The sequence below is a fragment of the Aromatoleum anaerobium genome (assembly GCF_012910705.2).
Lineage (GTDB): Bacteria > Pseudomonadota > Gammaproteobacteria > Burkholderiales > Rhodocyclaceae > Aromatoleum > Aromatoleum anaerobium.
This window is the reverse complement of the sequence record NZ_WTVG02000038.1, coordinates 112750-167569: the sequence shown is the minus strand read 5'-3', so window position 1 is coordinate 167569 and position 54820 is coordinate 112750. Positions and strand designations below refer to the sequence as shown.

The window sequence follows — 54820 nt, the reverse complement described above, 5'->3', positions numbered from 1 at the left end:
GGGGTGCTCGTCGAACTGCGCAACGGCCGTGGCGAGATCGACGACATCGATCACCTCGGCAACCGTCGTGTGCGGTCGGTCGGCGAGCTTGCCGAAAACCAGTTCCGTGCCGGTCTGGTGCGCGTCGAGCGCGCGGTGAAGGAGCGGCTGTCCCAAGCCGAGTCCGACAACCTGATGCCGCACGACCTGATCAACGCCAAGCCGATCTCGGCCGCGATCAAGGAGTTCTTCGGCTCGAGCCAGTTGTCGCAGTTCATGGACCAGACCAACCCGCTGTCCGAGATCACGCACAAGCGCCGCGTCTCGGCCCTCGGCCCGGGCGGCCTGACGCGCGAGCGCGCCGGCTTCGAAGTCCGCGACGTGCACCCGACGCACTACGGCCGGGTGTGCCCGATCGAGACGCCGGAGGGTCCGAACATCGGTCTGATCAACTCGCTCGCCGTTTATGCGCAGACCAACCGCCACGGTTTTCTCGAGACGCCGTACCGCAAGGTCGTCGATAGCAAGGTCACCGACCAGATCGACTTCCTGTCGGCGATCGAGGAAGGCCAGTACGTGATCGCGCAGGCGAACGCCGAGATCGGCGCCGACGGCATGCTGGAAGGCGACCTCGTGTCGTGCCGCCACAAGGGTGAATTCGCGCTGTCGACCGCCGACCAGGTGCAGTACATGGACGTTGCGCCGGGCCAGATCGTGTCGGTCGCGGCGTCCCTGATCCCGTTCCTCGAGCACGACGACGCGAACCGCGCGCTGATGGGCGCGAACATGCAGCGGCAGGCCGTACCGTGCCTGCGCCCGGAAAAGCCGCTCGTCGGCACCGGCATCGAGCGCACCGTCGCGGTCGACTCCGGCACCGCGGTGCAGGCGATGCGCGGCGGCATCGTCGACTATGTCGATGCGAACCGGATCGTGGTGCGGGTCAACGACGACGAAACCCTCGCGGGCGAAGTCGGCGTCGACATCTACAACATGATCAAATACACGCGTTCGAACCAGAACACGAACATCAACCAGCGCCCGGTGGTCAAGGTCGGCGATCACATCGGCCGCGGCGACGTCATCGCCGACGGCGCGTCGACCGACCTCGGCGAGCTCGCGCTGGGCCAGAACATGCTGGTCGCGTTCATGCCGTGGAACGGCTACAACTTCGAGGACTCGATCCTGATCTCGGAGCGCGTCGTCGCCGAAGACCGCTTCACGTCGATCCACATCGAGGAACTCACGGTCGTCGCGCGCGACACCAAGCTCGGCCCCGAGGAAATCACGCGCGACATCGCGTCGCTCGGCGAGGCGCAGCTGTCGCGCCTCGACGAGTCGGGCATCGTCTATATCGGCGCCGAAGTCGACGCCGGCGACGTGCTCGTCGGCAAGGTCACGCCGAAGGGCGAAACCCAGCTGACGCCGGAAGAAAAGCTGCTGCGCGCGATCTTCGGCGAGAAGGCGTCCGACGTGAAGGATACGTCGCTGCGCGTGTCGTCCGGCATGAACGGCACGGTCATCGACGTGCAGGTGTTCACGCGTGAAGGGATCGAACGCGACAAGCGCGCGCAGAGCATCATCGACGACATGCTGCGCAGCTTCAAGACCGATCTCGCCGACCAGATGCGCATCGTCGAGCGCGACGCGTTCGCGCGGATCCGCCGCCTGATCGTCGGCCAGAAAGCCAACGGCGGGCCGAAGAAGCTCGCCAAGGGGACGGCGATCACCGGCGAGTATCTCGATTCGCTCGAGTTCTACCACTGGTTCGATATCCGCATGGCCGACGAGGAGCTCGCAGGCCAGCTCGAAGCGATCCGCGAGGGTCTGGAAAAGACGCGCAAGGACTTCGATCAGGCTTTCGAGATCAAGAAGAAGAAGCTCACGCAGGGCGACGAACTGCCGCCGGGCGTGCAGAAGATGGTCAAGGTCTATCTGGCGGTGAAGCGCCGCCTGCAGCCCGGCGACAAGATGGCCGGCCGCCACGGGAACAAGGGCGTGGTGTCGCGGATCGTACCGGTCGAGGACATGCCGCACATGGCGGACGGCACGCCGGTCGACATCGTGCTCAACCCGCTCGGCGTGCCGTCGCGGATGAACATCGGCCAGATCCTCGAAACCCACCTGGGCTGGGCGGCCAAGGCGCTCGGCAACAAGATCGGCGCGATGCTGCGCGCGAACGCCGCCGCCGCGGAGGTGCGCGAGCTGCTCGAGCACATCTACAACGACAACGGCCGCCCGGAGGACATGGGGTCGCTGAAGGACGACGAGATCATCGAGCTGGCGTCGAACCTCACAAAGGGCGTGCCGTTCGCGACGCCGGTGTTCGACGGTGCGAAGGAAGAAGAGATCGAGGCGATGTTCGAACTCGCCGGGCTCGCTCCCGGCGGCCAGGTGACGCTGTACGACGGGCGCACCGGCGAAGCATTCGACCGCCAGGTGACCGTCGGCTACAAGCACGTGCTGAAGCTGCATCACCTCGTCGATGACAAGATGCACGCCCGCTCGACCGGCCCGTACTCGCTCGTCACACAGCAGCCGCTCGGCGGCAAGGCGCAGTTCGGCGGCCAGCGGTTCGGGGAAATGGAAGTGTGGGCGCTCGAAGCGTACGGCGCGGCCTACACGTTGCAGGAAATGCTGACCGTGAAGTCCGACGACGTCACCGGCCGGACGAAGGTGTACGAAAGCATCGTCAAGGGCGAACACAAGATCGACGCGGGCATGCCCGAGTCCTTCAACGTGCTGGTGAAGGAAATCCGCTCGCTCGCGATCGACATCGATCTGGACAGCATCTGAACCGGGGCTATGCCCAATACGCATGCCTCGATGGAGTGATTTATGAAAAGCCTGCTCGCTGACCTGTTCAAGCAAACCCTGCCGAACGAAGACCAGTTCGACGCGATCACGATCGGCCTTGCGTCGCCGGACAAGATCCGCTCGTGGTCGTACGGCGAAGTCAAGAAACCCGAGACGATCAACTACCGCACGTTCAAGCCCGAGCGCGACGGCCTGTTCTGCGCGAAGATCTTCGGCCCGGTCAAGGACTACGAGTGCCTGTGCGGCAAATACAAGCGCCTCAAGCACCGTGGCGTGATCTGCGAGAAGTGCGGCGTCGAGGTGACGCTGTCGAAGGTGCGCCGCGAGCGCATGGCGCACATCGAGCTCGCCAGCCCGACCGCGCACATCTGGTTCCTGAAGAGCCTGCCGAGCCGTCTCGGCATGGTGCTCGACATGACGCTGCGCGACATCGAGCGCGTGCTGTACTTCGAAGCCTTCGTCGTCGTCGAGCCGGGCATGACGCCGCTCAACCGCGGCCAGCTGCTGACCGAGGACGACTACCTCGCGAAAGTCGAAGAGTACGGTGACGACTTCGATGCGCTGATGGGCGCCGAGGGCATCCGCGGCCTGCTGCGCACGCTCGACGTCAAGCTCGAGATCGAGAAGCTGCGCGGCGACCTCGAGACGACCGGCTCCGAAGCGAAGATCAAGAAGTTCTCGAAGCGCCTGAAAGTGCTCGAAGCGTTCATGCAGTCGGGCATCAAGCCCGAGTGGATGATTCTCGAAGTGCTGCCGGTGTTGCCGCCGGACCTGCGTCCGCTGGTGCCGCTCGACGGCGGCCGCTTCGCGACCTCCGACCTGAACGACCTCTACCGTCGCGTGATCAACCGGAACAACCGCCTGAAGCGGCTGCTCGAGCTGAAGGCGCCGGAGATCATCGTGCGCAACGAGAAGCGCATGCTGCAGGAGTCGGTGGATTCGCTGCTCGACAACGGCCGTCGCGGCAAGGCGATGACCGGCGCGAACAAGCGTCCGCTGAAGTCGCTCGCCGACATGATCAAGGGCAAGGGCGGCCGCTTCCGCCAGAACCTGCTGGGCAAGCGCGTCGACTACTCGGGCCGTTCGGTCATCGTCGTCGGCCCGCAGCTGAAGCTGCACCAGTGCGGCCTGCCGAAGCTGATGGCGCTCGAGCTCTTCAAGCCGTTCATCTTCAACAAGCTCGAACTGATGGGCCTGGCGACGACGATCAAGCAGGCGAAGAAGATGGTCGAGAGCCAGGAACCCGTCGTCTGGGACATCCTGGAAGAAGTCATCCGCGAACATCCGGTGATGCTGAACCGCGCGCCCACGCTGCACCGCCTCGGCATCCAGGCGTTCGAGCCGGTGCTGATCGAAGGCAAGGCGATCCAGCTGCATCCGCTCGTCTGCGTCGCGTTCAACGCCGACTTCGACGGCGACCAGATGGCCGTCCACGTGCCGCTGTCGCTCGAAGCGCAGATGGAAGCCCGCACGCTGATGCTGGCGTCGAACAACGTGCTGTCGCCGGCGAACGGCGAGCCGATCATCGTGCCGTCGCAGGACATCGTGCTGGGCCTGTACTACGCGACGCGCGAAGGCGTGAATGTCGCTGGCGAAGGCATGGCGTTCTCCGACGTCGGCGAGCTCAAGCGCGCGTACGAGTCGAAGCAGCTGTCGCTGCACGCCCGCGTGTCGGTGCGCCTGAAGGAAGTCGAAGTGTCCGCTGAGGGCGAGCGGCGCGAGAAGATCACGCGCTACAACACCACCGCCGGTCGCGCGATGCTGTCCGAGATCCTGCCGCCGGGACTGCCGTTCAGCGTGCTCGACAAGCCGATGAAGAAGAAGGAAATCTCGAAGCTGATCAACGCCTCGTTCCGCCGCTGCGGGCTGAAGGAAACGGTCGTGTTCGCCGACCGGCTGATGCAGTTCGGCTTCCGTCTGGCGACGCGCGCGGGCATCTCGATCGCGGTCAAGGACATGCTCGTGCCGAAGCAGAAGGACGTGCTGATCCATGCGGCCGAGCAGGAAGTGAAGGAAATCGCGCGGCAATACACCTCCGGTCTCGTGACCGACGGCGAACGCTACAACAAGGTCGTCGATATCTGGGGTCGTGCCGGTGACCAGGTCGCGAAGGCGATGATGGACCAGCTGGGCCAGGAAGACGTCGTCAACCGCAAGGGCGAGAACGTCAAGCAGGAATCCTTCAACTCGATCTACATGATGGCGGACTCGGGCGCGCGCGGTTCCGCAGCGCAGATCCGTCAGCTCGCCGGCATGCGCGGCCTGATGGCGAAGCCGGACGGCTCCATCATCGAGACGCCGATCACGACGAACTTCCGCGAAGGCCTGAACGTTCTGCAGTACTTCATCTCGACGCACGGCGCCCGTAAGGGTCTGGCCGACACCGCGCTGAAGACCGCGAACTCGGGTTACCTGACGCGCCGTCTGGTCGATGTGACGCAGGACTTGGTCGTCACCGAGGACGACTGCGGCACGCGCGACGGCTTCGTGATGAAGGCGCTGATCGAAGGCGGTGAAGTCATCGAGCCGCTGCGCGACCGGATCCTCGGCCGCGTTTGTGCCGAGGATGTCGTGAACCCGGAGTCGCAGGAAACGGTTATCGAAGCCGGCTCGCTGCTCGACGAGGATGCGGTGGACCTGATCGAGAGCCTGGGTATCGACGAAGTCAAGGTGCGCACTGCATTGACGTGCGAAACCCGCTACGGCCTGTGCGGCAAGTGCTACGGCCGTGATCTCGGCCGCGGCTCGCAGGTGAACGTCGGCGAAGCGGTCGGTGTGATCGCCGCCCAGTCGATCGGTGAGCCGGGCACGCAGCTGACGATGCGGACGTTCCACGTCGGCGGCGCGGCGTCGCGGGCTGCCGCCGCGAGCGGCGTCGAATCGAAGTCGGCCGGTACGGTGCGCTTCGCCGGCAACATGCGTTACGTCTCGAATGCGAAGGGCGAGAAAGTCATCATCGCGCGCTCGGCCGAGATTGTCGTTGCCGATGACATGGGTCGCGAGCGCGAGCGCCACAAGCTGCCGTATGGTGCGACGCTGCTGGTCGACGACGGCGCGCCGATCAAGGCCGGGGTGCTGCTGGCGACGTGGGACCCGCACACCCGTCCGATCGTCACCGAATACTCCGGCACGGTGAAGTTCGAGAATGTCGAAGAGGGCGCGACTGTCGCGAAGCAGATCGACGAAGTGACCGGTTTGTCGACGCTGGTCGTCATTGACGGCAAGCGCCGCACGAGCGGCGCGTCGTCGAAGGGCGTGCGTCCGCAGGTCAAGCTGCTCGACGAGCGGGGCGAGGAAGTCAAGATCGCCGGCACCGACCATTCGGTGGCGATCACTTTCCAGGTCGGCTCGCTGATCACCGTCAAGGACGGCCAGGAAGTGAGCGTCGGCGACGTGCTCGCGCGGATTCCGCAAGAATCGGCGAAGACCCGCGACATCACCGGTGGTCTGCCGCGCGTGGCGGAGCTCTTCGAAGCGCGTCCCCCGAAGGACGCCGGCGTGCTGGCGGAATACACCGGCACGGTGTCGTTCGGCAAGGACACCAAGGGCAAGCAGCGCCTCGTCATTACCGAGGCCGACGGGACGGCGCACGAATTCCTGATCCCGAAAGACAAGCACGTCATGGTCCATGACGGCCAAGTCGTCAACAAGGGTGAGCTGATCGTCGATGGGCCGGCCGACCCGCACGACATCCTGCGTCTGCAGGGAATCGAGGCGCTGGCGCGCTACATCATCGACGAGGTGCAGGACGTGTATCGCCTGCAGGGCGTGAAGATCAACGACAAGCACATCGAAGTGATCGTTCGCCAGATGCTGCGCCGGGTGGTCATCAACGACGCGGGCAATTCACGCTTCATCCGCGAGGAGCAGGTCGAGCGTTCCGAAGTGCTCGACGAGAACGACCGCATCGAGGCCGAGGGCAAGCTGCCGGCACAGTACCAGAATGTCCTGCTGGGTATCACCAAGGCCTCGCTGTCCACCGACTCGTTCATCTCGGCGGCATCCTTCCAGGAAACGACGCGTGTGCTGACCGAAGCGGCAATCATGGGCAAGCGCGACGATCTGCGCGGACTGAAGGAAAACGTCATCGTCGGCCGCCTGATTCCCGCAGGTACCGGCATGGCATATCACCGCAACCGCAAGGCGCAGAACGCAGGGGAGGATCTGGGCCCCGAGCACGCATGGGCGGAAATGCAGGAAGTGCCGCCGGAGGTGCCGGCCGACGTCTCGCAGGGCGTGCAGGCCGGTTGACGTAGAGCCGTATTTCAGGATAACATCCGGCCTCTTTTTGTGGGCTGACCAATCGTAGTCAGTCGCAGCCGGAATCAACCGCCCGAGGCGGCCCGTGGGGGCGCCTCGGTATAATGGAAAATTCTCAAGCTATGCCAACAATTAATCAGCTCGTCCGCAAGCCGCGGCAACTGGCCGTCATCAAAAGCAAGGTGCCGGCACTCGATGCATGTCCGCAAAAGCGCGGCGTATGCACGCGGGTCTATACGACCACGCCGAAGAAGCCGAACTCCGCGCTGCGGAAAGTCGCCAAGGTGCGCCTGACCAACGGCTTCGAGGTCATCTCCTATATCGGTGGTGAAGGCCACAACCTGCAGGAGCACTCGGTGGTCCTGATTCGTGGTGGCCGGGTCAAGGACTTGCCGGGTGTGCGTTACCACATCGTGCGCGGTTCGCTTGACCTGCAGGGCGTCAAGGATCGTAAGCAGTCCCGCTCGAAGTACGGCGCGAAGCGCCCGAAGAAAGCCTAATTGTCGGCATTCAGAAATAGCTAGAGGTTGTCATGCCCCGTCGTCGCGAAGTACCGAAGCGTGAAATCCTGCCCGATCCGAAGTTCGGCTCGCAGGACGTATCCAAGTTCATCAATGTGATCATGCAGGCCGGCAAGAAATCCGTCGCCGAGCGTATCGTCTATGGCGCGTTTGCGCAGATTTCCGGCAAGGCTGGCAAGGATCCGCTCGAGGTGTTCTCGTCGGCGGTTGCCAACGTCAAGCCGGTTGTCGAAGTCAAGAGCCGCCGCGTCGGCGGTGCGAACTACCAGGTGCCGGTCGAGGTGCGTCCGTCGCGCCGCATGGCCCTGTCGATGCGCTGGCTGCGTGAAGCCGCCCGCAAGCGCGCCGAGAAGTCGATGGCCCAGCGCCTCGCCGGCGAACTGCTCGAGGCCGCGGAAGGGCGCGGTTCGGCAATGAAGAAGCGCGAGGAAGTGCACCGCATGGCCGAGGCGAACAAGGCGTTCTCTCACTACCGTTTCTAAGTTTCCGGAACGGTGGTTAATCGGGCCCTGGCAAGGGCTCGATTGTTTTGTGACAAGACAAATGGATTTTCGCGCAGCGCGCGAATTCTCTAAGGCAGGATAGATCGTGGCTCGCAAGACTCCCATTGAGCGTTACCGCAACATCGGTATTTCGGCTCACATTGACGCCGGCAAGACAACGACGACCGAGCGCATCCTTTTTTATACCGGCGTGAACCACAAGATTGGTGAAGTTCACGACGGCGCCGCGACGATGGACTGGATGGAGCAGGAGCAGGAGCGGGGGATCACGATCACCTCGGCTGCGACCACCTGCTTCTGGAAAGGCATGGAATTGTCTTATCCGGAGCATCGATTCAACATCATCGATACACCGGGACACGTCGATTTCACGATCGAAGTCGAACGTTCGATGCGTGTCCTCGATGGCGCATGCATGGTGTACTGCGCGGTCGGTGGCGTGCAGCCGCAGTCCGAAACGGTGTGGCGCCAGGCGACGAAGTACAAGGTGCCGCGTCTCGCGTTCGTCAACAAGATGGACCGCCAGGGGGCAAACTTCTTCAAGGTCGTCGACCAGATGAAGCTGCGTCTCAAGGCGAACCCCGTGCCGATCGTGATTCCGATCGGGGCGGAGGAGAATTTCGTTGGTGTCGTCGACCTGGTCCGCATGAAGGCCATCTATTGGGATGAGGCTTCCCAGGGCATGAAGTTCGACTACCGCGAGATTCCGGCCGAGCTTCAGGCGTCGGCCGAAGAGTGGCGCGAGAAGATGCTCGAGGCCGCTGCCGAAGCCAGCGAAGAGCTGATGAACGAATATCTCGAGAATGGCGATCTGCCGCACGAGAAGATCGTAGCCGGCCTGCGTCAGCGCACGATCGCCTGCGAAATCCAGCCGATGTTGTGCGGTACGGCGTTCAAGAACAAGGGCGTTCAGCGGATGCTCGACGCTGTCATCGAATTGCTTCCGTCGCCGGTCGATATCCCCCCGGTCTCCGGCGTCGATGACTACGAAAAACACGTCGAGCGGCGTGCGGACGATTCCGAGAAGTTCGCCGCGCTCGCGTTCAAGCTGATGACCGACCCGTTCGTCGGCCAGTTGACGTTCGTGCGTGTGTATTCCGGCGTGTTGAAATCCGGCGAGACGGTGCTGAACTCGGTCAAGGGCAAGAAGGAGCGCATCGGCCGGATCCTGCAGATGCACGCAAACGAGCGGCAGGAAATCAAGGAAGTGCTGGCCGGCGACATCGCGGCATGTGTCGGCCTGAAGGAAGTGACCACTGGTGAAACGCTGTGTGATCCGTCGGCGCCGATCATCCTCGAACGCATGATCTTCCCGGAGCCGGTGATCCACGTCGCCGTCGAGCCGAAGACCAAGGCGGACCAGGAAAAGATGGGTATCGCGCTCGGGCGCCTGGCGGCGGAAGATCCGTCGTTCCGCGTCCGGACCGACGAGGAGTCGGGCCAGACGATCATCTCCGGGATGGGCGAGTTGCACCTCGAAATTCTCGTCGATCGGATGAAGCGCGAATTCAACGTCGAAGCGACGGTCGGCGCGCCGCAGGTGGCGTACCGCGAAGCGATTCGCAAGTCGGTCGAGCAGGAAGGCAAGTTCGTCAAGCAGTCCGGCGGTCGCGGTCAGTTCGGCCACGTGTGGATCAAGCTCGAGCCGAACGAAACCGGCAAGGGCTACGAGTTCGTCGACGCGATCAAGGGCGGTGTCGTGCCGCGCGAATACATTCCGGCGGTCGACAAGGGCCTGCAGGAAACGCTGCCGAACGGCGTGCTGGCCGGCTTCCCGGTCGTCGACGTCAAGGTCACGCTGTTCGACGGTTCGTACCACGATGTGGATTCGAACGAAAACGCGTTCAAGATGGCCGCTTCGATGGCGTTCAAGGATGCGATGCGCAAGGCGAGCCCGGTGCTGCTCGAGCCGATGATGGCAGTGGTCGTCGAAACCCCTGAGGACTACATGGGCAACGTCATGGGAGATCTTTCCGGTCGTCGCGGCATCGTCCAGGGTATGGACGACCTGCCCGGAGGCATGAAAGAGGTCAAGGCCGAAGTGCCGCTCGCGGAGATGTTCGGCTACGCGACGCAGCTGCGGTCGCTGACCCAGGGCCGCGCGACGTACTCGATGGAATTCAAGCACTATTCCGAGGCGCCGAAGAGCGTTGCGGAAGCGGTGATCAACAATCGCAAGTAATCAACGAACCGAAGCGAGGAATTGAGCAATGGCGAAAGGCAAGTTTGAGCGGACGAAACCGCACGTAAACGTCGGGACGATCGGTCACGTCGACCACGGCAAGACCACCCTGACGGCGGCGATCACGACGATCCTGTCGAAGAAGTTCGGCGGCGAGGCGAAAGCCTACGACCAGATCGACGCGGCGCCCGAAGAGAAGGCGCGCGGCATCACGATCAACACCGCTCACGTCGAGTACGAGACCGCCAACCGTCACTACGCGCACGTCGACTGCCCCGGTCACGCCGACTACGTCAAGAACATGATCACCGGCGCGGCGCAGATGGACGGCGCGATCCTGGTGTGCTCGGCCGCCGACGGCCCGATGCCGCAGACGCGCGAGCACATCCTGCTCGCCCGCCAGGTCGGCGTGCCGTACATCATCGTGTTCCTCAACAAGTGCGACATGGTCGACGACGAGGAGCTGCTCGAACTCGTCGAGATGGAAGTGCGCGAGCTGCTGTCGAAGTACGACTTCCCGGGCGACGACGTGCCGATCGTCAAGGGCAGCGCGCTCAAGGCGCTCGAAGGCGACCAGAGCGACATCGGCGAGCCGGCGATCATGCGTCTCGCGGACGCGCTCGACAGCTACATCCCAACCCCGGAGCGCGCGATCGACCGGCCGTTCCTGCTGCCGATCGAAGACGTGTTCTCGATCTCGGGCCGCGGCACGGTCGTCACCGGGCGCGTCGAGCGCGGCATCGTCAAGGTTGGCGAGGAAGTCGAGATCGTCGGCATCAAGCCGACCGTCAAGACCACCTGCACCGGCGTCGAGATGTTCCGCAAGCTGCTCGACCAGGGCCAGGCGGGCGACAACGTCGGCGTGCTGCTGCGCGGCACCAAGCGCGAAGACGTCGAGCGCGGCCAGGTGCTGTGCAAGCCCGGTTCGATCAAGCCGCACACCCACTTCACCGGCGAAGTGTACGTGCTGTCGAAGGAAGAAGGCGGCCGCCACACGCCGTTCTTCAACAACTATCGTCCGCAGTTCTACTTCCGCACGACTGACGTGACCGGTTCGATCGAGCTGCCCGAAGGCACTGAGATGGTGATGCCGGGCGACAACGTCTCGATCACCGTCAAGCTGATGGCGCCGATCGCGATGGAAGAAGGCCTGCGTTTCGCGATCCGCGAAGGCGGTCGCACCGTCGGCGCCGGGGTCGTCGCCAAGATCATCGAGTAATTGCTCGCATTTCCCCGGGGCTCGTTGCCCCGGGTTTTCGCTCTTTCAGGATTTTATCCATGCAAAACCAGAAGATTCGCATCCGTTTGAAGGCGTTCGACTACCGGCTGATCGATCAGTCCGCCCTCGAGATCGTCGATACCGCCAAGCGCACGGGTGCGGTGGTCCGCGGCCCCGTGCCGCTGCCGACCCGTATCGAGCGTTTCGACCTGCTGCGTTCGCCGCACGTCAACAAGGCGTCGCGCGACCAGTTCGAGATCCGCACTCATCAGCGCCTGATGGACATCATCGATCCGACCGACAAGACGGTCGATGCGCTGATGAAGCTGGATCTCCCTGCCGGGGTTGATGTCGAGATCAAGTTGCAGTAAGCCGCTCTAGTTGCGGAGTTTTGCGAAAGGCCGGTATAATCCGGCCTTTGCGCCTTTGGGCGCAATTTACGTGATAGGGCCCGGTCAATCGTAACCGGGGACAGGAGAAGAAGATGAGTCTAGGCCTTGTGGGACGCAAGGTTGGCATGACTCGCATCTTCGCCGAGGACGGCAGGAGTGTCCCGGTGACGGTGCTTGACGTGTCCAACAATCGTGTGACCCAAATCAAGACGCCTGAAAACGACGGTTATGCCGCCGTGCAGGTGACTTTCGGCAAACGCCGCGCGAGTCGGGTTGGAAAGCCCCTTGCCGGGCACCTTGCCAAGGCCGGCGTCGAAGCCGGTCATATGCTCAAGGAATTCCGTGTCGAAACCGAGCAGGTCGCTGGCTTCAAGGCTGGTGACGTCGTCGGCGTCGACCTCTTTGCGGTCGGGCAGAAGGTGGATGTCACCGGTACGTCGATCGGCAAGGGTTTTTCCGGGGTGATCAAGCGGCACAACTTCTCGTCGAACCGCGCGTCGCACGGCAACTCCGTGTCGCACAATGCGCCGGGCTCGATCGGCATGGCTCAGGATCCGGGTCGGGTTTTTCCCGGCAAGCGGATGGCCGGACAGTACGGCAACACAACGTGCACCACTCAGGGTCTCGAAGTGGTCCGCGTCGATGTTGAGCGTCAGTTGCTCCTGGTAAAGGGGGCTGTACCCGGCTCGAAGGGCGGCGACGTGATCGTCCGCCCGGCGGTCAAGGCCCGTGGCTGAGCGAGGGCGTAATGGAACTTAAATTATTGAATGATCAGGGCGCGCAGGCGGCAACGCTGCAGGCCTCTGATGCGCTGTTCGGGCGCGACTACAACGAAGCCCTGATCCATCAGGTCGTCGTGGCGTACATGGCCAATGCCCGCTCGGGTAACCGCGCGCAGAAAGGCCGTTCGGAAGTTTCCAAGTCGACGCGCAAGCCGTGGCGCCAGAAAGGCACTGGCCGCGCTCGTGCCGGTATGGCGTCGAGCCCGCTGTGGCGCGGAGGCGGCCGGATTTTCCCGAATTCGCCCGAAGACAACTTCTCGCAGAAGCTGAACCGCAAGATGTACCGCGCCGGTGTGGCGTCGATTCTTTCGCAGCTCGCGCGTGAAGACCGCCTGGCAGTCGTCGAGAACTTCAGCGTCGAGGCGCCGAAGACGCGCCTGCTGTCGCAGAAGCTGAAAGGCATGGGGCTCGATTCGGTGCTGGTCATTACCGATGAGTTCGATGAAAACCTGTTCCTGTCGTCACGGAACCTGCACAAGGTGCTGGTTCTCGAGGTCAGTGAGACGGATCCGGTGTCGCTTGTGCACTACGACCGGGTCATCGTGACCAAGGGTGCGCTGGCCAAGATGGAGGAGGCCTGGCAATGAGCGGATTTAGCCAAGAGCGTCTGATGCAGGTGCTGCTCGCGCCCCAGATCTCCGAAAAGGCGACGTATGTCGCCGACAAGAACGAGCAGGTTGTGTTCAAGGTTGCGTCGACCGCGACCAAGCCCGAAGTCAAGGCGGCTGTCGAATTGCTCTTCAAGGTTGAAGTGAAGTCGGTGCAGATTGCGAACGTGAAAGGCAAGGTCAAGCGTTTCGGCAAGATGACCGGCCGCCGCAAGGACTGGAAGAAGGCGTTCGTTTGCCTCAAGCCGGGCCAGGAAATCAATTTCGCGGCCGGGGAGTGAGGAATCATGGCACTGGTAAAACTTAAGCCTACGTCTGCCGGCCGTCGCGCGATGGTCAAGGTCGTCAATGCGGATCTCTACAAGGGACGTCCGCATGCCGCACTGGTCGAGAAGCAGTCGAAGAACGCCGGTCGCAACAACAGCGGCCGCATCACCGTCCGCCATCAGGGCGGCGGGCACAAGCAACATTATCGTTTGGTGGATTTCCGTCGCAACAAGGACGGCATCGCAGCACGCGTCGAGCGCGTCGAGTACGACCCGAACCGTTCCGCGAACATTGCGCTGATCTGCTATGCCGACGGCGAACGCGCCTACATCATCGCGCCGAAGGGGCTCGAAGTGGGTCAGACGGTTCTCAGCGGGCCGGAAGCGCCGATCAAGGCGGGCAATGTGCTGCCGATCCGGAATATTCCGGTTGGTTCGACGATCCACTGCGTCGAGCTGATGCCGGGCAAGGGGGCGCAGATCGCGCGTGCCGCAGGCACCTCGGCGCAGCTGCTCGCCCGTGAAGGCGCGTATGCCCAGATCCGGCTGCGCTCCGGCGAAGTTCGCCGGGTGCACGTCGAGTGCCGTGCCGCCATCGGCGTGGTCGGCAACGAAGAGCATGGCTTGCGCAAGATCGGCAAGGCGGGTGCGAACCGCTGGCGCGGTATTCGTCCGACCGTGCGCGGCGTGGCGATGAACCCGGTCGATCACCCGCACGGCGGCGGTGAAGGCCGCACCGGCGAAGGTGGTGTGCCGCGCAGTCCGTGGGGCCAGCCTGCCAAGGGCTACCGCACGCGCAGCAACAAGCGCACCGACACGATGATCGTGCAGCGTCGTCACAAGCGTTAAGGGGTAACAAATGGCACGTTCTATTAAAAAAGGCCCGTTTGTCGACGCGCACCTGCTCAAGAAGGTCGACGCCGTGCGGGCGAGCAACGACAAGCGTCCGATCAAGACCTGGTCCCGTCGCTCGACGGTGTTGCCGGACTTCGTCGGCCTGACGATTGCGGTCCATAACGGTCGCCAGCATGTTCCGGTCTTCGTGTCGGAAAACATGGTCGGCCACAAGCTCGGCGAGTTTGCCCTGACCCGTACGTTCAAGGGTCACGCGGCGAGCAAGAAGGCGAAGAGGTAAGGAGTCATCATGGAAACCAGAGCAATTCTCCGCGGCGTTCGCCTGTCTGCCCAGAAGGGGCGGCTGGTGGCGGACCAAGTGCGGGGCAGGCCGGTTGATCAGGCACTCAACATCCTTGCCTTCTCGCCGAAAAAGGGCGCGCAGATCATCCGCAAAGTGGTGGAGTCGGCGATTGCCAACGCAGAACACAACGATGGCGCAGATATCGACGCCCTCAAGGTCAAGACGATCTACGTCGAGGAAGGCACGTCGCTGAAGCGCTTCGCGGCGCGGGCAAAGGGACGCGGGGCCCGCATTCTCAAGCCGACCTGCCACATCTACGTGACCGTCGGGGAATAAGGGGTACATATGGGTCAGAAAATTCATCCGACCGGGTTCCGCCTTGCGGTCACCCGTGATTGGAGTTCCCGTTGGTTCGCATCGAGCGGCGATTACTCGAGAATGTTGCACGAGGACCTGAAGGTCCGCGATTTTCTCAAGAAGCGTCTTGCTCACGCATCGGTGGGGCGCATCGTCATCGAGCGCCCGGCGAAGAACGCACGGATCACCCTTTTCAGCGCACGTCCTGGTGTCGTGATCGGCAAGAAGGGCGAGGACATCGAGCTGCTCAAGCGCGAGCTTCAGAAGATCATGGGCGTGCCGGTGCACGTCAATATCGAAGAAGTGCGCAAGCCGGAAATCGATGCCAAGCTGATCGCAGATTCGATCGCCCAGCAGCTCGAAAAGCGGATCATGTTCCGTCGCGCAATGAAGCGCGCGATGCAGAACGCAATGCGGCTCGGTGCGCAGGGTATCAAGATCATGAGCGCCGGACGACTGAACGGTGCGGAAATCGCGCGCACCGAATGGTACCGCGAAGGCCGCGTTCCGCTGCACACGCTGCGTGCCGATATCGACTATGGCGTATCCGAAGCGAAGACCACTTACGGCATCATCGGTATCAAGGTGTGGGTGTACAAGGGTGAGATGCTCGGGCGCAACGAGCGGCCTGCGGTCGTCGAGAACGAGAACGAGGCTCGTCGCGGTCGCCGCGCGCCTCGCAATGATGCCGGTGACAACCGCGGCGCCAAGCGCCCCGCACGTCGCACCGGTGCCGAACAAGCGGGTGCTGGCGACAAGGCCGGCATCCGGACCAGGAAAGCGGGAGTAGACGATGCTGCAGCCGTCGAGAAGGAAGTATCGTAAGGAGCAGAAGGGCCGAAACACCGGGGTCGCGACACGCGGTGCCAAGGTCAGCTTCGGCGAGTTCGGGCTCAAGGCGATCGGCCGCGGCCGTCTGACCGCCCGTCAGATCGAGTCCGCACGGCGGGCGATGACCCGGCACATCAAGCGGGGCGGCCGCATCTGGATCCGGATTTTCCCGGACAAGCCGATCTCGAAGAAGCCGGCTGAGGTGCGGATGGGTAACGGCAAAGGGAACCCGGAATACTGGGTCGCCGAGATACAGCCCGGCAAGGTGTTGTATGAGATGGACGGTGTCGACGAGACGCTCGCCCGCGAAGCGTTCCGGCTTGCCGCCGCGAAGCTTCCGCTCGAGACGGTCTTTGTTCATCGTCAGATGGGGTGAGCATGAAAGCGAGTGAACTCCGCGCGAAAAGCGCCGGTGAATTGAATCAAGAATTGCTCGAACTGCTGAAAGCGCAATTTTCGTTGCGCATGCAACTTGCGACTCAGCAACTCGGCAATACGAGCCAACTCGGGAAAGTGCGCCGCGACATCGCGCGCGTCCGTACTCTCCTGCGGGAAAAGGCGGTGCAGAAATGACCGAGCAGATCGAAAAAGTCAGGCGCGCGCTTGTTGGACGTGTGGTCAGCGACAAGATGCAGAACACGGTGACCGTTCTCGTCGAGCGCCGTGTGAAGCACGAGCTCTACGGCAAGGTGATCACGCGGTCCGCGAAATATCACGCGCATGTCGAAGAAGGCGGCGCTGCGGCGGGCGATCTGGTGGAAATCGAGGAATGTCGTCCGATTTCAAAGACCAAATCGTGGCGCGTGGCCAAGGTGCTCGAGAAGGCTCGGGTCATCTGACTGTAAGGTAGTTCTTCGGACAGCTTGGCAATACAACGCCAAGCTGTTATAGTTTTTATCTTTGCTTTTCGCTCTTCGGGGCTTTCTACCCGTACGGGTTCCAAGACTGACCGCTGTAGCGGGGCAAGTTGGAGATAAATTCATGATTCAAATGCAGTCCAGGCTGGACGTTGCCGATAATACCGGCGCGCGTTCAGTGATGTGCATCAAGGTTCTTGGTGGTTCCAAGCGCCGCTACGCGAGTATCGGCGACATCATCAAGGTCACCATCAAGGATGCGGCGCCCCGTGGGCGCGTGAAAAAGGGCGATATCTACAGCGCCGTCGTCGTGCGTACCGCAAAGGGTGTGCGTCGTCCCGACGGTTCGCTCGTCAAGTTCGATGGCAATGCCGCAGTGCTGCTCAACAACAAGCTCGAGCCGATCGGCACGCGCATCTTCGGACCGGTGACGCGCGAGCTGCGCACCGAGCGGTTCATGAAGATTGTTTCGCTGGCGCCTGAAGTGCTCTAAGGGGGGCGTGAGATGAACAAGATCCGCAAGGGTGATGAAGTGGTGGTTCTGGCCGGCAAGGATCGCGGTCGTCGCGGCGTCGTGCTGGGTCGCGTCGATGACGAGCGGCTGGTTGTCGAAGGCGTGAATCGGGTCAAGAAGCACGTGCGTCCGAACCCGCTCAAGGGTGAAGTGGGCGGCATCGTCGAGAAAGAGATGCCTCTGCATATTTCCAACGTCGCATTGTTCAATCCCGCGGCCCAGAAGGGCGATCGCGTGGGAATCCGGGTGCTTGAGGATGGTCGCAAGGTGCGCTTCTTCAAGTCGAATGGCGAACTGGTGGACGCGTAAGGAGTGGCAATGGCGCGCTTGCAGGAATTTTACAAAGAAACGGTGGCTCCGGACTTGCTCAAGCAGTTCGGATACAAATCCGTGATGGAAGTGCCTCGTATCACCAAGATCACCTTGAACATGGGTGTCGGTGAGGCTGTCGGCGACAAGAAGATTCTCGAACATGCGGTTGGCGACATGGTCAAGATTGCCGGGCAGAAGCCGGTGGTGACGAAAGCTCGCAAATCGATTGCAGGGTTCAAGATTCGTGACGGCTACCCGATCGGCTGCATGGTGACGTTGCGTGGCGCAAAGATGTTCGAGTTCCTCGATCGCCTGGTGACGGTAGCGATGCCGCGGATCCGCGACTTTCGCGGCATTGGTGGCAAGGGTTTCGACGGTCGTGGCAACTACAACCTCGGCGTCAAGGAACAGATCATTTTTCCCGAAATCGAGTACGACAAGATCGATGCCCTTCGGGGAATGAACATCAGCATCACGACGACCGCCAAGAGCGATCAGGAAGCTCGGGCCCTGCTCGTCGCGTTCAAGTTCCCGTTCAAGAATTGAGGATGTTATGGCGAAACTGTCCCTGATCAATCGAGAAGAGAAGCGCCGCAAGACGGTCGAGAAATTTGCCGCCAAGCGGACCGCGCTGATCGCTCAGATCAACGATTTCAAGCTGCCGGAAGAGGAGCGCATGGCTGCTCGTCTGAAGCTGCAGCAGTTGCCGCGTAATGCAAGTCCGGTTCGGGAGCGTAATCGCTGTGCCTTGACCGGGCGTCCGCGCGGTGTGTTCCGCAAGTTCGGATTGTGCCGTAACAAGCTGCGCGACCTGGCGTTCCGCGGCGAGGTGCCCGGCATGACCAAGGCGAGCTGGTAAGGAGATTATCGTATGAGTATGTCCGATCCTATCGCCGACATGCTGACCCGTATCCGTAACGGTCAGCAGGCTCAGAAAGTGAGCGTGTCGATGCCTTGCTCGAAGCTGAAGGTCGCGATCGCGAAAGTCCTGCAGGACGAAGGCTATATCGACGGCTATTCCATTCGCGAAGCGGGTGGCAAGCCGGAACTGGATGTTGCGCTCAAGTATTACGCCGGTCGCCCGGTCATCGAGCGGATCGAGCGCGTCAGCCGCCCCGGTCTGCGCGTGTACAAGGGCAGCGGCGATCTTCCCCGTGTCATGAACGGACTGGGTGTCGCGATCGTGTCGACGCCGCGTGGCGTCATGACGGACCGTGCGGCGCGAGCCGGTCGGGTCGGCGGCGAAGTCATTTGTTACGTCGCATAAGGGGGGATCATGTCTCGTGTAGCTAAGAATCCGGTGGCAATCCCCCAGGGCGTCGAGGTCACGATCGGGACCGATGAAGTTTCCGTCAAGGGACCGCTGGGTGCCGTGAAGCAGTACATCGGCAATGCGGTGACGCTCGAGCGCGACGGTGATGCGCTGCTGTGCAAGGCGCGCGACGGTGTCGCAAACAGCCGGGCCATGTCCGGCACGGTGCGCGCCCTCGTCAACAACATGGTCACCGGGGTGACGAAAGGCTTCGAGCGCAAGCTCACGCTCGTCGGCGTCGGCTATCGGGCCCAGGCACAGGGCGACAAGCTCAACCTGACGCTCGGTTTCTCCCACCCGGTGGTGCATCAGATGCCGGCCGGCGTGAAGGTGGAAACTCCGACTCAGACCGAGATCGTCATCAAGGGTATCGACAAGCAGCAGGTCGGTCAGGTCGCAGCCGAGGTGCGTGCATACCGCGAACCCGAGCCGTACAAGGGCAAGGGCGTCCGTTATTCGGACGAAGTGGTTGTGCTTAAGGAAACCAAGAAGAAGTAAGGGCGGTTCGTCATGAACAAGAAAGAAGTTCGTCTGCGTCGTGCTCGTAAAACCCGAGCCAAAATCGCGGAGCTGAAGTCGGTGCGCCTAACCGTGTTCCGGACCAACTCCCATATCTACGCCCAGGTCATCGACGGTAGCGGTTCGCGGGTGTTGGCGGCGGCATCGACCGTCGAGGCCGACGTGCGCTCGCAGCTGCCGAACGGCGGCAACAAGCAGGCCGCGCAAGTCGTCGGCAAGCTCATCGCCGAGCGGGCGAAGGCCGCCGGGATCGAAGCGGTGGCGTTCGACCGCGCCGGCTTCCAGTATCACGGTCGCGTCAAGGCGCTGGCCGAGGCCGCCCGCGAAGGCGGACTCAAGTTCTAAGCGAGGTTTCGAATGGCTAAGCAACAAAGCAAGCGACCGCAAGCGGCGGATGAGCGCGACGACGGCCTGCGGGAGAAAATGGTCGCGATCAATCGCGTGACCAAGGTCGTCAAGGGCGGCCGGATCCTCGGTTTTGCGGCGCTTACGGTCGTCGGTGATGGCGACGGCGGCGTCGGAATGGGCAAGGGCAAGTCGCGCGAAGTGCCGGTGGCCGTGCAGAAGGCGATGGACGAAGCGCGTCGCAAGCTCAAGAAGATTTCGCTCAAGAACGGCACGTTGCAGCACTCGGTCGTCGGCAAGCACGGCGCGGCCTCCGTGCTGATGCAGCCCGCTCCGAGCGGCACCGGCATCATCGCTGGCGGTCCGATGCGGGCGGTGTTCGAAGTGATGGGCGTCACCGACGTGACTTGCAAGTGCCTCGGCTCCGCCAATCCTTACAACGTCGTGCGTGCAACGCTCAACGGTCTGCTGGCGATCAACACGCCGGCCGAGATCGCTGCCAAGCGTGGCAAGTCGGTCGAAGAGATTCTGGGGTAAGCGATGTCCGAGAAAACGATCAAGGTCACGCTCGTGAAGAGCGTGATCGGCACCAAGCAGTCGCACCGTGCAACCGTCCGCGGTCTCGGCCTGCGGCGCATGAACCACTGTGTCGAACTGCAGGACACGCCTGAAGTTCGCGGCATGGTGAACAAGGTGTCGTACCTGGTGAAGTGTGAGGGTTGATATGCGACTCAATACGATAAAGCCCGGCGCGGGCTCGAAATCGGCGGCGAAGCGCGTCGGCCGCGGCATTGGCAGCGGCCTGGGCAAGACCTGCGGGCGCGGTCACAAGGGCCAGAAGTCTCGTGCCGGTGGTTTCCACAAAGTCGGTTTCGAGGGCGGGCAGATGCCGCTGCAGCGCCGGCTTCCGAAGCGCGGCTTCGTGTCGCTGACGGCCGCGCGCAAGGTCGAGGTACGCCTGTCGGAACTCGACAAACTGCCCGTCGACGACATCGACCTGCTGGTGCTGATGCAGGCCGGCGTCGTTCCTGCCGATGCGTTGTCCGCAAAAGTCGTGCTGTCGGGGACGATCGGACGCAAGATCACGCTGCGCGGCATCGGCGCGACCAAAGGCGCGCTGGCGGCGATCGAGGCTGCCGGCGGCTCGGTAGCGACCGCGTAACCAAGGGAAAGCGAAGTGGCCAATCCTGCTGCCACGCTGGGGACGTCCGGGCGTTTCGGGGATCTGAAACGCCGTGTCCTGTTCCTGCTCGGTGCACTCATCGTGTACCGGATCGGCGCGCACATTCCCGTTCCCGGCATCGACCCGGCGCGACTGTCCGAGCTTTTCCAATCGCAGGCGGGCGGCATCCTCGGCGTATTCAACCTGTTTTCCGGTGGTGCGCTGTCACGGTTCACGATTTTCGCGCTCGGCATCATGCCGTATATCTCGGCGTCGATCATCATGCAGCTGATGACGGTCGCGGTGCCGCAGATGGAAGCGCTGAAGAAAGAGGGTGAGGCAGGGCGGCGCAAGATCACACAATACACGCGCTACGGGACGGTTGCGCTGTCCCTCGCGCAATCGCTGGGCATTGCGATCGCGCTCGAGAGCCAGCCCGGGCTCGTGCTCGATCCGGGGCTCACGTTCCGTTTCGTGACCGTCGCGACGCTGGTTACGGGCACGATGTTCCTGATGTGGCTGGGCGAACAGATCACCGAACGCGGCATCGGCAATGGCATTTCGCTGATCATTTTCGGTGGTATCGCGGCAGGTTTGCCGAGCGCCATCGGCGGGCTGTTCGAGCTGGTGCGCACCGGAGCGATGCATCCTTTCACGGCATTGCTGATCTGTGTACTCGTGGTGCTGGTGACCGGCTTTGTCGTGTTCGTCGAACGCGGTCAGCGCAAGATCTTGGTGAATTACGCAAAACGCCAGGTCGGGAACAAGATCTATGGCGGGCAGAGTTCGCATTTGCCATTGAAGCTCAACATGGCAGGGGTCATACCGCCGATTTTTGCTTCGAGCATCATCTTGTTTCCTGCGACGCTGGGGCAATGGTTCGGCGCCACCGAAGGCATGGGCTGGCTTCGCGATATCTCCTCGACGCTGGCGCCAGGACAGCCGATCTACGTGATGCTTTATGCGGCAGCCATCATGTTTTTCTGTTTCTTCTACACGGCGCTGGTGTTCAATGCCCGGGAGACGGCGGACAACCTGAAGAAGAGCGGTGCTTTCGTTCCGGGGATTCGGCCCGGCGATCAGACCTCGCGCTATATCGACAAGATTCTTACGCGGCTGACCCTCGTGGGAGCGGTGTACATCACTCTGGTGTGCCTGCTGCCCGAGTTTCTGATCCTTCGATGGAATGTTCCGTTCTACTTCGGCGGGACGTCGCTGCTGATCATCGTCGTCGTGACGATGGATTTCATGACGCAGGTACAGGCTTACGTGATGTCCCATCAATATGAGAGTTTGCTGAAGAAGGCGAACTTCAAGGGGGCGGGCCTTCCCACCAGGTAAGTCATGGCGAGGGGGCGTAATCGAGATGCAGGGCGAGGTGACCGAGAACCTGCCCAACGCAATGTTCCGTGTCCGGCTCGAAAACGGACACGTGGTTCTCGGATACATCTCAGGAAGAATGCGGATGTAGTGCATCCGCATTCTTCCTGGCGGCAAGGTCACTGTGCAACTGACGCCCTACGACCTGACGAAGGCCCGGATTGTTTTCCGGACCAGGTAATCAAGAAACTGGAGTAACAAAATGAGAGTTCAGGCTTCGGTAAAGCGGCTTTGCCGCAACTGCAAAATCGTGCGTCGTAAAGGCGTGGTTCGCGTGATCTGCACCGACCCGCGTCACAAGCAGCGTCAGGGTTGATTCTCTGACGTTCACGTATTATTATTTAATGTTTCGCTTTTTGGGGTAATCGAATGGCCCGTATTGCTGGGGTAAACATTCCCAACCACAAGCATGCCGAGATCGCGCTGACCGCCATCTATGGAATTGGCCGTTCGCGTGCTCAGAAGATTTGCGATGCTGCCAACGTCGTGCGTTCCGTCAAGATGAAGGATCTCACCGAGTCCGACATGGAACGGTTGCGTGATGAAGTGGCGAAATTCATTGTCGAGGGTGATCTTCGTCGTGAGACGACGATGAACATCAAGCGACTGATGGATCTTGGTTGCTACCGTGGTGTTCGTCATCGTCGCGGCCTGCCGCTTCGTGGCCAGCGCACCCGCACCAATGCGCGTACCCGGAAAGGGCCGCGCAAGGCAATCGCCGGCAAGAAGTGATAGGAATAGATAATGGCTAAAACTGCTGCGAAAGTTCGCAAGAAGGTCAAGAAGAACGTTGCCGAGGGTATCGCCCACGTGCACGCGAGCTTCAACAACACGATCATCACTATCACCGACCGTCAGGGCAATGCGCTGTCCTGGGCGACCTCTGGTGGTGCCGGCTTCAAGGGCTCGCGGAAGAGCACCCCGTTTGCCGCCCAGGTCGCGGCCGAAGCTGCCGGCAAAGCTGCACAGGAATGTGGCGTCAAGAATCTGGAAGTTCGCATCAAGGGCCCGGGGCCCGGGCGCGAATCTGCTGTCCGCGCGCTCAATGCGCTGGGCATGAAGATCTCCAGCATTACCGACATCACGCCGATCCCGCATAACGGCTGCCGTCCGCCGAAAAAGCGCCGCATCTGACAAGGAGTTGAAACGTGGCTCGTAATCTGGATCCCAAGTGCCGTCAGTGCCGTCGCGAGGGCGAAAAGCTGTTTCTGAAGGCCGAGAAGTGCTTCACCGATAAATGTGCCATCGAGCGCCGTGCGTATGCGCCCGGCCAGCACGGCCAGCGTTCCGGCCAACGGATGTCCGGCTACGGCGTGCAGTTGCGCGAAAAGCAGAAAATCCGTCGCCTGTACGGCGTGCTCGAAGCGCAGTTCCGCAAAGTCTACGCCGAGGCCGAGCGCCGTCGTGGCCAGACCGGCGAGAACCTGCTGCAACTGCTCGAAGGGCGCCTGGACTCGGTCGTCTATCGTATGGGCTTTGGCGGTTCGCGTGCCGAATCGCGTCAGCTCGTGCGGCACAACGGCATCCTCGTGAACGGCAAGCGGGTGAACATCCCGTCGTATGTCGTTCGTCCGGGCGATGTCGTCGAACTCACCGAAGGATCGCGCGCTCAGCTGCGCGTCAAGGCCGCGCTCGAAGCAGCTGCTTCCCGTGGTTTCCCGGAATGGCTGGATGTCGATGCAAAGGCCGGCAAGGGCACCTTCAAGGCATATCCGCAGCGCGCTGAACTGCCGCCGACGATCAATGAAGGCCTGGTCGTCGAACTGTATTCCCGCTAACGGGTTCGCCTGAAGAATCAAAGATCCGAGGAACTGCTGATGCAAAGCAATTCGCTGCTGAAACCCCGCATCATCGACGTCCAGAGTGTGTCGCCGGTCCAGGCCCGCGTCACGATGGAGCCGTTCGAACGCGGTTTCGGCCATACCCTGGGGAATGCGCTGCGGCGCATTCTCCTGTCCTCGTTGCCGGGCTATGCGCCGACCGAAGTGTCCATCGAAGGCGTGCTGCATGAGTATTCGACTCTTGACGGCGTGCGCGAGGATATCGTCGATCTGCTGTTGAACCTCAAGGGCGTGGTGCTCAAGCTCCATAGCCGCAGCGAGGCGACCCTGCGCCTGGCGAAGTCTGGCGATGGTGTGGTCACCGCGCGCGACATCGAGGTTGGGCACGACGTGGAAATCATCAACCCGGATCATGTGATTGCGCACCTCGCGCCGGGCGGAAAGCTCGACATGCAGATCAAGGTCGAGGAAGGCCGCGGTTACGTGCCGGGCAACGTTCGTCCGGCTGCCGGCGACACCAAGACCATCGGCCGCGTCGTGCTCGACGCGTCCTTCAGTCCGGTGCGACGCGTGAGCTACCTGGTCGAGAGCGCCCGGGTGGAACAGCGGACCGACCTCGATCGGCTGGTGATCGACATCGAAACGAACGGCGCAGTGGATCCCGAGGAGGCCATCCGCTACGCGGCGCGCGTCCTCATGGATCAGCTGTCGGTGTTTGCCGATCTCGAAGGCACGGCGCCGGTCGTTGAACAGTCGGCGGCGCAGACGATCGACCCGGTGCTGCTGCGCCCGGTGGATGATCTGGAGTTGACGGTTCGGTCGGCCAACTGCCTGAAGGCGGAGAACATTTACTACATCGGCGACCTGATCCAGCGCACTGAGACGGAGTTGCTGAAGACGCCGAATCTGGGCCGCAAGTCGCTGAATGAAATCAAGGAAGTGTTGGCCTCCCGCGGGCTGACTCTCGGGATGAAACTGGAAAACTGGCCGCCGGCCGGGCTCGAAAAGCTCGGTTGAGGCGCGTCAGTGGAGTGAGGAAGAAAAATGCGTCACCGCAACGGTCTTCGCAAACTTAACCGTACCAGCAGCCACCGCCAGGCGATGTTTCGCAACATGGCCAACTCGCTGCTGCGTCACGAAGTCATCAAGACGACTCTGCCCAAGGCCAAGGAATTGCGCCGCGTGGTCGAGCCGCTGATCACCCTCGGCAAAAAGCCGAGCCTGTCGAATCGGCGTCTGGCATTCAACCGGATGCGCGACCGCGAGATGGTGGTCAAGCTGTTCGACGTGCTGGGTCCGCGTTTTGCCGAGCGTAATGGCGGCTATCTGCGCATCCTGAAGTTCGGTTTCCGCGACGGCGACAATGCGCCGATGGCGTTGATCGAACTGCTCGACCGGCCGGCTGAAGGCGAGGAAGGGGCGAATGTGAGCGAGGCGGCTGCGGCCTGAGTCGGGTCGCCGTAACGTTTTGCAGGTGAATGGGCCGGGAAACCGGCCCATTTTTTTGCCTCGGCCCCGTTCCTTGGCTCAGCAGCGAACAGCGCCGTTCGGATCCCCGTGCACCGGGCTGCGGAGGTGTCGCGATCGATCCGGGTCGGTCAGGAACCGCTCGGCAACGGCTCGTCTCGGGATGGCGGAAGACAAGACAGGAGAAGGCGATGGGCTTGGTGCTGGTGACCGGCGGGGCTGGATATATCGGCTCCCATACTTGCGTGGAATTGCTGCAGAGCGGCCATGACGTCGTGGTCGTCGACAATCTGTGCAACAGCAAGTCCGAGGCGCTCGCGAGGGTCGAGCAGATCGCCGGGCGCAAGCTTGCGGGCTTCCACGAGATCGATGTCCGCGAACCGGGTAGTCTGAGGGCCATTTTCGGCGCTTATCGGGTTGATGCGGTGATCCATTTTGCCGCTCTGAAAGCGGTCGGGGAATCGGTGCGCGAGCCGCTGGAGTACTACGACAACAACATCGGCGGGACGATCGCGTTGACGCGGGCGATGGCGGAAGCCGGCGTGCGCCGTCTCGTGTTCAGTTCCTCGGCGACAGTGTACGGCGATCCGCAAAGCGTGCCGATCGCGGAAAACGCCCCTGCTGCGCCGACCAACCCGTACGGCCGGACAAAGTGGATGACCGAGCAGGTCCTGTCGGACGTTGCCGCGGCCGATCCGCGCTGGCAGGTGGTGCTGCTCCGCTACTTCAACCCGGTCGGCGCCCATCGGAGCGGTCGAATCGGGGAAGATCCTCATGGAATACCGAATAACCTGATGCCCTATATCAGCCAGGTGGCGGTGGGACGCCTGCCGCTGCTGCAGGTATTCGGCGGCGATTATGCGACGCCGGACGGGACCGGCGTTCGCGACTACATCCACGTCGTGGACCTCGCGCGCGGCCACGTGCAGGCGGTCGAACGCATCGAAGGGCTGCCGGGCGTGACGTGCCTGAATCTCGGGACGGGGCGGGGATACAGTGTGCTCGAAGTCATTCGCAGCTTCGAGGCTGCGTCCGGTCGCCCGGTCCCGTACCGCATCGTCGACCGCCGTCCTGGCGACATCGCCGCCTGCTGGGCGGATGCCGGCCGGGCGGAAAAGATGCTGGGTTGGAGTCCGGAGCACGACCTCGAGGCGATGTGCCGGGATGCCTGGCACTGGCAGACGAGCAATCCGGATGGCTATCCGGGCTGACGGCAACGGGGTGGGGGCGATGCACAAGGTGCGACTTGGCGGCAGAACTGGTCGCCTGTGGCGATCTGCGACGCAATCACCCCGATCGTGTCACGAACTGGATTGGGCTGCCATCCTCGCCGAGGCCGGTCGCGCCTCGTCCCGCGCCATCGCGTTCTTCAGGTAGTGGCCGGTGTGGCTTGCCGGGTGGGCGGCGATAGCTTCCGGGGGCCCGCTGCAAAGGATTTCACCGCCACGCCCGCCTCCTTCCGGGCCGAGGTCGATCAGCCAGTCGGCGGTCTTGATGACGTCGAGGTTGTGCTCGATGACGACGATGGTGTTGCCATGGTCGCGCAGGCGGTGCAGCACGCCGAGCAGCAGCTCGATGTCGCGAAAGTGCAGGCCGGTCGTGGGCTCGTCGAGGATGTAGAGGGTGCGGCCGGTGTCGCGTTTCGACAGCTCGAGCGCCAGCTTGACCCGCTGCGCTTCCCCGCCGGAAAGCGTCGTCGCGCTCTGGCCGAGGCGAATGTAGCCGAGGCCGACGTCCACGAGCGTTTCGAGTTTGCGCGCGACGGCCGGAACGGCGCGGAAGAACTCCAGCGCGTTTTCGACCGTCATGTCGAGCACCTCGAAGACCGTCTTGCCCTTGTAGCGGATCTCCAGCGTTTCACGGTTGTAGCGCTTACCGTGGCAGACGTCGCACGGCACGTACATGTCGGGTAGGAAGTGCATCTCGACCTTGATCAGCCCGTCACCCTGGCAGGCTTCGCAGCGCCCGCCCTTGACGTTGAACGAGAAGCGCCCCGGGCCGTAGCCGCGCGCGCGCGCCTCGGGCACGCCGGCAAAAAGTTCGCGCACGGGGGTCAGCAGGCCCGTGTATGTCGCCGGATTCGAGCGCGGCGTTCGGCCGATCGGCGACTGGTCGACGTTGATGACCTTGTCGAAGAACTCCAGCCCGTCAACTGACGTATAGGGGGCGGGCTCGGCGTTCGATCCGTAAAGATGCTTCGCCGCGATCGCATACAGCGTGTCGTTGATCAGCGTCGATTTGCCCGAGCCTGAAACGCCCGTCACGCACGTGAGCAGGCCGACCGGCAGCTCTAGGACGACATCCTTGAGGTTGTTCCCGCTGCAGCCGCGAAGTCTGAGCATGCGTTCCAGATCGGGGGCGGTGCGCCGTCGCGGGCTCGGGATGGCAAGGCGTCCCGCGAGATACGCGCCGGTCAGCGACGTCTCGCTGGCGATGATTTCCGCCGGCGTGCCGCGGGCGACGATCTCGCCGCCGTGCACGCCGGCGCCCGGGCCCATGTCGACGACGTAGTCCGCCGACCGGATCGCGTCCTCGTCATGCTCGACGACGATCACCGTGTTGCCGAGGTCGCGAAGCTGGCGCAGCGTGCCGAGCAGCCGGTCGTTGTCGCGCTGGTGCAGGCCGATCGACGGCTCGTCGAGCACGTACATGACGCCGGTCAGGCCCGAACCGATCTGGCTCGCGAGGCGGATGCGCTGGGCCTCGCCGCCCGACAGCGTGTCGGCCGAGCGGTCGAGCGACAGGTAGTCGAGCCCGACGTTGATCAGAAAGCTCAGGCGGTCCGAGATTTCCTTGACGATCTTGCCGGCGACGAGTCCGCGGTGGCCGCTCAGCGCGAGCCCGTCGAAAAAGCGCTTGCAGTCGCCGAGCGGCATCCGGCCCACGGCGTGGATCGGCTGCCCGCCGATCAGCACATTGCGGGCTTCAGTGCGCAGCCGCGTGCCGCCGCAGCTTGGGCACGGGTGCGTCGCGCGGTACTTGGCGAGTTCCTCGCGCACTGCCGTCGAGTCGGTTTCGCGATAGCGCCGCTCGAGGTTCGGGATGATGCCTTCGAACGGATGTTCCTTCGCGACCATGCGCCCGCTGTCGGAGAGATAGCGAAACGTGATCTTGCGCCGCCCGGAACCGTGCAGCACGACGTCGCGCACCTCTTCCGGCAACTCGCTGAACGGCGTATCGACGTCGAAATCGTAATGCGTCGCGAGGCTCGCAAGCATCTGGAAGTAGAACTGGTTGCGCCGGTCCCAGCCGCGGATCGCCCCGGCCGACAGCGACAGATCGGGATGCGCGACGACGCGGGCAGGATCGAAGAAATCGACCTGGCCCAGACCGTCGCACTTCGGGCACGCGCCGGCAGGATTATTGAACGAAAACAGGCGGGGTTCGAGTTCGGCGAGCGCATAGCTGCAGACCGGACACGCGAAGCGGGCGGAAAACAGGTGCTCGGTGCCGTTATCGATCTCGACCGCGATCGCGCGACCGTCGGCATGGGTCAGCGCCGTCTCGAAGGATTCGGCGATGCGCCCGCGCTGGTCGCCGCGCACCTTGAGCCGGTCGATGACCACCTCGACCGTGTGCCGCCGGCCTTTCTCGAGCGCGGGCAGGGCGTCGAGTTCGCTGACGGCGCCATCGACTCGCACGCGCACGAAGCCCTGCGCGCGCAGTTCGGCGAACAGGTCGTGCTGCTCGCCCTTGCGGTACGCGACGACCGGCGCGAGGATCATCAGCCGCGTGTCCTGCGGCAGCGCCAGCACGTGATCGACCATCTGCGAGACCGTCTGCGCCTCGAGCGCCTGGTCCGGGTGGTCCGGGCAGTGCGGCGTGCCGGCCCGCGCATACAGCAGGCGCAGGTAGTCGTGGATCTCGGTGACGGTGCCGACCGTCGAACGCGGATTGTGGCTGGTCGCCTTCTGCTCGATCGAGATCGCTGGCGAAAGCCCCTCGATCAGGTCGACGTCGGGCTTCTCCATCAACTGCAGGAACTGCCTCGCGTACGCCGACAGCGACTCGACGTAGCGGCGCTGGCCTTCGGCGTACAGCGTGTCGAACGCGAGCGAGGACTTGCCCGACCCCGACAGGCCGGTGATCACGGTCAGCCGGTTGCGCGGCAGGTCGAGGCTGATGTTCTTCAGATTATGGGTGCGGGCGCCGCGGATGCGGATTTCGTCCATGGGGCGGGGGAATTGCCGGAGGGGGAACGCGCCACTATACGAGAGAACACCGGTCGATCCAAACCGGATGACGGCGAATGCTAGAATCGCCGCTTTGATCCGCCGCCTCCCCCTAATGTCCCGATTCGAGCACGATTCCATGACCCCCGCGGAGAAGCGGGCCGGCATGAGCCTCGCGGCGATCTTCGCGCTGCGCATGCTCGGCCTGTTCCTGATCCTGCCGGTGTTCGCGGTTCATGCCCACGAGATTCCCGGCGGGGATGACCTGACGCTGGTCGGGCTGGCGATCGGCGCGTACGGGCTGACGCAGGCATTCCTGCAGATCGCCTACGGCGCCGCATCCGACCGCTTCGGGCGCAAGCCGGTAATCGTATTCGGCCTGCTGCTGTTCGTCATCGGCAGTGCCGTCGCCGCGCTGGCCGACAGCATCTACATCGTGATCGTCGGCCGGGTCCTGCAGGGCGCCGGCGCGATTTCCGCCGCAGTGACCGCGCTCGCCGCGGACCTCACGCGCGACCAGCACCGCACCAAGGTGATGGCGATGATCGGGTCGAGCATCGGCCTGGTGTTCGCGATTTCGATGGTCGCGGCGCCGCTGCTCTACACGATGGTCGGCATGAGCGGGATTTTCTGGTTGACCGCGGTACTGGCCTTCCTTGCGATCGGCGTCGTCATCTACGTCGTGCCGACGGTACCGGTCATTCCGCGCGCCGCCGGCGGCAGGCTCGTCGATGTCCTGCGCGACGGGCAGCTGATGCGGCTGAACGTCGGCGTGTTCGCGCTGCACCTGATCCAGACCGCGATGTGGGTGCTCGTGCCCGCCGCGATCGTCGCCGGCGGCGCATTGCCGCTGCCCGAGCACTGGAAGGTGTATCTTCCCGCAGTGCTGCTGTCGTTCGCGTTGATGGTGCCGGCGGTGATCGTCGCCGAGCGCCGCGGCATGATGAAGGTGATCTTCAATGCGGCGATCGCGCTGCTCGTCGTCGTGCAGGTCGGCCTGTATGCGTTCGGCGAGAGCCTGCTGGCGCTCGGCTTGTGGCTGACGCTGTTTTTCGTCGCCTTCAACGTGCTCGAGGCGGTCCTGCCGTCGTGGATATCGAGGATCGCGCCGCCCCATGCCCGGGGCTCCGCGCTCGGCGTCTACAACACGCTGCAATCCGTCGGCCTGTTTCTCGGCGGAATGGTCGGCGGCTGGATCGCGCAGAACTACGGACCGTCGGCCGTCAACCTGGCCTGCGGGTTGCTCGCGCTGGTCTGGCTGATGGTGGCGGCGACAATGAACTCACCTCCCCGCCGCGTCGTGGCGGCCCCGGCGGCACGTTAACCCCTACATGAGGAGAATCGCATGGCATCCCTGAACAAAGTGATCCTGATCGGCAATCTCGGCAAGGATCCCGAAACACGCTATGCCCCCAGCGGCGATGCGATCTGCAACATCACGGTGGCGACGAGCGAGACCTGGAAGGACAAGGCGACCGGCGAAAAGAAGGAGCAGACCGAATGGCACCGCGTCGTGTTCTTCGGCCGGCTCGCCGAGATCGCGGCGCAGTACCTGCGCAAGGGCAGCCAGATCTATGTCGAAGGCCGGCTGCAGACCCGCAAGTGGCAGGACAAGGAAGGGCAGGACCGCTACACGACCGAGATCCGTGGCGACGAGATGAAGATGCTCGGTTCGCGCCAGGGCGCGGGCGAGGCATCCGGCCGCCAGTACGACGCGGGCGGCTACGACGCGCCCGCCCCGTCGCGCCCGAGCCCGCAGCAGGCCGCGCCGGCGAAGGCTCCGGCGAAGAGCAGCGGCGGCGGTGCCGGTTTCGGCGATTTCGACGACGACATTCCGTTCTGACGGGCTGCTTTGACGCGATGCCGACCGCCCGCAAGGGCGGTTTTTCTTTCGGTCAGCCGCCCAGTGCCTGTCGCATGCGCGCGAGGGCTTTGCCGAGCAGTGCGCGTGTGCAGCCGAAATTCAGGCGCACGAACCCGGGCATCCCGAACGGTGCGCCGTCGGACAGCCCGACGCCGGCGGCTTCGAAGAACTTCGCCGGTTCTTCGAGCCCGGCGCCGCGGCAGTCGATCCACGCGAGGTAGGTCGCCTGCGGGCGGGCGGCCGTGAGCCCGGGCATCGTGTCGATCGCGGCTATCACGAGGTCGCGGTTGCCGCGCAGGTAGTCGAGCAGCGCCGTGCGCCACGGGTCACCGTCCCGGTAGGCCGCTTCGGCGGCGACCATCCCGAGGACGTTGGGGTGCGGCACGATGCCGCGCATCGCGTGACAAAAGCGCCGCCTCAGGCTGCTGTCGGAAATGACGGCGAAGGCACAGTACAGCGCCGGAATGTTCCACGTCTTCGACGGCGCCATCAGCGTGATCGTGCGTTGTGCGACCGACGCATCGAGCGCGGCGATCGGGAGGTGCGGGGCGTCGTCGTCGAGCACCAGGCCGCAGTGGATTTCGTCGGAACAGATCGTCAGGTCGTGCCGCTCGGCGAGGTCGGCGAGCCAGCGCAATTCATCCCGGTCGAACACGCGGCCGACCGGATTGTGCGGGTTGCACAGCATCAGCAGGCGGCTACGCGGTGTCAGCGCGGCTTCGAAGGCGTCGCGATCCCAGATCCAGCGGCCCTCGGCAAAGGCGAGCGGACGCGTCACGAGGCGACGATCACTGTTGCCGGGCGCAGCGAGGAAGGGCGGATAGACGGGGGTCGCGGTCAGCACCTCGTCGCCGGCTTCGCCAGTGATGCGGCAGGCGAGATTGAAGCCGGTCACGACGCCGGGCAGCCACACCAGCCAGTCGGGCTCGATCCGCCACGCGTGGTCGCGGGCGATGCCTTCGATCACCGCTTCGATCAGGCCGGGCCAGGCGTCGGTGTAGCCGAAGACGCGGTGATCGAGGCGGCGCCGGAGCGCTTCGAGGACCGGCGGCGGCGCGGCGAAATCCATGTCGGCGACCCATAGCGGAAGGACGTCGCGGCCTTCATAGCGTCCCCATTTTTCGCCGGGAACGCGGCGCCGGTCTATCTCCGTGTCGAAGTCGAAAATCGGATTCATCGTCGTCAGCCCTGTTGCGATGCAATAAAAGCTTGCGGTTCGATGCCGGGTCTTTATCCCGTGCAGCGGATACAATTGCGGAAAACTAACCGAATGTGCAGGAGGAAGACAATCGTGCAGCACGTCACCGCCCACCCCGACGGCATTCTTGCGGTCGATGCCGGCTATGGCCGGCCCGGCGTCGCGGCGATCCACCTGGTCATCCATCAGGGGCACGCGGCGGTCGTCGACACCGGCACGAACGCCTCCGTCCCACGCGTGCTGGGCGCCCTCGTCGCCGCCGGCATCGCCCCCGAAAACGTCGACTGGGTCATCCTCACCCATATTCACCTCGACCACGCGGGCGGCGCCGGCAGCCTGATGTGCGCATTTCCGAACGCCAGGCTGGTCGTCCATCCGCGCGGCGTGCGCCACATGGTCGACCCGGCGAAACTGTGGGAAGGCACCTCCGCAGTGTACGGCGCGGAGCGGGCTTTCGCGCTATACGGGCGGCTCGCGCCGGTGCCGCCGGAGCGCATCGTGGCCGCCGCAGATGGCACGGAAATCGATCTCGCGGGGCGCCGCTTCCTCGTCCTCGAGACGCCGGGACATTCACGGCATCATATCTGCGTGTGGGACGAGACGGCCCGCGCCTTCTTCACCGGCGACACGTTCGGGCTTTCCTACCGCGAACTCGACGTCGACGGCCGCGCTTCGATTTTCCCGACAACGACGCCGACGCAGTTCGATCCGGACGCGCTGCATGCGTCGATCGACCGCCTGCTGAGTTTCCTCCCCGAGGCGATGTATCTCACCCACTACAGTCGCGTGACCGACGTCGAACGCCTCGGGGCGGACCTGCACCGGCTGATCGGCGCTCATGTCGCGGTTGCGCAGGCGGCGCGCGGCGAGGGCGTCGCGCGCCACGTCGAGATCCTTGCGGGGCTGGAGCAGATTGTGCGCGAAGAGGCCGAGCGCCAGGGCTGGACGCACCCCGAAGCGGAAGTGCTCGATCTGTTCCGGCAGGATCTGGAACTCAATGCCCAAGGGCTCGGAGTGTGGCTCGATTTCACCGCCGGGAAGGAGCCGGCGCCGACGCAGTAGTGTCGCCTGCGCCGGGGCCTGCTCATGGCGTGGTGGCATCGATCTGCGACATCAGCGCGGCGTGTTTTTCCCGCGCGGCCGCGTCGCCCTGCTGCGCCGCCTGCAGATACCAGTGCGCCGCCAGTCGCCGATCCGCGGCGACGCCGTTGCCGGTCTCGTACAGGCTCGCGATGATGTGCTGCGCGCCGACGTGACCGGCGCGCGCGGCGGCAAGATACCAGCGTGCCGCAGTCGCAGCATCGAGCGGGACGCCGTGGCCGACGAAATACATCGACGCGAGGCTCACCTGCGCCTCGACGTGGCCCTGCCCGGCGGCCCGCCGATACCACTCCGCCGCGGTCGGCAGGGACTTCGGGACGCCGTCGCCGCGTTCGTACAATCGCGCCAGCGTGAACTGCGCCTGCGGCAGACCGGCCCCGGCGGCACGGCGCAGCCAGCGCCACGCGGCGTTCGCGTCGCGCGACTGCGCCTCGTTGCGATACAGCATCATCGCGTAATTGAACTGGGCGAGGCGGTTGCCGGCGCGCGCGGCACGCTCGAACAGTCGGGCCGCTTCGTCGTGGCGCCCCGCCTCGTAGGCGCCGATCGCATTCTGGGCGAGGGCCGCTGCCGGAGTGTCCGCAACCGCGTGCGCGCACCCGAACGCCAGCGTGATGCAGAACAGTGCCCGGCATAGCGGTCGATGCATGATCGTTCCCCCTGTCGCCGGTTGGAGCAAGGCAGGCGCGATTCAGTTCAGGCGCACGCCCGCTGAGGTAACATCGGCGCTCCCCCATCCGCTTGCAGGTTTCATGTCGGCTCCGATCACTTCCACCTTTCCGGACGTCGACCGGGAACGACGCTTCGGCGGCATCGCCCGTCTTTATGGCAACGATGCGCTGCCGCGGCTCGATTGCGCGCGCGTCTGCGTCGTGGGCATCGGCGGCGTCGGTTCCTGGGCGGCCGAGGCGCTCGCGCGCAGCGGCGTCGGCCACCTCACGCTGATCGACCTCGACCACGTCGCCGAATCGAACATCAACCGGCAGAGCCACGCGCTCGATGCCACGCTCGGGCAGGCGAAGGTCGTCGCGATGGCCGAGCGCCTGCGCGCGATCAATCCGCTCGTGAACGTCGCCGTCGTCGAGGACTTCGTCGGCGAGGACAACGCGGCGGCGCTGCTGCGGGATTTCGACGTCGTCATCGACGCGATCGACAACGTGCGGGCCAAGGTCGCAATCGTGCTGGCGTGCCGCACGCGCCGCATTCCCTTGATCGTCGCCGGCGGCGCGGGCGGCAAGACCGATCCTTCGAGGATCCGCGTCGACGACCTGTCGCGCACCGAACAGGACCCGCTACTGGCAAAAGTGCGCAAGCGGCTGCGCAGCGAGCACGGCTTTCCGCGCAACCCGAAGCGGCTGTTCGGCATCGAGGCGGTGTATTCGAGCGAAGCGCTGCGCCTCGACGGGGCGGCGTGCGACCTGCCGCATGGGCCGCAGGGGCTGGCCTGTGCCGGCTATGGTTCGAGCATGATGATGACGGCCAGCGTCGGCCTGTTCGCCGCGGCACGCGCGCTCGAACGGCTGCTGGCGCGCCCGGCCGGCGACGCCCCCGAGGCGCAGGAGGACCACCCATGACTCATGACAGGGCAGTAGTGCTGTTCGGCCACGGCGCACGCGATCCGGCGTGGGCGCAGCCGATGGAGCGCGTTCGCGACACGCTGCGCGCGCTGGCGCCGGAGCTCGGCGTCGAACTCGCGTTCCTCGAGTTCCTCGCGCCGACACTCGACGAGGCGATCGATGCGCTGGTCGCCAGGGGCGCGCGGCGGATTGTCATCGTGCCGATGTTCATCGCCCGTGGCGGGCACCTGAAAAACGATCTGCCGAAACTCGTCGCCGCGGCCTGCGAACGTCATCGTGGATGCGAGATCGTCCAGACGCTCGCCGTCGGTGAGGCCGAACCGGTCGTCGCGGCGATGGCGAGCTACGCGCGGCAATGTGCAATCGAAGGCGATGGTTGAGCGCTGACGGCACGTTTGCCCACCTTCGCGGGCAGCATGCAATGGCAGGAGAGGCGTTGACTTGTTTGAATATTAGCATAAACTGATATTCATGATCGATCAGCTGCTCATCCGCCTCCTGCTGATTCCGCTGGCGCTCGCCGCTGCCGGGATCGCGCACGCCGAATTGTCCACAGTGCGGGTCGAAGCTCGCGTCGTGGCGCGCTCCCACCCCGCCGAAGCGACGCTCGAAGCGGTTCACCAGGTTGCGCTCGCGGCGCAGGTGTCGGGTCGCATCGTCGCCTTGAACGTCGATGCCGGCGACCGCATCGCGAAGGGCGAGGTGCTGTTGCGCATCGATGCCGTCGAGGCGGCGCAGGCCGTGGCCGGCGCAGAAGCCGGCATCGCCGAGGCGCAGGCGAACCTCATCAATGCGAAAGCGGCATTGGAGCGCACCGCCCGCCTGCTCGAGCGCCGCTTCGTCAGCTCTTCCGCGCTGGACCAGGCGAAAGCGGCATACGACTCGGCCGAAGCACAGTTGCGTGCGGCACGTGCCGGGCGCGGCCAGGCGGGAGCGGTGCAGGGGTACACGACAATCGTCTCGCCCTTGACGGGGCTGGTCGCGGCGCGCCACGTCGAACCGGGCGACATGGCGCAGCCCGGGCGCGTGCTGCTGACCGTCTATGACCCGGCAGCGATGCGCGCAATCGTCGACGTGCCGCAATACCGCATCGCCGGCGTCACCGGGGAGCAGCTGACGGCGCGCATCGAACTGCCGGAGTCGGGGCGCTGGTTCGACGCCGCTCGCGTCACCGTGCTGCCCGCAGCCGACCCGCGCACGCATACCGTCCGGGTGCGTGTCGATCTGCCTCCGGCGGCAACCGGGCTGGTGCCGGGAATGTTCGCGCGCGTCCATTTCACAACCGGCGAGGACCGGCGTATCGCGGTGCCGGCCGAGGCGATCCTGCGGCGCGGCGAGATCACCGGCGTGTATGTCGCCGACGGCAAGGGCGGTTTCAGCCTGCGGCAGATTCGCGCCGGCGAGGCGCTGGCGGACGGCAGCGTCGAAGTGCTCGCCGGGCTCGTCGGCGGCGATGAGGTGGCGCTCGATCCGGTGCGGGCAAGCATTGCCGGCCGCACCGCGCGCGCCGCGAGCCGCTGACGGGGATATGACGATGAGCACCCCGCTCGGCATCTCCGGCCGCATCGCCGGCGCGTTCCAGCGCAACGCGCTGACTCCGCTGCTGGCGCTGATCCTGTTGCTGATGGGTGTGTTCGCGACGCTCGTCACGCCGAAGGAAGAAGAACCGCAGATCGACGTGACGATGGCGAACGTCCTCGTGCCGTTTCCCGGCGCGTCCACCCGCGACGTCGAGGCGCTCGTCGCGCGCCCGGCCGAGCAGGTGCTGTCGCGCATGGCGGGCGTCGAGCACGTGTATTCGGTGTCGCGCCCCGGCATGGCAGTCATTACCGTGCAGTTCGAGGTCGGCGTGCCGAACCAGGACGCGCTCGTGAAGCTCTACGACACGATCCATTCGAACCGCGACTGGCTCAGCCCGCAGCTCGGCGTCGGCGAGCCTGTCGTCAAGCCGAAAGGCATCGACGACGTGCCGATCGTCGCGCTGACCTTCTGGACCACCGATCCGGCCCGCGCCGGTTTCGAGCTGCAGCAGGTGTCCCGCGCGGTCGAGCTCGAATTGAAGCGCGTTCCGGGCACGCGCGACGTCGCGACGATCGGCGGCCCCGACCACGTCGTGCGCGTGCTGATGGACGCCGAGCGGATGAACGCGCACGCCGTCACGGCGCAGGACGTGCGCGCCGCGCTGCAGCTCGCGAACGCGTCGCAACCGGCCGGCAGCCTCGTCGCCGCGAACCGCGAAGTGCTGGTGCAGACGGGCACCTATCTCGAATCCGCCGACGACGTGCGCAATCTCGTCGTCGGCGTCGCCGGCGGCCGCCCGGTGTTCATGAGGGATGTCGCGACCGTCGAGGACGGCCCGGACCAGCCGACGCAGTACGTGTGGTTCGGCACCGGCGCCGCGACCGCGCAAGCGGGCGTTCGCGACGACGGCGTGTTTCCGGCGGTGACACTGGCTGTGTCGAAGAAGCCCGGCGCGAACGCCGCCGACGTCGCCGAGGACGTCATTGCGCGCGCCGAATCGCTGCGCAGCGAACTCATCCCGGAAGGTGTCGAATTCACCGTCACGCGCAACTACGGCCAGACGGCGAACGACAAGGCCAACACGCTGATCGGCAAGCTCGTGTTCGCGACCGCCGCGGTGGTGCTGCTGGTGTTCTTCGCGCTCGGGCTGCGCGAGGCGCTGATCGTCGGCGTCGCGGTCGCCCTGACGCTCGCGGCGACGCTGTTCGCGTCGTGGGCGTGGGGGTTCACGCTGAACCGGGTGAGCCTGTTCGCGCTGATCTTCTCGATCGGCATCCTCGTCGATGACGCGATCGTCGTCGTCGAGAACATCCACCGCTGGCACACGCTCGAGCCCGACACGCCACTGTGGCAGCTGATCCCGCGCGCTGTCGACGAGGTCGGCGGGCCGACGATCCTCGCGACGTTCACGGTGATCGCGGCGCTCCTGCCGATGGCCTTCGTCACCGGGCTGATGGGGCCGTACATGAGCCCGATCCCGATCAACGCGTCGATGGGGATGTTCATCTCGCTCACGGTCGCGTTCGTCGTCACGCCGTGGCTCGCGCAGCGGCTGCTGAAGTCGGTCGACGCGCACCATCACGCCGGCGAGGACAAGCTCACGGCGCGGCTCGACCGCTTCTTCCGCCGCGTGATGACGCCGATGCTCGATCCCGTCCAGGGCGGGCGGGCGCGCCTGCGGCTGTGGCTGGTCGTCGGCGCGCTGATCGTCGCGTCGGTCGCGCTGCCCGTGGTGCAGCTTGTCGTCATGAAGATGCTGCCGTTCGACAACAAGAGCGAGTTCCAGGTCGTGCTCGACATGCCGGTCGGCACGCCGGTCGAGGAGACGGCGCGGGTGCTGCGCGAGATCGGCGAGCACATCGGGAGCGTCGCGGAAGTCAGCGACTGGCAGGCGTATGCGGGCACCGCGAGCCCGATCAACTTCAACGGCCTGGTGCGCCAGTATTACCTTCGCAGCGCGCCGGAGATGGGCGACGTGCAGGTCAATCTCGTCGACAAGGCACACCGTTCGCGCAAGAGCCACGAGATCGCGGTGTCGGTGCGCGACGAGGTGAGCGGAATCGCCCGTGCGGCGGGGGGCAACGCGAAGGTCGTCGAGGTGCCGCCGGGCCCGCCGGTGCTGTCGCCGATCGTCGCCGAAGTGTATGGGCCCGACTACGCCGGCCAGGTCGCGGTGGCCGGCAAGGTGCGCGCGGCGTTCGAGGGGGCGGCCGACATCGTCGGCGTCGACGACACCGTGGATGAGGCGGCGCCGAAGCTCGTGCTGCGCGTCGACCAGGCGAAGGCTGCGCGCATGGGCGTCGCGCAGGCCGACATCGTCGAAGTCGTGCGCTTGGGGCTCGCCGGCGAGGACGTCACGCCGATCCACGGCGGCGACAACAAGTACGAGATTCCGGTGCGCATCCAGTTGCCGTCCGAACGGCAGTCGAGCGTCGATCCGCTCTTGGCGATGAAGGTGCGGGCGCGCGACGGCATGCTGGTATCGGTGTCCGAGCTCGTCCGGGCGCAGGAGACCGTCCGCGAGCAGGTGATTTACCGCAAGGACCTGCTGCCGGTGGTGTATGTCACGGGCGACATGGGCGGACGGCTCGATTCGCCGTTGTACGGCATGTTCGACATCCGCTCGAAAGTGAAGGACCTCGCGCTCGACGGGGCGCCGGGGCTCGGCGGCACGCTCGGCGAATGGTTCATCCGCCCGCCGGCCGACCCGTATGCGGGCTACAGCCTGAAGTGGGACGGCGAATGGCAGGTCACGTACGAGACGTTCCGCGACATGGGCGCGGCCTACGCGGTCGGCCTGATCCTGATCTACCTGCTCGTCGTCGCGCAGTTCCGCAGCTATCTCGTGCCGCTCGTCATCATGGCGCCAATCCCGCTGACGATCATCGGCGTGATGCCCGGGCACGCGCTGCTCGGCGCGCAATTCACCGCGACCTCGATGATCGGCATGATCGCGCTCGCCGGCATCATCGTGCGCAACTCGATCCTGCTCGTCGACTTCATCAACCAGCAGGTGCGCGCGGGCATGGAGCTGGGCGAAGCGGTGATCCGCGCCGCGGCGGTGCGCGCGAAGCCGATCGGGCTGACCGCGCTCGCAGCGATGATCGGCGCGCTGTTCATCCTCGACGACCCGATCTTCAACGGCCTGGCGATCAGCCTGATCTTCGGCATCTTCGTCTCCGCCGTGCTGACGCTGGTCGTCATCCCGGTGCTGTATTTCGCCGCGATGCGCACCCGCATCGCTGCCCAACCGCAAGGAGAAACATCGTGAACCTGACCGTCAACCAGTTCATCCGCATCTTCGCCGGTGCCTTCGTGCTGATCTCGCTCGCGCTCGGCGCCGAAGCCTCCCCGCTCTTCGTCAATGCGAATTTCCTGTGGTTCACCGCCTTCGTCGGGGCGAACCTGTTCCAGAGCGGCTTTACCGGTATCTGCCCGCTGGAAACGATCCTCCGCAAATTTGGCGTCAGGGACGCGGTGGCGTGCCGGTGAGCGACCGACCGGCAGGGCGCTTCAGCCGCCGCGCCTGCGCGTGATCATCATGATCGCGAACACCGCGACGAGCGTCAGGCACACCAGTGACCAGTTCGCGATCGACAGGCCGAGGAAAGCCCAGTCGACTTTCGAGCAATCGCCGGCGCCCTGGAAGATCATCGGCAGCGCATCGGCCAGCGGAAAGCTGCCGAGCATGAATTCGAGGTCCGGCCCGCATTCGGCGAACTCCGGCGGGTAGATCTGCATCCACGTCTGGCGCAGCGCGACGCCCCCGCCGGCAAGCGCCAGCAGCAGGATCACACCGGCGTAGCCGCGCGTGCCGCGGCGTCCCGGCGCATGCAGCCCGGCGACCAGCGCCGTCAGTGCGATCGCGACGAAGGCATAACGCTGCATGATGCACATCGGGCACGGTTCGAGCCCGACGACGTGCTGCAGGTACAGGCCGAAGCCGAGCAGCCCGACGCATACCGCGAAGAGACCGAGGAACAGCGCGCGGGAGGAAAAGGCGAAAGCTTGCATGGTCGGCAGACGAGGGGTTGGGCAGGGCCGGATTGTAGGCCAGGACTCCGCCTTGGTCGCCGCACCGCACGAAAAGTTCGTCGTGCGCCGCTCAGGCCTTGAAGCGCCCGACCGCGTCGCCGGCGGTCAGCAGCATCGTCAGCACCACCAGCGACGGCGCAATCAGCGCCAGCCTTATCGGGCGCAGCGCACTCGTGCAATAACAGGAACAGTGTTGTCAGGTTTCGCGGCTTTTCAGGCAACAGTTAAGCCAATAAAGTAGAACCCGCAAAACACTCACCTGGAGAACGCAATGAACATCCTGCAAGTCAATTCGAGCGCCCGCAGCGACGCTTCCAACTCCACCCGCGTCGCGAACAGCATCGTCGAGCGCCTGCGTGCGTCGAACCCCGGCGCCACCGTCGTCGTGCGCAGCCTCGCGCACGCGCCGCATCCGGTGCTCGACGAAGCGGCGCTCGGCGCGCTGTTCACGCCGGCCGACAAGCGCACGCCCGAGCAGGCGGCCCGCGTCGCGCTCGACGACGCGCTGATCGCCGAGATCCAGGCCGCCGACGCCGTCGTCATCGGCGTGCCGATGTACAACTTCGGCGTGCCGGTGCAACTGAAGAACTGGATCGACGCGATCACGCGCGTGAAGGTCACGTTCCGCTACACGGCGAACGGTCCCGAAGGTTTGCTGAAGGACAAGAAAGTGTACGTCGCTTTCGCCCGCGGCGGGCGCTACCGCGATACCCCGGCGGACACCCAGGTGCCGTACCTGAAGACGATCTTCGGTTTCCTCGGCATGACCGACGTGCATTTCATCTTTGCCGAAGGCCTCGCAATGGGCCCTGATGCCGAGCAGCAGGCTTTCGCTGACGCCGAGCGCGAAATCGCGGCGGCGCTGGGGTGACGCATCGCCGCCGCGCCGCCTGAACCGCGCTGCGGCCTCGCGCCGCACCTCCACTGATCGCCTCCGCAAAGACGGATGCCGCCCGCAGGCGATGCGGGCGGCACGAGCGAATCTCCACCCCTCTCAAGAAACAGAACTGACGGCAGCGGTTTTCATGCGGTCACCGCGGTCGGTTGAAGTTGAAACCCGAGGGCAGCGGCGCGGCGCTTGAGGGCGGCGATACTACGTTGCCGCTGCTGTTCCTCGTAACGTTGTTGCCCCTGATCGACGAATTGTTCGCCGCGCGTGAGCATGAAGTAGACCAGGCGGGCCAGTTTGTGGGCGACAGCGGTATTGGCGCGGGGTTTGTCCATGCGTGCGCACAGCCGGTGGTAGAAGGCGCCGAGGGCTGAGTTGCTGTGCGAGAGCGTCATGGCCGCCATCTTCAGCGCATGCCGCGCCCGATTGGCTGAGCGCTTGGTGCTGGACGCGAGCACCTTGCCGCCGCTGATCTTGGTGCCCGGACAAAGCCCGAGCCAGGAGCAGAAGTGCTTGACGCTGGCAAAGCGACTCAGATCGGGCCCGATCTCCGACAGGAGCTTCATGACAACGGTGACGCCCAGGCCATTGATGCGCGTCAGATCGACGCCGGCCCAGTTAGCCAAGGCTTGACGAAGGCCGAATGCTGTCGCCAGTTTGCTGCCGCTGCGCGGCGCTTGGCCGAGATCAAGCTGGGTTTGACCGCGTTCGGCCAGCAGCGTCTGCAGCTTGGCATCGCACTCGGTGAGGCGACGCGCAATGTCGTCGTACATCGCCAGCGCTTGGCCGAGCACGAACAGATGTTCCTCGCGCCAGTTGCCGGTCAGTGCCTTGACCACGTCCTCGGAGCTGGCCTTGACCCGACGATGGCGAAGCCGAGCCAGCACCTGCGGATCGCGCTCGCCGGCGACAATGGCGCGGATGATCGCCTCCCCGGTCATGCCCATGATGTCGCTGAGCACTTCGGTCAGCTGGAGGTTCATCTGCACGAGCGCCTTCTGCATGCGCTGCACCCAGCGCGCCTGCTCGGTCAGGAGGACCTCGCGTTGGCGCACGATCGCGCGCACGACGCATACCTCGCCCGCCGGACGCCAGGCGGCGCGCAGCAACCCGAGGCTCATGAGTTTCTGCAGCCACTGGCAATCCTGCACGTCGCTCTTGCGGCCGGGCACGTATTTCAACTGCCGCGCATCGACCAGCCAGACCTTCAGCCCGCGCTGTTCCAGCACCTCATGCACCGGAATCCAGTACACCCCGGTCGATTCCAGCGCCACGGTATCGACTCCACAGGCCAGCAGCCAGTCGGCCATCCCGTTCAAGTCGTCGGTCATCGCCCCGAATTCGCGCACCGAATCCTCGGCCACATGCGGCGGCACCGCCACCCAGTGACTCGATGCGCCGACATCAATCCCTGCCGCATTGGGAAAGACTTCCTCGTTTCGCTTGCGCATCGCCATGGTCTGCCTCACGATTGTTGATGAACGGCAGCGCCAGGGGAAGCGTCGAATTCGACTCGATCTCTCAAACGGGATGCGGCTCTCACCGCTCACCACTGTCACCGACGATTCCCGGACCATGCTCAGTAACGGGCTCGCACAACGGCGTCGGCTAACGCCGTGTACTCGCACCAGTGACGGGTCGGTCATCTCGGCGCTGCCGTTCACTTTGTAGCGCATCGTCGTTTCTTCGCGAACACCGGGCACGGTCACGGGCTTGGGATGCTCAGGAGAACCGCAATGCCTACCGAACTTCCTGGCGCGAGCGACGAACACGTCACGCACAGCCGCGCCGTCGAGCGCCTCGTTACCGGCCAGCCGACTTCCGACGGTGCCGGCGTGAAGCTCACGCGCGTGCTGACCCAGCCGCTGCAGCGTCGCCTCGATCCGTTCCTGATGCTCGATGCGTTTGGCAACGACAATCCGGACGATTACCTCGCCGGCTTCCCCGACCATCCGCATCGCGGTTTCGAGACCGTGACCTACATGATCGCCGGACGCATGCGCCACCGCGACAGCGCGGGCCACGAAGGGCTGCTCGAGAACGGCAGCGTGCAGTGGATGACCGCCGGCCGCGGCGTGATCCACTCCGAAATGCCGGAGCAGGAAGAGGGCGTCATGGAAGGCTTCCAGCTGTGGCTGAACCTGCCGGCGCGCGACAAGCTGTGCGAACCGTGGTACCGGGACTTCGCCGCCGCCGAACTGCCGCGGTTCACGACGGCGGACGGTGTCGAGGTTCGCGTCATCGCCGGCGCCAGCCACGGCATCGCCGGCGCGGTGAGTCGCGATGCGACCGCACCGCTGTACCTCGACGTCCACCTGCCGGCCGGGGCCCGCTTCGCGCAGACGTTGCCGCCGGCGCACAACGCGTTCCTGTACGTCTATCGCGGCGAAGTCGCGGTCGCCGGCACGGCGGTCGCCGAACAGCGCATGGCGATCTTCGCCAACGCACCGCAGGCCGACGGCGTCGTCATCGAAGCGGGCGCGGCGCCGGCGCGCATGCTGCTGATCGCCGGTCGGCCGCTGAACGAGCCGATCGCGCAGTACGGCCCGTTCGTCATGAACACCCAGGACGAGATCGACGCGGCGCTCGCCGATTACCGCGACGGGCGCTTCGCGGCGCGCTGACGGGGCCGGTCAGTCTTCCCGCGCGAGCTGCACGAGCGCGGCGACCTGGTCGAGGATCGGCTGCGGCGTCGCGACGTTGCCGGCGAGCATCGCGCGGATCAGCACCGCGTTGGCGACGACGCCGGGCGCGTCGGCGACGCCTTCGAGCGGCGGCGCGCCACCGCCTTCGGCCGGCCACGCGAGGCTGGCGACGCCTTCACGGAACGCTTCCATCGCCGGACGCCGGCGCGGATTCGCGTAGGCTTCACCTTCGGTGCCGCGCATCAGCATCGCCCGGCCGCCATCGGCGAGCAGGAATTCGTGCATCCGTTCGAGATATTCGGGGTGCGTGACCGCGACGACCCGCACGCTGCGGCCGACGCACGGGTCGATCAGCTTTGCCATCGTGTGGCCGCTGCCGCGCACGCCGAGGCGTAGCCGCAGGCTGAGCAGGCGATCGAGGCCGGGCAGCAGCTGCGGCAGCGCCAGGCACGCGATGCGGCGCTCGGCGAGCGCGCGGGCCGCGTCGTCGGCGTTCGCCGCCGGGACGATGTCGAGCGCGGCGAGGAGCTCGAACGGGCTGACACGCGACTCGAAGTCGTGCCGGCCCTGGATCAGCACCGGCACGCCTTCGCGCGCGAGCAGCAGCGCGACGAGCGGCATCAGGTTCGCCTGGCGGCGCGCGCCGTTGTAGGTCGGCAGCACGACGCAGCGCGGGCCGGGCGGCACCATGAGCTGCGGGCAGCGCGCATCCATCGCGCGCTTGAAACCGAGCAGCTCGTCAAGCGACTCGCTCTTGATCCGCAGCGCGATCAGCATCGCACCGAGCTCCAGATCCGGCACCTTGCCGTCGAGAATGTCGCCGAACAGCGCTTCGGCCAGCGGCCTGTCGAGGGAGCGCGCGCCCTTGGCGCCGCGTCCGATTTCCTTGATGATCGGGGCGTAGGTCATGGCGCGATTATCCGTCGCCATGCGCATCCCAGCCAGCCAGGAGAGCAAAAGAATGGAAGTCGGATTTATCGGACTCGGCCTGATGGGCCGTCCCATGGCGCTGAACCTGATCCGCGCCGGTCATCGCGTGCACGTCTGGAGCCGGCGCCGCGACTCGATGCAGCCGCTGCTCGACGCCGGCGCGGGCGACTGCGCGAGCGCGGCGGACGCGGCGTCGCGCGCCGAGGTCATCATCAGCATGGTCGCCGATGCGCCCGACGTCGAGCAGGTCGCGCTCGGCCCGCAGGGCGTCGCCGACGGCGCTCGGCCTGGCCTTGTGTTCGTCGACATGAGCACGATCGCGCCGGCCGCGGCGCAGTCGATCGCGACGCGCCTGCAGGAGCGCGGCATCGCGATGCTCGACGCGCCGGTGTCCGGCGGCGAGATCGGCGCGATCAACGCGACGCTGACGATCATGGTCGGCGGCGACGCCGCGGCGTTCGAGCGGGTGAAGCCGCTGTTCGAGGCGATGGGCAAGACGGTGTCGCTGATCGGCGCGAGCGGCGCCGGGCAGGTCGCGAAAGCGTGCAACCAGATTCTCACCGGCGTCGGCGTCGCGGCGGTCGCCGAAGCGCTGAACTTCGCGCACCGGAGCGGCGTTGATGCGGCGAAAGTGCGCGAAGCGCTGCTTGGCGGTTTTGCCTATTCGCGCATCCTCGAAAACCACGGCCAGCGGATGCTGGAGCGCAACTTCAAGCCCGGCTTCAAGGCGTGGATGCACCAGAAGGACATGCGCATCGTCATGGAAGAGGCGCACCGCCTCGGCGTCGCGCTGCCGTCGGCAGCGGCGACCGCGCAGATGTTCAACGCGATGGTCGGCAGCGGACTCGGCGACGACGACTCGGTCGCGATGCTGAAGCTGCTCGAACGCATGAGCGGCGGCGAAGCGGGGCAGGAGGGCGAATGATGGATGTCGGTTTCGTCGGCCTCGGCGTCATGGGCCTGCCGATGGCGCGGCATCTGCAGCGTGCCGGCCATCGCCTGCACCTGTGGGCGCGGCGGCCGCAGAGCGTCGCGCCGTTCGCGGACAGCGATGCGGTGGTGCACGACAGTCCGGCCGCGCTCGCTGCGGCGACAGAGGTCGCGTTCTCGGTCGTCACCGCGAGCGCCGATGTCGAGCAGCTCGCGCTCGGCGCAGAAGGGCTGATCCACGGCGCGCGCCCCGGCTGGGTGCATGTCGACATGAGCACGATCGCTCCGGCCAGCGCGCGCCGCATCGCGGCAGCTTTAGAGGCGCGCGGCGCGGCGATGCTCGATGCGCCGGTGTCCGGTGGCGCGCAGGGGGCGCAGGACGCGACGCTCGCGATCATGGTCGGCGGCCGCGCCAACGTGCTCGAACGGCTGCGTCCGCTGCTCGCGTGCCTCGGGCGGACGATCGTGCATGTCGGCGGCAGCGGCGCCGGCCAGGTCGCGAAAGCGTGCAACCAGATGATCATGGTCGCCGCGATCGAGGCCTGTGCCGAAGCGATGCATCTGGCGAACGCGCACGGCGTCGACCTCGCGGCGGTGCGCAGCGCGCTGCTCGGCGGCTCGGCGGCGTCGCGGGTGCTCGACGTGATGGGCGAGCGGATGGTGCGGCGCGACTTTGCCGCGGGCATCGAGTCGCGGTTGCATCACAAGGATTTCGGCATCCTCATGGACGAAGCGGCAAGGCTCGGCGCGCCGCTGCCGATCGCCTCGCAGGTGTGGCAGCAGTTGAACGCGCTGATGGCGGGCGGCGGCGGGCGGGACGACACGTCCGCGCTCCTGCGGGTACTCGAAGCGGCCTCGCGAGCGTGACGGCGACTTCGGTGCAGCGACTGTAGGGCGGATGAGCCGAAGGCGTTATCCGCCACGTCTCGCCGTGATGCGTGCCCCGGCGTCGAAGTGGCGGAAGGCGCTGCGCTTTTGGCTGCGCCGAAACTTTGTTTTCCGCCCTACGGCTGCTACGGCTGCTGCTCCGCCGGCTTGCCGTACCAGCGGAAGCGCTCGACGACTTCTTGCATCTCTTCGTTCGACAGCAGCACCGGTTCGCCGAGCTGGCGCGTGCGCCAGTATTGCTCGCACAGACTCTCGAACTCGAGCGCGAGCGCGAGCGCATTGGCGAGGTTGCGGCCGAACACGAGCATGCCGTGGTTCGCCATCAGGCACGCGCTGCGTCCTTCCATTGCAATTGAGATGTTGTCCGACAGCGCCTGCGTGCCGAACGTCGCGTACGCGGCGCAGCGCACGGTGGGGCCGCCGAAGCGCGCGATCATGTAGTGGAACGGCGGGATCTCGAGCCGCTGGCACGCCAGCGCGGTCGCGAATGGCGCGTGCGCGTGGATGATCGCGCCGGCTTCGGGCCGCAGCGCGTAGAGGTCGTGGTGCAGCCGCCATTCGCTCGACGGGGCGAGGCGGCCGGTCGGCGTGCCGTCGGCGGCAACGACGACCATGTCGTCACCGCTGCAGGATTCGGGTGCCAGCCCGCTCGGCGTGATCAGCATGCCGCCGCGCGTGCGCACGCTCGCATTGCCGGAGCTGCCGGTGTTCAGGCGCGCCGCGCTCGTCGCCAGCGCGGTCGCGAGGAGCTCGGCGCGCAGATCGGCGCCTTGCGCATCCGGCGGGCTCATGGCGCCTCCGGGAACAGGTCGCGCAGTCGTCCCGGCGCGCTCGCTCCGCGTTCGGTGATGATGCTCGTGATCAGGCGGGCCGGCGTCACGTCGAAGGCCGGGTTCGCGGCGCCGGTGGTGTCCGGCACGAGCGCGACGTTCTGCACGCTGCCGTCGGCGGCAATGCCCTGCACGCTGCGCACTTCGGCCGGGCCGCGGTCTTCGATCGGGATCGCCGCGCCGTCCGGGCACGCGAAATCGATCGTCGATAGCGGTGCGGCGATGTGGAACGGCACGCCGTGCTCGCGCGCCGCGAGCGCTTTCAGGTACGTCCCGACCTTGTTCGCCGCATCGCCGTTCGCCGCGACGCGGTCGGCGCCGGTGATCACGAGGTCGACTTCGCCGCGCGCGAGCAGGATTCCCGCGGCATTGTCCGCGATCACGCTGTGCGGCACGCCCGCCTCGCGCAGTTCCCACGCGGTCAGCAGCCCCTGGTTACGCGGACGCGTCTCGCTGACCCACACATGCACGGCGATGCCGCCTGCGTGGGCAGCGTAGACCGGCGCGAGCGCGGTGCCGGCGCCGCAGGTCGCGAGCCAGCCGGCGTTGCAGTGGGTCATGACGCGGACCGGCCCGTTGCGCCGCGCGACGACGGCTTCGAGCAGTGCGACGCCGTGGGCACCGATCGCGGCACAGGTCGCGGCGTCGCCGGCCCGGATCGTTTCGGCTTCGGCCCACGCCGCGTCGAGCCGCGCCGAAGCGGACAGCGGGCGCAGCCGCGCTTCCATGCGGCCGAGCGCCCAGTGCAGGTTGACGGCAGTCGGGCGCGTCGCGGCGAGCGTCTTCAACGCAATGTCGAGCTGCGCGTCGCTGCTGTCGGAGACCAGCGCGATCGCGACGCCGAACGCCGCGGTCGCGCCGATCAGGGGGGCGCCGCGCACTTCCATCGAATGGATCGCGGTGGCGACCGCCGCGAGCGTGGCCAGCCGGCGCTGTTCGGTGCGGAACGGCAGCCGCGTCTGGTCGAGGACCACGATCGCGTCGCCGTCGCGCGCCAGCGTCGGTACGGGTTGAGTGAAGATCGGATGGGTAGGCATGATCGGCATTTTAGCGCTTCACGGCGCCGCCGCTGCGCATGGGTTCCCGCATTGGCCCCGCATTGGCCCCTCATTGGTCCCTCATTGGCCCTTCTGGCGCCATCTGCCAGAATGCCGCGATCCCGTTCTCGCGCCCACCGCCCACCATGCCCACTTTCCCCGTCCGCATCGACTCCCGCCTGCCGCAGGTCGGCACGACGATCTTCACGGTGATGTCCCGCCTCGCGCAGGAATGCGGCGCGATCAACCTGTCGCAGGGCTTCCCCGACTTCAACGCCGAGGACGTGCTGTTCGAGCGCGTCGCGCACTGGATGCGCGCCGGATTCAACCAGTACGCGCCGATGGCGGGGGTCGGGCCGCTGCGCGAGGCGATCGCGCACAAGGTCGCGGCGCTGTACGGCACCGCGTACGACCCGGAAACCGAGATCACGGTCACTGCCGGGGCGACGCAGGCGCTCTTCACCGCAGTCGCGGCGCTCGTGCATCCGGGTGACGAAGTCATCGTGTTCGAGCCGGTGTACGATTCGTACGCGCCGGCGATCGAACTGCAGGGCGGGCGCGTCGTGCGGCTGCAGCTTGCCGCGCCCGGCTACCGGCCCGACTGGGACGCGGTCGCCGCCGCGATCACGCCGCGCACGCGGATGATCATGATCAACAGCCCGCACAACCCGACGGCGACGGTGTGGACGGCCGACGACCTGGCGGGGCTCGCGGCGGCTACGCGCGGCACCGGCATCGTCGTCGTGTCCGACGAGGTCTATGAGCACATCGTCTTCGACGGCAGGCGGCACGAGAGCTGCGCGCGCGATGCCGAACTCGCCGCGCGCAGCGTCATCGTGTCGAGCTTCGGCAAGACGTATCACATCACCGGCTGGAAAGTCGGCTATGTCGTCGCGCCGCGCGAGCTGATGGCCGAGTTCCGCAAGGTGCACCAGTTCAACGTGTTCACCGTCAACACGCCGGTGCAGCTTGCGCTCGCCGACTACATGGCGGACGCGTCGCGACACGAAGGGCTCGCGGCGTTCTACCAGGCCAAGCGCGATTTCTTCGGCGCCGGGCTCGCCGGCTCGCGCTTCGAACTGCTGCCGTCGGCCGGCACGTATTTCCAGCTCGCCCGTTATCGCGCGATCTGCGACGAGCCCGATACCGCTTTCGTCGAACGCCTGACGCGCGACAGCGGCGTCGCCGCGATCCCGGTTTCCGCGTTCTTCGCCGACGGTCGCGACGAGCGCGTGCTCCGCTTCTGTTTCGCCAAGAACGAGGCGACGCTCGCCGCGGCCTGCGAGCGGCTGTGCCGGGTGTAGCGCGGGCTGCGTGCTAAACTCGCCGCGCTTCATTCCTGATAGATCCGGCCGTGCGAAACCTGCTCATCTTCATCCTCGTCCTCGTCGTCATCTGGTGGGTGCGCCGCGCCTTGAGCAAGCCGGGCCGAGGCGATGCGCGCTCGGGCGGCGGCCGGCGGGGCGGACCGAAGGACGCGCCGGAACCGATGCTCGCGTGCGACCAGTGCGGCGTGCATGTACCGCAGAGCGAAGGCGTGCGCGACGGCGACGGGTTTTTCTGCTGCGAGGAACACCGGCGCCTCGGCGTGCGGCGCTGAGGGCGCGTGCGCCCGATGGCTGTCGCGGCATTCCCCGATCCGGACCTCGACCCGTCGCGCTGGGTTCCGCTGCGCTACCTGAACTTCTTCCGGCTCGTCATCGCCGGGCTGTTTCTCGTCGCCGGCAGCGAGCTGCAGCTCGGCCACGAAGCGCCGAAAGTCCTCGTCGCGGTCGCGTTCGCCTATATCGCCGCAGTCCTGACGCTGGGGTTCCCGGATGCCGCGCGACGCATCGGCCTGGACCGGCTGATCATGCTGCAGGTCGTCATCGACATCGCGGTGCTGGCGACGATCATGTGGGCGAGCGGCGGCTACCGCAGCGGCATCCCGGTGCTGATGATGGTGATCCTCGCCGGCGCGGGGCTGGTCGCGCAGGGGCGGGCGGTGCTGTTCTTCGCGTCGCTCGCGACCATCGTCGTGCTCGCCGAGAACAGCTGGCGATTCTTCAGCGGACGCTCCTCGGCGGACTTCCTGCAGGTCGGCTTCGTCTGCATCGGCTTCTTTGGCATCGCGATCGTCGCCCGCCTGCTCGCGCTGCGCGCGAAGGCCAACGAATCGCTTGCGACGCTGCGCGGCGTAGCGCTGGCGAAGCAGCAGGCCGTCAATGAACGCATCATCCGCGACATGCAGGACGGCGTATTGGTGCTCGGCGCCGACGGCCGGGTGCGTCAGGCCAACCCGAGCGCCGCGCTGCTGCTCGGCGTCGATTCGCTCGAAGGCCGGCTGTTGGCCGAACTCGACGAGAGCTTTTCCGATTTCCGCGTTTCCTGCGGCACCGCCGACGGCGCGCTGCGGCGGATGCGCGCGTCCGGCAAGCTGCTGCGCTGCCGCGCCGTGGGCGCCGGCGAGGGCGGCGAGGGCGGTGGCACTGACGGCGACACGCTGGTCTACCTGACCGATTTCGAAGAGATCCTGCAGCGCATGCAGCAGATGAAGCTCGCCGCGCTGGGCCGCCTGACAGCGAGCATGGCGCATGAAATCCGCAACCCGCTGTCGGCGGTGATGCAGGCGGCCGAGCTGCTGACCGAGGAAAAGCGCGCCGACGTCCAGGTCCGGCTGGTGCGCATCATCAACGACAACGCGCGGCGCATCGAACGCATGGTGCGCGACGTGCTGGCGCTCGGCCGGCGCGAGGAAGCGCTGCCCGAAGCGCTCGCTCTCGCGCCCTTCGTCGCCACGGTGATCGATGAAGCGACGCTCGGCGGCGGCGCGGAACGGGACGTTTTCCGCGTCGACATCCCGGCGCGGGCGACGCTCGGCATCGACCGCGCGCATCTGCACCAGATCCTCGACAACCTCGTCGCGAACGCGCGGCGCTATTGCTCCGGCCAACCCGGCGCGGTGCGCGTGTTCGCCGCCGACGCAGGCGGGCGCACCGTGCTCCACGTACTCGACGACGGGCCGGGCATCGACGCCGCCGACCGGCTGCGCGTCTTCGAACCCTTCTTCACGACACATCCGAAAGGCACCGGCCTCGGGCTCTATATCGCGCGCGAACTCGCCGAAGCCAACGGCGCGACGCTCGAACTGGCGGACAACGCCCCCGGCGCCCACTTCGTGCTCACTGGACGTACCCAGCCATGAACTACCCCGAACGACGCCAACGCCCGCGCATCGACGTCCTCGTCGTCGACGACGAGGAAGACATCCGCGAAGTGCTCGAACTGTCGCTGATGCGCATGGGCCTCGGGTGCGACACCGCCGGCACGATCGCCGATGCGCGCCGGCTGCTCGACGCCAAGGCGTATCGCCTGTGCCTCACCGACATGCGCCTGCCCGACGGCGACGGCATCGAGCTCGTCGCCCACATCCAGGCCCATCAGCCGGGCCTGCCGGTGGCGGTCGTCACCGCTTACGGCAGCATCGAAACCGCGATCCGCGCGCTCAAGGCCGGCGCTTTCGACTTCGTCACGAAACCCGTCGAGCTGAAGGCGCTGCGCGAACTCGTCAGCCACGCCCTCCGGCTTGCGCTGCCGGCCAGCGCCGCACCCGCTGCCGCGAGCGGCCGCAGCCTGATCGGGTGTTCCGCGGCGCTCGCGCAGTTGCGCGTGCAGGTCGAAAAGCTTGCGCGCAACCAGGCGCCGGTGTTCATCCACGGCGAATCCGGCACCGGCAAGGAAGTCACCGCGCGCCTGATCCACGAGCTCGGCCCGCGCGTCGCCGGACCGTTCGTGCCGGTCAACTGCGGCGCGATCTCGCCGGAGCTGATGGAAAGCGAGTTCTTCGGCCACCGCAAAGGCAGTTTCACCGGCGCGGTGTCGGACAAGGATGGCCTGTTCCAGGCGGCATGCGGCGGCACGCTGTTTCTCGACGAAGTCGCCGATCTGCCGCTGGCGATGCAGGTGAAGCTGCTGCGCGCGATCCAGGAACGCGCGGTGCGCCCGGTCGGCGCGCACGCCGAGGAATCCGTCGATGTGCGCATCCTGTCGGCGTCGCATCGCGACCTCGCGCAGCTCGTCGCCGCAGGCAAGTTCCGCCAGGACCTGTACTTCCGCATCAACGTCATCACGCTGCGCGTGCCGCCGCTGCGCGAACGTCCCGAGGACATCCCTGAGCTTGCCGCGCACATCCTCGCCCGGCTCGCCGAGCGCGAAGGCGGCCCCCCCCGCCGTCTGAGCGCGGATGCGGCCGCCGAACTGCGCCAGCACGCTTTCCCGGGCAACGTGCGTGAGCTCGAAAATCTTCTCGAACGCGCGTGCGCGCTGTGCGACGGCGACGAGATCGGCGTCGACGATGTCAGGCTGTACCCGACGACAGGCATCGGCCAGCCGTTGCGCTTCGACTTCGGCGACCACCCCGACGACGAGTGCGCCGGCGACGGCGATGACGAGCGCCTGCGCGTGCTGCGCATGCTCGACGACACCCGCTGGAACCGTTCCGAAGCCGCGCGCCGGCTCGGCATGACGCTGCGCCAGCTGCGTTACCGGCTGCAGAAGTGGGGGATGGAGTAACGGAAAACGGGCGTACGGAACGCGTATGGAACGGATTCGCCGGCGCCGGATCACACCCCACGTCCGCGCAACAACAGGGGGGATTCCATGAACGCATCGAAAAGCTGGGGACTTGCCGCAGTGGTCACGCTGGCCGCCGTGGCCGGGTATTTCGCCCTGCAGGGAACGGTCCCGCAGCCCGATCCGCAGGTCGCGGTCGAAGAGCCGTCCGCGCCCGGGCCGATCACCGCCGAGCCGTCGATCCAATACCCGATCGAGGCCGTTATCGACCCGGCCGCCGAAGCGCCCGACGCCGGGCCGCTGCCGGCGCTGGATGAAAGCGACGCCGCCGTCAGCGCCTCACTCGACACGCTTCTCGCTGGAGGCGCCCGGCCGGACCTGCTGCTGCTCCAGAACGTCATCCGCCGCATCGTCGTCACCGTCGACAACCTGCCCCGCGAGCGCTTCGCGCGGCGCCTGGCGCCGGTGAAATCGGTCGAGGGCAGCCTGCTCGTGAGCGGCGACGGCGACGCTCTGGTGATCAGCGCAGACAACCGGGCGCGCTACGCGGCCCATGTCGCGCTGGTCGAAGCCGTCGACATCCGCTATCTCACGGCGCTCTACGCGCGCTTCTATCCGCTTTTCCAGCAGGCGTACCAGGAACTCGGCTATCCGCAGGGGTATTTCAACGACCGCCTCGTCGCCGTCCTCGACCACCTGCTCGCGACGCCCGAACCCGCCGGGCCGCTGCGCGTCGTCCAGCCCAAAGTCCTCTACCAGTTCGCCGATCCGGAACTCGAACGGCTGTCGGCGGGGCAGAAAATCCTGGTGCGCATGGGGCCGGACAACGCGGCGCGAGTCAAGGCGCGGCTGCGGGAATTGCGGCGGCGGGTCGCGGGGGGAGTGAGCGCGCCGTGAAGTTCGTTACCAGAGCGTCGCAGTGCCGAACAAGGCGAAAGCCGGGTCGCAGGTTATCAGCTGCACGGATTCGAGTTCACTCTGTGCCGCGAGCATCCGGTCGAACGGGTCGCGATGTTCGGCCGGGTAGCTGCCCGCCTTGAGGGCGTGAAAATGACACACGGGTAAATGCTGGAATCCGTCGGCCGCAACCAGCTCGTCGAAGCGGCGGACCGCGTCGGCCGCTTCGTTCAACTTGCCGAGGCGATGTTTGG

The 54820-nt window shown here is 65.6% G+C and carries 61 protein-coding genes and 1 pseudogene (2 of these 62 running past the window's edge); 53 read left to right on the top strand and 9 right to left on the bottom strand.

Translation table 11 applies throughout. The features are described from left to right. From rpoB to galE, 36 genes and pseudogenes are all read left to right on the top strand, one after another. Positions 1–2772 carry the 3' portion of a DNA-directed RNA polymerase subunit beta gene (gene rpoB, locus GO606_RS09740; protein WP_169118081.1) on the top strand. Its footprint begins 1362 nt before the window's first position, so only the last 2772 of its 4134 coding nucleotides appear in the window; its start codon lies beyond the left edge, outside the window; the stop codon is at positions 2770–2772. A 42-nt stretch (positions 2773–2814) separates the two neighbouring features. Next, positions 2815–7044, top strand: coding sequence for a DNA-directed RNA polymerase subunit beta' (rpoC, locus tag GO606_RS09735; protein ID WP_169118080.1), 4230 nt, complete (start codon positions 2815–2817; stop codon positions 7042–7044). Between the two features lie 131 nt (positions 7045–7175). Next, positions 7176–7553: a 30S ribosomal protein S12 gene (gene rpsL, locus GO606_RS09730; RefSeq protein ID WP_011237968.1), complete on the top strand. Its 378-nt coding sequence runs from the start codon at positions 7176–7178 to the stop codon at positions 7551–7553. Between the two features lie 32 nt (positions 7554–7585). Then, complete coding sequence (gene rpsG / locus GO606_RS09725) at positions 7586–8056, top strand: 30S ribosomal protein S7 (protein ID WP_011237969.1); 471 nt, start codon at positions 7586–7588, stop codon at positions 8054–8056. Between the two features lie 106 nt (positions 8057–8162). Further along, on the top strand, positions 8163–10259 hold the full coding sequence (gene fusA / locus GO606_RS09720; protein WP_169118079.1) for an elongation factor G: 2097 nt from the start codon (positions 8163–8165) through the stop codon (positions 10257–10259). Positions 10260–10287: 28 nt separating this feature from the next. After that, positions 10288–11478 carry an elongation factor Tu gene (gene tuf, locus GO606_RS09715; RefSeq protein ID WP_169118078.1) on the top strand — a complete coding sequence of 397 codons (1191 nt, stop codon included), beginning with the start codon at positions 10288–10290 and terminating at the stop codon, positions 11476–11478. 59 nt (positions 11479–11537) lie between these two features. After that, positions 11538–11849, top strand: a complete 312-nt coding sequence (rpsJ, locus tag GO606_RS09710; RefSeq protein ID WP_011237971.1) for a 30S ribosomal protein S10 — start codon at positions 11538–11540, stop codon at positions 11847–11849. A gap of 113 nt (positions 11850–11962) precedes the next feature. Further along, the gene (rplC, locus tag GO606_RS09705; protein ID WP_169118077.1) at positions 11963–12607 is read left to right on the top strand and encodes a 50S ribosomal protein L3; all 645 of its coding nucleotides are present in this window, start codon (positions 11963–11965) and stop codon (positions 12605–12607) included. An 11-nt stretch (positions 12608–12618) separates the two neighbouring features. Next, positions 12619–13239: a 50S ribosomal protein L4 gene (gene rplD / locus GO606_RS09700; protein WP_169118076.1), complete on the top strand. Its 621-nt coding sequence runs from the start codon at positions 12619–12621 to the stop codon at positions 13237–13239. After that, positions 13236–13541, top strand: a complete 306-nt coding sequence (rplW, locus tag GO606_RS09695; RefSeq protein ID WP_011237974.1) for a 50S ribosomal protein L23 — start codon at positions 13236–13238, stop codon at positions 13539–13541. Before rplD ends, rplW begins: the two co-directional genes overlap by 4 nt. Positions 13542–13547: 6 nt before the next feature. After that, entirely contained in the window at positions 13548–14375 is an 828-nt protein-coding gene (rplB, locus tag GO606_RS09690; RefSeq protein WP_169118075.1) for a 50S ribosomal protein L2, read from the top strand. Positions 14376–14385: 10 nt separating this feature from the next. Next, positions 14386–14661: a 30S ribosomal protein S19 gene (gene rpsS / locus GO606_RS09685; protein ID WP_053420931.1), complete on the top strand. Its 276-nt coding sequence runs from the start codon at positions 14386–14388 to the stop codon at positions 14659–14661. A gap of 9 nt (positions 14662–14670) precedes the next feature. After that, a complete protein-coding gene (gene rplV, locus GO606_RS09680; protein ID WP_169118074.1) occupies positions 14671–15000 on the top strand; it encodes a 50S ribosomal protein L22 in 330 nt (109 codons plus the stop codon). A 9-nt stretch (positions 15001–15009) separates the two neighbouring features. Further along, positions 15010–15846, top strand: a complete 837-nt coding sequence (gene rpsC / locus GO606_RS09675) for a 30S ribosomal protein S3 (protein ID WP_169118073.1) — start codon at positions 15010–15012, stop codon at positions 15844–15846. Further along, the gene (gene rplP / locus GO606_RS09670) at positions 15815–16228 is read left to right on the top strand and encodes a 50S ribosomal protein L16 (protein ID WP_053420934.1); all 414 of its coding nucleotides are present in this window, start codon (positions 15815–15817) and stop codon (positions 16226–16228) included. Before rpsC ends, rplP begins: the two co-directional genes overlap by 32 nt. A gap of 2 nt (positions 16229–16230) precedes the next feature. Further along, positions 16231–16425: a 50S ribosomal protein L29 gene (rpmC, locus tag GO606_RS09665; RefSeq protein ID WP_053420935.1), complete on the top strand. Its 195-nt coding sequence runs from the start codon at positions 16231–16233 to the stop codon at positions 16423–16425. Beyond that, positions 16422–16691 (top strand): 30S ribosomal protein S17, encoded by a 270-nt coding sequence (rpsQ, locus tag GO606_RS09660; protein ID WP_169118072.1) that lies wholly within the window; start codon positions 16422–16424, stop codon positions 16689–16691. The genes rpmC and rpsQ overlap by 4 nt, the downstream gene beginning before the upstream one ends. Before the next feature lie 142 nt (positions 16692–16833). After that, on the top strand, positions 16834–17202 hold the full coding sequence (gene rplN, locus GO606_RS09655) for a 50S ribosomal protein L14 (RefSeq protein WP_053420937.1): 369 nt from the start codon (positions 16834–16836) through the stop codon (positions 17200–17202). Between the two features lie 12 nt (positions 17203–17214). Next, positions 17215–17532 carry a 50S ribosomal protein L24 gene (rplX, locus tag GO606_RS09650; RefSeq protein WP_169118071.1) on the top strand — a complete coding sequence of 106 codons (318 nt, stop codon included), beginning with the start codon at positions 17215–17217 and terminating at the stop codon, positions 17530–17532. 9 nt (positions 17533–17541) lie between these two features. Further along, complete coding sequence (rplE, locus tag GO606_RS09645) at positions 17542–18081, top strand: 50S ribosomal protein L5 (RefSeq protein WP_011237984.1); 540 nt, start codon at positions 17542–17544, stop codon at positions 18079–18081. A gap of 7 nt (positions 18082–18088) precedes the next feature. Beyond that, entirely contained in the window at positions 18089–18394 is a 306-nt protein-coding gene (gene rpsN / locus GO606_RS09640; RefSeq protein ID WP_053420940.1) for a 30S ribosomal protein S14, read from the top strand. 12 nt (positions 18395–18406) lie between these two features. Then, positions 18407–18802 (top strand): 30S ribosomal protein S8, encoded by a 396-nt coding sequence (gene rpsH / locus GO606_RS09635; protein ID WP_011237986.1) that lies wholly within the window; start codon positions 18407–18409, stop codon positions 18800–18802. 9 nt (positions 18803–18811) lie between these two features. Then, positions 18812–19345: a 50S ribosomal protein L6 gene (gene rplF, locus GO606_RS09630; protein ID WP_169118070.1), complete on the top strand. Its 534-nt coding sequence runs from the start codon at positions 18812–18814 to the stop codon at positions 19343–19345. A gap of 12 nt (positions 19346–19357) precedes the next feature. After that, a complete protein-coding gene (rplR, locus tag GO606_RS09625; RefSeq protein WP_053420943.1) occupies positions 19358–19711 on the top strand; it encodes a 50S ribosomal protein L18 in 354 nt (117 codons plus the stop codon). A 12-nt stretch (positions 19712–19723) separates the two neighbouring features. Beyond that, on the top strand, positions 19724–20248 hold the full coding sequence (rpsE, locus tag GO606_RS09620) for a 30S ribosomal protein S5 (RefSeq protein WP_053420944.1): 525 nt from the start codon (positions 19724–19726) through the stop codon (positions 20246–20248). Between the two features lie 3 nt (positions 20249–20251). Continuing rightward, entirely contained in the window at positions 20252–20434 is a 183-nt protein-coding gene (gene rpmD, locus GO606_RS09615; protein ID WP_169118069.1) for a 50S ribosomal protein L30, read from the top strand. A 1-nt stretch (position 20435) separates the two neighbouring features. After that, positions 20436–20873: a 50S ribosomal protein L15 gene (rplO, locus tag GO606_RS09610; protein ID WP_011237991.1), complete on the top strand. Its 438-nt coding sequence runs from the start codon at positions 20436–20438 to the stop codon at positions 20871–20873. Positions 20874–20888: 15 nt separating this feature from the next. Further along, positions 20889–22214 (top strand): preprotein translocase subunit SecY, encoded by a 1326-nt coding sequence (secY, locus tag GO606_RS09605; protein ID WP_169118068.1) that lies wholly within the window; start codon positions 20889–20891, stop codon positions 22212–22214. 25 nt (positions 22215–22239) lie between these two features. Continuing rightward, positions 22240–22434 (top strand): annotated as a pseudogene (infA, locus tag GO606_RS09600) (translation initiation factor IF-1). A gap of 21 nt (positions 22435–22455) precedes the next feature. Further along, the gene (rpmJ, locus tag GO606_RS09595; RefSeq protein WP_079432668.1) at positions 22456–22569 is read left to right on the top strand and encodes a 50S ribosomal protein L36; all 114 of its coding nucleotides are present in this window, start codon (positions 22456–22458) and stop codon (positions 22567–22569) included. Between the two features lie 53 nt (positions 22570–22622). Then, complete coding sequence (gene rpsM / locus GO606_RS09590) at positions 22623–22985, top strand: 30S ribosomal protein S13 (RefSeq protein ID WP_011237994.1); 363 nt, start codon at positions 22623–22625, stop codon at positions 22983–22985. Between the two features lie 12 nt (positions 22986–22997). Continuing rightward, on the top strand, positions 22998–23387 hold the full coding sequence (rpsK, locus tag GO606_RS09585; protein WP_011237995.1) for a 30S ribosomal protein S11: 390 nt from the start codon (positions 22998–23000) through the stop codon (positions 23385–23387). 14 nt (positions 23388–23401) lie between these two features. Then, positions 23402–24031: a 30S ribosomal protein S4 gene (gene rpsD / locus GO606_RS09580; RefSeq protein WP_169118067.1), complete on the top strand. Its 630-nt coding sequence runs from the start codon at positions 23402–23404 to the stop codon at positions 24029–24031. A 39-nt stretch (positions 24032–24070) separates the two neighbouring features. Further along, the gene (locus GO606_RS09575; RefSeq protein WP_011237997.1) at positions 24071–25051 is read left to right on the top strand and encodes a DNA-directed RNA polymerase subunit alpha; all 981 of its coding nucleotides are present in this window, start codon (positions 24071–24073) and stop codon (positions 25049–25051) included. A gap of 27 nt (positions 25052–25078) precedes the next feature. Then, positions 25079–25483 carry a 50S ribosomal protein L17 gene (gene rplQ / locus GO606_RS09570; RefSeq protein ID WP_169118066.1) on the top strand — a complete coding sequence of 135 codons (405 nt, stop codon included), beginning with the start codon at positions 25079–25081 and terminating at the stop codon, positions 25481–25483. A gap of 209 nt (positions 25484–25692) precedes the next feature. Continuing rightward, positions 25693–26712: a UDP-glucose 4-epimerase GalE gene (galE, locus tag GO606_RS09565; protein ID WP_169118065.1), complete on the top strand. Its 1020-nt coding sequence runs from the start codon at positions 25693–25695 to the stop codon at positions 26710–26712. A 90-nt stretch (positions 26713–26802) separates the two neighbouring features. Here galE and uvrA read toward each other — a convergent pair whose 3' ends face one another. Next, positions 26803–29673, bottom strand: coding sequence for an excinuclease ABC subunit UvrA (uvrA, locus tag GO606_RS09560; RefSeq protein ID WP_169118064.1), 2871 nt, complete (start codon positions 29671–29673; stop codon positions 26803–26805). A 139-nt stretch (positions 29674–29812) separates the two neighbouring features. On the opposite strand from uvrA, the gene GO606_RS09555 reads away from it, so the two are divergent. Together GO606_RS09555 and ssb are read left to right on the top strand one after the other, a co-directional pair. Continuing rightward, positions 29813–30997, top strand: a complete 1185-nt coding sequence (locus GO606_RS09555; RefSeq protein WP_169118063.1) for an MFS transporter — start codon at positions 29813–29815, stop codon at positions 30995–30997. Between the two features lie 21 nt (positions 30998–31018). After that, positions 31019–31516: a single-stranded DNA-binding protein gene (gene ssb, locus GO606_RS09550; RefSeq protein WP_169118062.1), complete on the top strand. Its 498-nt coding sequence runs from the start codon at positions 31019–31021 to the stop codon at positions 31514–31516. A 52-nt stretch (positions 31517–31568) separates the two neighbouring features. Here the strand turns inward: ssb and GO606_RS09545 are convergent, their stop codons facing one another. Next, complete coding sequence (locus GO606_RS09545; RefSeq protein ID WP_169118061.1) at positions 31569–32714, bottom strand: MalY/PatB family protein; 1146 nt, start codon at positions 32712–32714, stop codon at positions 31569–31571. Between the two features lie 114 nt (positions 32715–32828). Between GO606_RS09545 and GO606_RS09540 the strand changes: the two genes are divergently transcribed. Beyond that, the gene (locus GO606_RS09540; RefSeq protein ID WP_169118060.1) at positions 32829–33797 is read left to right on the top strand and encodes an MBL fold metallo-hydrolase; all 969 of its coding nucleotides are present in this window, start codon (positions 32829–32831) and stop codon (positions 33795–33797) included. Positions 33798–33819: 22 nt separating this feature from the next. Here the strand turns inward: GO606_RS09540 and GO606_RS09535 are convergent, their stop codons facing one another. Further along, positions 33820–34485 (bottom strand): tetratricopeptide repeat protein, encoded by a 666-nt coding sequence (locus GO606_RS09535; protein ID WP_169118059.1) that lies wholly within the window; start codon positions 34483–34485, stop codon positions 33820–33822. 103 nt (positions 34486–34588) lie between these two features. On the opposite strand from GO606_RS09535, the gene GO606_RS09530 reads away from it, so the two are divergent. From GO606_RS09530 to GO606_RS09510, 5 genes are all read left to right on the top strand, one after another. Further along, a complete protein-coding gene (locus tag GO606_RS09530) occupies positions 34589–35410 on the top strand; it encodes a tRNA threonylcarbamoyladenosine dehydratase (protein ID WP_169118058.1) in 822 nt (273 codons plus the stop codon). After that, entirely contained in the window at positions 35407–35793 is a 387-nt protein-coding gene (locus tag GO606_RS09525) for a sirohydrochlorin chelatase (RefSeq protein ID WP_169118057.1), read from the top strand. Before GO606_RS09530 ends, GO606_RS09525 begins: the two co-directional genes overlap by 4 nt. 91 nt (positions 35794–35884) lie before the next feature. After that, positions 35885–36934 (top strand): efflux RND transporter periplasmic adaptor subunit, encoded by a 1050-nt coding sequence (locus tag GO606_RS09520; RefSeq protein WP_169118056.1) that lies wholly within the window; start codon positions 35885–35887, stop codon positions 36932–36934. A gap of 13 nt (positions 36935–36947) precedes the next feature. Further along, positions 36948–40205, top strand: a complete 3258-nt coding sequence (locus tag GO606_RS09515; protein WP_169118055.1) for an efflux RND transporter permease subunit — start codon at positions 36948–36950, stop codon at positions 40203–40205. Beyond that, positions 40202–40426, top strand: a complete 225-nt coding sequence (locus GO606_RS09510; protein WP_169118054.1) for a YgaP family membrane protein — start codon at positions 40202–40204, stop codon at positions 40424–40426. The genes GO606_RS09515 and GO606_RS09510 overlap by 4 nt, the downstream gene beginning before the upstream one ends. Positions 40427–40447: 21 nt before the next feature. Here the strand turns inward: GO606_RS09510 and GO606_RS09505 are convergent, their stop codons facing one another. Next, positions 40448–40948, bottom strand: coding sequence for a disulfide bond formation protein B (locus GO606_RS09505; RefSeq protein WP_169118053.1), 501 nt, complete (start codon positions 40946–40948; stop codon positions 40448–40450). Between the two features lie 292 nt (positions 40949–41240). On the opposite strand from GO606_RS09505, the gene GO606_RS09500 reads away from it, so the two are divergent. After that, entirely contained in the window at positions 41241–41840 is a 600-nt protein-coding gene (locus tag GO606_RS09500; RefSeq protein WP_169118052.1) for an FMN-dependent NADH-azoreductase, read from the top strand. A 152-nt stretch (positions 41841–41992) separates the two neighbouring features. Here GO606_RS09500 and GO606_RS09495 read toward each other — a convergent pair whose 3' ends face one another. After that, complete coding sequence (locus GO606_RS09495) at positions 41993–43315, bottom strand: IS110 family RNA-guided transposase (RefSeq protein WP_169118095.1); 1323 nt, start codon at positions 43313–43315, stop codon at positions 41993–41995. Between the two features lie 279 nt (positions 43316–43594). Between GO606_RS09495 and GO606_RS09490 the strand changes: the two genes are divergently transcribed. Next, entirely contained in the window at positions 43595–44482 is an 888-nt protein-coding gene (locus tag GO606_RS09490; protein ID WP_169118051.1) for a pirin family protein, read from the top strand. A gap of 9 nt (positions 44483–44491) precedes the next feature. Here GO606_RS09490 and ybiB read toward each other — a convergent pair whose 3' ends face one another. After that, a complete protein-coding gene (gene ybiB, locus GO606_RS09485; RefSeq protein ID WP_169118050.1) occupies positions 44492–45412 on the bottom strand; it encodes a DNA-binding protein YbiB in 921 nt (306 codons plus the stop codon). 52 nt (positions 45413–45464) lie between these two features. Here ybiB and GO606_RS09480 point away from each other — a divergent pair, with 52 nt between their 5' ends. Beyond that, on the top strand, positions 45465–46358 hold the full coding sequence (locus GO606_RS09480; RefSeq protein WP_169118049.1) for a 2-hydroxy-3-oxopropionate reductase: 894 nt from the start codon (positions 45465–45467) through the stop codon (positions 46356–46358). Beyond that, the gene (locus GO606_RS09475; protein WP_169118094.1) at positions 46358–47230 is read left to right on the top strand and encodes an NAD(P)-dependent oxidoreductase; all 873 of its coding nucleotides are present in this window, start codon (positions 46358–46360) and stop codon (positions 47228–47230) included. The genes GO606_RS09480 and GO606_RS09475 overlap by 1 nt, the downstream gene beginning before the upstream one ends. A gap of 146 nt (positions 47231–47376) precedes the next feature. Here the strand turns inward: GO606_RS09475 and GO606_RS09470 are convergent, their stop codons facing one another. Together GO606_RS09470 and mtnA are read right to left on the bottom strand one after the other, a co-directional pair. After that, entirely contained in the window at positions 47377–48042 is a 666-nt protein-coding gene (locus GO606_RS09470; protein ID WP_169118048.1) for a class II aldolase/adducin family protein, read from the bottom strand. Next, the gene (mtnA, locus tag GO606_RS09465) at positions 48039–49127 is read right to left on the bottom strand and encodes an S-methyl-5-thioribose-1-phosphate isomerase (RefSeq protein WP_211166587.1); all 1089 of its coding nucleotides are present in this window, start codon (positions 49125–49127) and stop codon (positions 48039–48041) included. The genes GO606_RS09470 and mtnA overlap by 4 nt, the downstream gene beginning before the upstream one ends. Positions 49128–49264: 137 nt before the next feature. Between mtnA and GO606_RS09460 the strand changes: the two genes are divergently transcribed. The 5 genes from GO606_RS09460 (at position 49265) to GO606_RS09440 (ending at position 54566) form a co-directional block, all read left to right on the top strand. Next, positions 49265–50422 (top strand): pyridoxal phosphate-dependent aminotransferase, encoded by a 1158-nt coding sequence (locus tag GO606_RS09460; protein ID WP_169118047.1) that lies wholly within the window; start codon positions 49265–49267, stop codon positions 50420–50422. Between the two features lie 50 nt (positions 50423–50472). Then, complete coding sequence (locus GO606_RS09455) at positions 50473–50718, top strand: PP0621 family protein (RefSeq protein ID WP_169118046.1); 246 nt, start codon at positions 50473–50475, stop codon at positions 50716–50718. A 15-nt stretch (positions 50719–50733) separates the two neighbouring features. Beyond that, positions 50734–52302, top strand: a complete 1569-nt coding sequence (locus GO606_RS09450) for a sensor histidine kinase (RefSeq protein WP_169118045.1) — start codon at positions 50734–50736, stop codon at positions 52300–52302. Continuing rightward, positions 52299–53669, top strand: coding sequence for a sigma-54-dependent transcriptional regulator (locus GO606_RS09445; RefSeq protein ID WP_169118044.1), 1371 nt, complete (start codon positions 52299–52301; stop codon positions 53667–53669). The genes GO606_RS09450 and GO606_RS09445 overlap by 4 nt, the downstream gene beginning before the upstream one ends. Positions 53670–53756: 87 nt before the next feature. Next, the gene (locus GO606_RS09440; RefSeq protein WP_169118043.1) at positions 53757–54566 is read left to right on the top strand and encodes a DUF3014 domain-containing protein; all 810 of its coding nucleotides are present in this window, start codon (positions 53757–53759) and stop codon (positions 54564–54566) included. A gap of 6 nt (positions 54567–54572) precedes the next feature. On the opposite strand, the gene GO606_RS09435 is transcribed toward GO606_RS09440, so the two are convergent. Beyond that, on the bottom strand, positions 54573–54820 hold the 3' portion of the coding sequence (locus tag GO606_RS09435) for a type II toxin-antitoxin system VapC family toxin (RefSeq protein ID WP_169118092.1). 139 nt of this gene lie beyond the right edge of the window; 248 of the gene's 387 nt are visible here — the last part of the coding sequence; its start codon lies beyond the right edge, outside the window; the stop codon is at positions 54573–54575.

Excerpts from the sequence above, each read along its gene's own strand:
- rpoC (WP_169118080.1), top strand. The coding sequence starts at position 2,815 with ATGAAAAGCCTGCTCGCTGACCTGTTCAAGCAAACCCTGCCGAACGAA.
- rpsL (WP_011237968.1), top strand. The coding sequence starts at position 7,176 with ATGCCAACAATTAATCAGCTCGTCCGCAAGCCGCGGCAACTGGCCGTC.
- rpsG (WP_011237969.1), top strand. The coding sequence starts at position 7,586 with ATGCCCCGTCGTCGCGAAGTACCGAAGCGTGAAATCCTGCCCGATCCG.
- tuf (WP_169118078.1), top strand. The coding sequence starts at position 10,288 with ATGGCGAAAGGCAAGTTTGAGCGGACGAAACCGCACGTAAACGTCGGG.
- rpsJ (WP_011237971.1), top strand. The coding sequence starts at position 11,538 with ATGCAAAACCAGAAGATTCGCATCCGTTTGAAGGCGTTCGACTACCGG.
- rplC (WP_169118077.1), top strand. The coding sequence starts at position 11,963 with ATGAGTCTAGGCCTTGTGGGACGCAAGGTTGGCATGACTCGCATCTTC.
- rplD (WP_169118076.1), top strand. The coding sequence starts at position 12,619 with ATGGAACTTAAATTATTGAATGATCAGGGCGCGCAGGCGGCAACGCTG.
- rplW (WP_011237974.1), top strand. The coding sequence starts at position 13,236 with ATGAGCGGATTTAGCCAAGAGCGTCTGATGCAGGTGCTGCTCGCGCCC.
- rplB (WP_169118075.1), top strand. The coding sequence starts at position 13,548 with ATGGCACTGGTAAAACTTAAGCCTACGTCTGCCGGCCGTCGCGCGATG.
- rpsS (WP_053420931.1), top strand. The coding sequence starts at position 14,386 with ATGGCACGTTCTATTAAAAAAGGCCCGTTTGTCGACGCGCACCTGCTC.
- rplV (WP_169118074.1), top strand. The coding sequence starts at position 14,671 with ATGGAAACCAGAGCAATTCTCCGCGGCGTTCGCCTGTCTGCCCAGAAG.
- rpsC (WP_169118073.1), top strand. The coding sequence starts at position 15,010 with ATGGGTCAGAAAATTCATCCGACCGGGTTCCGCCTTGCGGTCACCCGT.
- rplP (WP_053420934.1), top strand. The coding sequence starts at position 15,815 with ATGCTGCAGCCGTCGAGAAGGAAGTATCGTAAGGAGCAGAAGGGCCGA.
- rpmC (WP_053420935.1), top strand. The coding sequence starts at position 16,231 with ATGAAAGCGAGTGAACTCCGCGCGAAAAGCGCCGGTGAATTGAATCAA.
- rpsQ (WP_169118072.1), top strand. The coding sequence starts at position 16,422 with ATGACCGAGCAGATCGAAAAAGTCAGGCGCGCGCTTGTTGGACGTGTG.
- rplN (WP_053420937.1), top strand. The coding sequence starts at position 16,834 with ATGATTCAAATGCAGTCCAGGCTGGACGTTGCCGATAATACCGGCGCG.
- rplX (WP_169118071.1), top strand. The coding sequence starts at position 17,215 with ATGAACAAGATCCGCAAGGGTGATGAAGTGGTGGTTCTGGCCGGCAAG.
- rplE (WP_011237984.1), top strand. The coding sequence starts at position 17,542 with ATGGCGCGCTTGCAGGAATTTTACAAAGAAACGGTGGCTCCGGACTTG.
- rpsN (WP_053420940.1), top strand. The coding sequence starts at position 18,089 with ATGGCGAAACTGTCCCTGATCAATCGAGAAGAGAAGCGCCGCAAGACG.
- rpsH (WP_011237986.1), top strand. The coding sequence starts at position 18,407 with ATGAGTATGTCCGATCCTATCGCCGACATGCTGACCCGTATCCGTAAC.
- rplF (WP_169118070.1), top strand. The coding sequence starts at position 18,812 with ATGTCTCGTGTAGCTAAGAATCCGGTGGCAATCCCCCAGGGCGTCGAG.
- rplR (WP_053420943.1), top strand. The coding sequence starts at position 19,358 with ATGAACAAGAAAGAAGTTCGTCTGCGTCGTGCTCGTAAAACCCGAGCC.
- rpsE (WP_053420944.1), top strand. The coding sequence starts at position 19,724 with ATGGCTAAGCAACAAAGCAAGCGACCGCAAGCGGCGGATGAGCGCGAC.
- rpmD (WP_169118069.1), top strand. The coding sequence starts at position 20,252 with ATGTCCGAGAAAACGATCAAGGTCACGCTCGTGAAGAGCGTGATCGGC.
- rplO (WP_011237991.1), top strand. The coding sequence starts at position 20,436 with ATGCGACTCAATACGATAAAGCCCGGCGCGGGCTCGAAATCGGCGGCG.
- rpmJ (WP_079432668.1), top strand. The coding sequence starts at position 22,456 with ATGAGAGTTCAGGCTTCGGTAAAGCGGCTTTGCCGCAACTGCAAAATC.
- rpsM (WP_011237994.1), top strand. The coding sequence starts at position 22,623 with ATGGCCCGTATTGCTGGGGTAAACATTCCCAACCACAAGCATGCCGAG.
- rpsK (WP_011237995.1), top strand. The coding sequence starts at position 22,998 with ATGGCTAAAACTGCTGCGAAAGTTCGCAAGAAGGTCAAGAAGAACGTT.
- GO606_RS09575 (WP_011237997.1), top strand. The coding sequence starts at position 24,071 with ATGCAAAGCAATTCGCTGCTGAAACCCCGCATCATCGACGTCCAGAGT.
- rplQ (WP_169118066.1), top strand. The coding sequence starts at position 25,079 with ATGCGTCACCGCAACGGTCTTCGCAAACTTAACCGTACCAGCAGCCAC.
- galE (WP_169118065.1), top strand. The coding sequence starts at position 25,693 with ATGGGCTTGGTGCTGGTGACCGGCGGGGCTGGATATATCGGCTCCCAT.
- uvrA (WP_169118064.1), bottom strand. The coding sequence starts at position 29,673 with ATGGACGAAATCCGCATCCGCGGCGCCCGCACCCATAATCTGAAGAAC.
- GO606_RS09555 (WP_169118063.1), top strand. The coding sequence starts at position 29,813 with ATGACCCCCGCGGAGAAGCGGGCCGGCATGAGCCTCGCGGCGATCTTC.
- ssb (WP_169118062.1), top strand. The coding sequence starts at position 31,019 with ATGGCATCCCTGAACAAAGTGATCCTGATCGGCAATCTCGGCAAGGAT.
- GO606_RS09545 (WP_169118061.1), bottom strand. The coding sequence starts at position 32,714 with ATGAATCCGATTTTCGACTTCGACACGGAGATAGACCGGCGCCGCGTT.
- GO606_RS09535 (WP_169118059.1), bottom strand. The coding sequence starts at position 34,485 with ATGCATCGACCGCTATGCCGGGCACTGTTCTGCATCACGCTGGCGTTC.
- GO606_RS09530 (WP_169118058.1), top strand. The coding sequence starts at position 34,589 with ATGTCGGCTCCGATCACTTCCACCTTTCCGGACGTCGACCGGGAACGA.
- GO606_RS09525 (WP_169118057.1), top strand. The coding sequence starts at position 35,407 with ATGACTCATGACAGGGCAGTAGTGCTGTTCGGCCACGGCGCACGCGAT.
- GO606_RS09520 (WP_169118056.1), top strand. The coding sequence starts at position 35,885 with ATGATCGATCAGCTGCTCATCCGCCTCCTGCTGATTCCGCTGGCGCTC.
- GO606_RS09515 (WP_169118055.1), top strand. The coding sequence starts at position 36,948 with ATGAGCACCCCGCTCGGCATCTCCGGCCGCATCGCCGGCGCGTTCCAG.
- GO606_RS09505 (WP_169118053.1), bottom strand. The coding sequence starts at position 40,948 with ATGCAAGCTTTCGCCTTTTCCTCCCGCGCGCTGTTCCTCGGTCTCTTC.
- GO606_RS09500 (WP_169118052.1), top strand. The coding sequence starts at position 41,241 with ATGAACATCCTGCAAGTCAATTCGAGCGCCCGCAGCGACGCTTCCAAC.
- GO606_RS09495 (WP_169118095.1), bottom strand. The coding sequence starts at position 43,315 with ATGGCGATGCGCAAGCGAAACGAGGAAGTCTTTCCCAATGCGGCAGGG.
- GO606_RS09490 (WP_169118051.1), top strand. The coding sequence starts at position 43,595 with ATGCCTACCGAACTTCCTGGCGCGAGCGACGAACACGTCACGCACAGC.
- ybiB (WP_169118050.1), bottom strand. The coding sequence starts at position 45,412 with ATGACCTACGCCCCGATCATCAAGGAAATCGGACGCGGCGCCAAGGGC.
- GO606_RS09480 (WP_169118049.1), top strand. The coding sequence starts at position 45,465 with ATGGAAGTCGGATTTATCGGACTCGGCCTGATGGGCCGTCCCATGGCG.
- GO606_RS09475 (WP_169118094.1), top strand. The coding sequence starts at position 46,358 with ATGGATGTCGGTTTCGTCGGCCTCGGCGTCATGGGCCTGCCGATGGCG.
- GO606_RS09470 (WP_169118048.1), bottom strand. The coding sequence starts at position 48,042 with ATGAGCCCGCCGGATGCGCAAGGCGCCGATCTGCGCGCCGAGCTCCTC.
- mtnA (WP_211166587.1), bottom strand. The coding sequence starts at position 49,127 with ATGCCGATCATGCCTACCCATCCGATCTTCACTCAACCCGTACCGACG.
- GO606_RS09460 (WP_169118047.1), top strand. The coding sequence starts at position 49,265 with ATGCCCACTTTCCCCGTCCGCATCGACTCCCGCCTGCCGCAGGTCGGC.
- GO606_RS09450 (WP_169118045.1), top strand. The coding sequence starts at position 50,734 with ATGGCTGTCGCGGCATTCCCCGATCCGGACCTCGACCCGTCGCGCTGG.
- GO606_RS09445 (WP_169118044.1), top strand. The coding sequence starts at position 52,299 with ATGAACTACCCCGAACGACGCCAACGCCCGCGCATCGACGTCCTCGTC.
- GO606_RS09440 (WP_169118043.1), top strand. The coding sequence starts at position 53,757 with ATGAACGCATCGAAAAGCTGGGGACTTGCCGCAGTGGTCACGCTGGCC.